The sequence below is a fragment of the Streptococcus oralis genome (genome assembly GCF_001983955.1).
GTDB classification, from domain to species: Bacteria; Bacillota; Bacilli; order Lactobacillales; family Streptococcaceae; genus Streptococcus; species Streptococcus jiangnanensis.
In genome coordinates this window covers 1,865,172-1,922,842 of sequence record NZ_CP019562.1, presented here as the reverse complement: position 1 = coordinate 1,922,842, position 57,671 = coordinate 1,865,172, and the positions used below count along the sequence as shown (strand labels likewise).

The 57,671-nt window shown below is 41.0% G+C and carries 56 protein-coding genes and 5 pseudogenes (2 of these 61 cut by a window edge); 41 read left to right on the top strand and 20 right to left on the bottom strand.

Annotation, left to right across the window (positions count from 1 at the left end; translation table 11 throughout):
* The 11 genes and pseudogenes from purN to purB form a co-directional block, all read left to right on the top strand.
* On the top strand, window positions 1–195 hold the end of the coding sequence (gene purN, locus BWR56_RS09590; protein WP_076984869.1) for a phosphoribosylglycinamide formyltransferase. Its footprint begins 357 nt before the window's first position; the window shows 195 of its 552 coding nt (coding positions 358–552); the start codon falls outside the window, past its left edge; the stop codon is at window positions 193–195.
* 44 nt (window positions 196–239) lie between these two features.
* A complete protein-coding gene (locus BWR56_RS09585) occupies window positions 240–704 on the top strand; it encodes a GNAT family N-acetyltransferase (protein ID WP_071852009.1) in 465 nt (154 codons plus the stop codon).
* Between the two features lies 1 nt (window position 705).
* A complete protein-coding gene (gene purH, locus BWR56_RS09580; protein ID WP_049506269.1) occupies window positions 706–2,253 on the top strand; it encodes a bifunctional phosphoribosylaminoimidazolecarboxamide formyltransferase/IMP cyclohydrolase in 1,548 nt (515 codons plus the stop codon).
* A 120-nt stretch (window positions 2,254–2,373) separates the two neighbouring features.
* A complete protein-coding gene (gene purD, locus BWR56_RS09575) occupies window positions 2,374–3,639 on the top strand; it encodes a phosphoribosylamine--glycine ligase (RefSeq protein WP_071852007.1) in 1,266 nt (421 codons plus the stop codon).
* Window positions 3,640–3,903: 264 nt separating this feature from the next.
* A pseudogene (locus BWR56_RS10080) lies at window positions 3,904–4,017 on the top strand (phosphoribosylaminoimidazole carboxylase); the annotation flags it as partial.
* 34 nt (window positions 4,018–4,051) lie between these two features.
* The gene (gene purE / locus BWR56_RS09560) at window positions 4,052–4,543 is read left to right on the top strand and encodes a 5-(carboxyamino)imidazole ribonucleotide mutase (protein ID WP_049506266.1); all 492 of its coding nucleotides are present in this window, start codon (window positions 4,052–4,054) and stop codon (window positions 4,541–4,543) included.
* On the top strand, window positions 4,530–5,621 hold the full coding sequence (purK, locus tag BWR56_RS09555) for a 5-(carboxyamino)imidazole ribonucleotide synthase (protein WP_049506264.1): 1,092 nt from the start codon (window positions 4,530–4,532) through the stop codon (window positions 5,619–5,621). The genes purE and purK overlap by 14 nt, the downstream gene beginning before the upstream one ends.
* Window positions 5,622–5,627: 6 nt before the next feature.
* Complete coding sequence (locus BWR56_RS09550) at window positions 5,628–6,377, top strand: hypothetical protein (RefSeq protein ID WP_049506262.1); 750 nt, start codon at window positions 5,628–5,630, stop codon at window positions 6,375–6,377.
* Between the two features lie 62 nt (window positions 6,378–6,439).
* A pseudogene (locus tag BWR56_RS10020) lies at window positions 6,440–6,538 on the top strand (phosphoribosylaminoimidazole carboxylase); the annotation flags it as partial.
* A 32-nt stretch (window positions 6,539–6,570) separates the two neighbouring features.
* The gene (locus BWR56_RS09545; RefSeq protein ID WP_049506261.1) at window positions 6,571–8,394 is read left to right on the top strand and encodes a serine/threonine-protein kinase; all 1,824 of its coding nucleotides are present in this window, start codon (window positions 6,571–6,573) and stop codon (window positions 8,392–8,394) included.
* Window positions 8,391–9,689 (top strand): adenylosuccinate lyase, encoded by a 1,299-nt coding sequence (purB, locus tag BWR56_RS09540; protein ID WP_049506259.1) that lies wholly within the window; start codon window positions 8,391–8,393, stop codon window positions 9,687–9,689. The genes BWR56_RS09545 and purB overlap by 4 nt, the downstream gene beginning before the upstream one ends.
* A gap of 57 nt (window positions 9,690–9,746) precedes the next feature.
* Here purB and strH read toward each other — a convergent pair whose 3' ends face one another.
* Window positions 9,747–13,748 carry an LPXTG-anchored beta-N-acetylhexosaminidase StrH gene (gene strH / locus BWR56_RS09535; RefSeq protein ID WP_076984868.1) on the bottom strand — a complete coding sequence of 1,334 codons (4,002 nt, stop codon included), beginning with the start codon at window positions 13,746–13,748 and terminating at the stop codon, window positions 9,747–9,749.
* Between the two features lie 302 nt (window positions 13,749–14,050).
* Complete coding sequence (locus tag BWR56_RS09530) at window positions 14,051–14,767, bottom strand: GntR family transcriptional regulator (RefSeq protein WP_049506255.1); 717 nt, start codon at window positions 14,765–14,767, stop codon at window positions 14,051–14,053.
* A 321-nt stretch (window positions 14,768–15,088) separates the two neighbouring features.
* On the opposite strand from BWR56_RS09530, the gene BWR56_RS09525 reads away from it, so the two are divergent.
* The 15 genes from BWR56_RS09525 (at window position 15,089) to BWR56_RS09455 (ending at window position 28,017) form a co-directional block, all read left to right on the top strand.
* A complete protein-coding gene (locus BWR56_RS09525) occupies window positions 15,089–16,876 on the top strand; it encodes a glycoside hydrolase family 35 protein (RefSeq protein WP_076984867.1) in 1,788 nt (595 codons plus the stop codon).
* A complete protein-coding gene (locus BWR56_RS09520) occupies window positions 16,873–17,349 on the top strand; it encodes a PTS sugar transporter subunit IIB (protein ID WP_000156972.1) in 477 nt (158 codons plus the stop codon). The genes BWR56_RS09525 and BWR56_RS09520 overlap by 4 nt, the downstream gene beginning before the upstream one ends.
* A 26-nt stretch (window positions 17,350–17,375) precedes the next feature.
* Window positions 17,376–18,281 carry a PTS mannose/fructose/sorbose/N-acetylgalactosamine transporter subunit IIC gene (locus BWR56_RS09515; protein WP_076984866.1) on the top strand — a complete coding sequence of 302 codons (906 nt, stop codon included), beginning with the start codon at window positions 17,376–17,378 and terminating at the stop codon, window positions 18,279–18,281.
* Complete coding sequence (locus BWR56_RS09510) at window positions 18,268–19,089, top strand: PTS system mannose/fructose/sorbose family transporter subunit IID (RefSeq protein WP_000185284.1); 822 nt, start codon at window positions 18,268–18,270, stop codon at window positions 19,087–19,089. The genes BWR56_RS09515 and BWR56_RS09510 overlap by 14 nt, the downstream gene beginning before the upstream one ends.
* 3 nt (window positions 19,090–19,092) lie before the next feature.
* Window positions 19,093–19,497, top strand: coding sequence for a PTS sugar transporter subunit IIA (locus BWR56_RS09505; RefSeq protein ID WP_000045700.1), 405 nt, complete (start codon window positions 19,093–19,095; stop codon window positions 19,495–19,497).
* A 104-nt stretch (window positions 19,498–19,601) separates the two neighbouring features.
* The gene (locus BWR56_RS09500; RefSeq protein ID WP_049506250.1) at window positions 19,602–20,768 is read left to right on the top strand and encodes an SIS domain-containing protein; all 1,167 of its coding nucleotides are present in this window, start codon (window positions 19,602–19,604) and stop codon (window positions 20,766–20,768) included.
* Window positions 20,769–20,778: 10 nt separating this feature from the next.
* Complete coding sequence (gene lacD / locus BWR56_RS09495; protein WP_049506382.1) at window positions 20,779–21,774, top strand: tagatose-bisphosphate aldolase; 996 nt, start codon at window positions 20,779–20,781, stop codon at window positions 21,772–21,774.
* A gap of 146 nt (window positions 21,775–21,920) precedes the next feature.
* Complete coding sequence (locus BWR56_RS09490) at window positions 21,921–22,958, top strand: aldose epimerase family protein (RefSeq protein WP_076984865.1); 1,038 nt, start codon at window positions 21,921–21,923, stop codon at window positions 22,956–22,958.
* 106 nt (window positions 22,959–23,064) lie between these two features.
* Complete coding sequence (locus tag BWR56_RS09485) at window positions 23,065–23,919, top strand: VOC family protein (RefSeq protein WP_076984864.1); 855 nt, start codon at window positions 23,065–23,067, stop codon at window positions 23,917–23,919.
* Window positions 23,920–24,231: 312 nt separating this feature from the next.
* On the top strand, window positions 24,232–24,804 hold the full coding sequence (locus tag BWR56_RS09480; RefSeq protein ID WP_076984863.1) for a hypothetical protein: 573 nt from the start codon (window positions 24,232–24,234) through the stop codon (window positions 24,802–24,804).
* Between the two features lies 1 nt (window position 24,805).
* Window positions 24,806–25,474: a hypothetical protein gene (locus BWR56_RS09475; RefSeq protein ID WP_049506243.1), complete on the top strand. Its 669-nt coding sequence runs from the start codon at window positions 24,806–24,808 to the stop codon at window positions 25,472–25,474.
* A 116-nt stretch (window positions 25,475–25,590) separates the two neighbouring features.
* Window positions 25,591–26,262, top strand: a complete 672-nt coding sequence (locus BWR56_RS09470; protein ID WP_076984862.1) for a hypothetical protein — start codon at window positions 25,591–25,593, stop codon at window positions 26,260–26,262.
* 2 nt (window positions 26,263–26,264) lie between these two features.
* Window positions 26,265–26,927 (top strand): hypothetical protein, encoded by a 663-nt coding sequence (locus BWR56_RS09465; RefSeq protein ID WP_076984861.1) that lies wholly within the window; start codon window positions 26,265–26,267, stop codon window positions 26,925–26,927.
* A 75-nt stretch (window positions 26,928–27,002) separates the two neighbouring features.
* Window positions 27,003–27,560 carry a DUF3592 domain-containing protein gene (locus tag BWR56_RS09460; protein ID WP_076984860.1) on the top strand — a complete coding sequence of 186 codons (558 nt, stop codon included), beginning with the start codon at window positions 27,003–27,005 and terminating at the stop codon, window positions 27,558–27,560.
* Window positions 27,561–27,759: 199 nt separating this feature from the next.
* Complete coding sequence (locus tag BWR56_RS09455; protein ID WP_002880547.1) at window positions 27,760–28,017, top strand: metal-sensitive transcriptional regulator; 258 nt, start codon at window positions 27,760–27,762, stop codon at window positions 28,015–28,017.
* A 221-nt stretch (window positions 28,018–28,238) separates the two neighbouring features.
* Here BWR56_RS09455 and BWR56_RS09450 read toward each other — a convergent pair whose 3' ends face one another.
* The 3 genes and pseudogenes from BWR56_RS09450 to BWR56_RS09440 form a co-directional block, all read right to left on the bottom strand.
* On the bottom strand, window positions 28,239–28,535 hold the full coding sequence (locus tag BWR56_RS09450; protein WP_076984859.1) for a rhodanese-like domain-containing protein: 297 nt from the start codon (window positions 28,533–28,535) through the stop codon (window positions 28,239–28,241).
* A pseudogene (locus BWR56_RS10075) lies at window positions 28,510–28,857 on the bottom strand (rhodanese-like domain-containing protein); the annotation flags it as partial. The pseudogene BWR56_RS10075 and the gene BWR56_RS09450, both read right to left, overlap by 26 nt.
* Before the next feature lie 3 nt (window positions 28,858–28,860).
* Window positions 28,861–29,169, bottom strand: coding sequence for a rhodanese-like domain-containing protein (locus tag BWR56_RS09440; protein WP_000468873.1), 309 nt, complete (start codon window positions 29,167–29,169; stop codon window positions 28,861–28,863).
* Between the two features lie 175 nt (window positions 29,170–29,344).
* On the opposite strand from BWR56_RS09440, the gene BWR56_RS09435 reads away from it, so the two are divergent.
* Window positions 29,345–29,908: a sugar O-acetyltransferase gene (locus BWR56_RS09435; protein ID WP_076984858.1), complete on the top strand. Its 564-nt coding sequence runs from the start codon at window positions 29,345–29,347 to the stop codon at window positions 29,906–29,908.
* Between the two features lie 275 nt (window positions 29,909–30,183).
* Window positions 30,184–31,419: a carbohydrate-binding domain-containing protein gene (locus BWR56_RS09430; RefSeq protein ID WP_076984857.1), complete on the top strand. Its 1,236-nt coding sequence runs from the start codon at window positions 30,184–30,186 to the stop codon at window positions 31,417–31,419.
* A gap of 60 nt (window positions 31,420–31,479) precedes the next feature.
* Here BWR56_RS09430 and BWR56_RS10115 read toward each other — a convergent pair.
* Window positions 31,480–31,614, bottom strand: a pseudogene (locus BWR56_RS10115) (low temperature requirement protein A); the annotation flags it as partial.
* Between the two features lie 230 nt (window positions 31,615–31,844).
* On the opposite strand from BWR56_RS10115, the gene BWR56_RS09425 reads away from it, so the two are divergent.
* The 13 genes and pseudogenes from BWR56_RS09425 (at window position 31,845) to BWR56_RS09360 (ending at window position 46,010) form a co-directional block, all read left to right on the top strand.
* Entirely contained in the window at window positions 31,845–32,561 is a 717-nt protein-coding gene (locus tag BWR56_RS09425; RefSeq protein ID WP_076984856.1) for an ABC transporter ATP-binding protein, read from the top strand.
* A 1-nt stretch (window position 32,562) separates the two neighbouring features.
* Window positions 32,563–33,645, top strand: a complete 1,083-nt coding sequence (locus tag BWR56_RS09420) for an ABC transporter permease (RefSeq protein WP_076984855.1) — start codon at window positions 32,563–32,565, stop codon at window positions 33,643–33,645.
* Between the two features lie 39 nt (window positions 33,646–33,684).
* Window positions 33,685–34,308 (top strand): TetR/AcrR family transcriptional regulator, encoded by a 624-nt coding sequence (locus BWR56_RS09415; protein ID WP_033629180.1) that lies wholly within the window; start codon window positions 33,685–33,687, stop codon window positions 34,306–34,308.
* A 284-nt stretch (window positions 34,309–34,592) separates the two neighbouring features.
* Window positions 34,593–35,357 (top strand): nucleoside phosphorylase, encoded by a 765-nt coding sequence (locus BWR56_RS09405; protein WP_033629181.1) that lies wholly within the window; start codon window positions 34,593–34,595, stop codon window positions 35,355–35,357.
* Between the two features lie 33 nt (window positions 35,358–35,390).
* Window positions 35,391–36,770, top strand: coding sequence for a TrkH family potassium uptake protein (locus tag BWR56_RS09400; protein WP_049506224.1), 1,380 nt, complete (start codon window positions 35,391–35,393; stop codon window positions 36,768–36,770).
* Between the two features lie 13 nt (window positions 36,771–36,783).
* On the top strand, window positions 36,784–37,449 hold the full coding sequence (locus BWR56_RS09395; protein ID WP_049506222.1) for a potassium channel family protein: 666 nt from the start codon (window positions 36,784–36,786) through the stop codon (window positions 37,447–37,449).
* Between the two features lie 154 nt (window positions 37,450–37,603).
* A complete protein-coding gene (locus BWR56_RS09390) occupies window positions 37,604–39,691 on the top strand; it encodes an SSURE domain-containing protein (RefSeq protein ID WP_076984854.1) in 2,088 nt (695 codons plus the stop codon).
* Between the two features lie 80 nt (window positions 39,692–39,771).
* Window positions 39,772–40,470 (top strand): response regulator transcription factor, encoded by a 699-nt coding sequence (locus BWR56_RS09385; protein WP_076984853.1) that lies wholly within the window; start codon window positions 39,772–39,774, stop codon window positions 40,468–40,470.
* On the top strand, window positions 40,467–41,501 hold the full coding sequence (locus tag BWR56_RS09380; protein WP_076984852.1) for a sensor histidine kinase: 1,035 nt from the start codon (window positions 40,467–40,469) through the stop codon (window positions 41,499–41,501). Before BWR56_RS09385 ends, BWR56_RS09380 begins: the two co-directional genes overlap by 4 nt.
* Window positions 41,502–41,703: 202 nt before the next feature.
* Window positions 41,704–42,315 (top strand): 30S ribosomal protein S4, encoded by a 612-nt coding sequence (gene rpsD / locus BWR56_RS09375; protein WP_000092756.1) that lies wholly within the window; start codon window positions 41,704–41,706, stop codon window positions 42,313–42,315.
* A 219-nt stretch (window positions 42,316–42,534) separates the two neighbouring features.
* A complete protein-coding gene (locus BWR56_RS09370; RefSeq protein WP_076984851.1) occupies window positions 42,535–43,341 on the top strand; it encodes a hypothetical protein in 807 nt (268 codons plus the stop codon).
* A gap of 21 nt (window positions 43,342–43,362) precedes the next feature.
* Complete coding sequence (locus tag BWR56_RS09365) at window positions 43,363–44,610, top strand: toxic anion resistance protein (RefSeq protein ID WP_049506174.1); 1,248 nt, start codon at window positions 43,363–43,365, stop codon at window positions 44,608–44,610.
* A 132-nt stretch (window positions 44,611–44,742) separates the two neighbouring features.
* Window positions 44,743–46,010, top strand: a pseudogene (locus tag BWR56_RS09360) (transposase).
* 136 nt (window positions 46,011–46,146) lie between these two features.
* On the opposite strand, the gene esaA reads toward BWR56_RS09360, so the two are convergent.
* The 14 genes from esaA to BWR56_RS09870 form a co-directional block, all read right to left on the bottom strand.
* Entirely contained in the window at window positions 46,147–48,834 is a 2,688-nt protein-coding gene (gene esaA, locus BWR56_RS09355) for a type VII secretion protein EsaA (RefSeq protein ID WP_049506169.1), read from the bottom strand.
* Window positions 48,835–49,104: 270 nt separating this feature from the next.
* The gene (locus BWR56_RS09350; protein ID WP_231110160.1) at window positions 49,105–49,560 is read right to left on the bottom strand and encodes a DUF5085 family protein; all 456 of its coding nucleotides are present in this window, start codon (window positions 49,558–49,560) and stop codon (window positions 49,105–49,107) included.
* A gap of 22 nt (window positions 49,561–49,582) precedes the next feature.
* The gene (locus BWR56_RS09345; protein ID WP_049506165.1) at window positions 49,583–50,011 is read right to left on the bottom strand and encodes a hypothetical protein; all 429 of its coding nucleotides are present in this window, start codon (window positions 50,009–50,011) and stop codon (window positions 49,583–49,585) included.
* Entirely contained in the window at window positions 50,004–50,729 is a 726-nt protein-coding gene (locus BWR56_RS09340; protein WP_049506163.1) for a hypothetical protein, read from the bottom strand. The genes BWR56_RS09345 and BWR56_RS09340 overlap by 8 nt, the downstream gene beginning before the upstream one ends.
* Entirely contained in the window at window positions 50,726–52,462 is a 1,737-nt protein-coding gene (locus tag BWR56_RS09335; protein WP_049506160.1) for a T7SS effector LXG polymorphic toxin, read from the bottom strand. The genes BWR56_RS09340 and BWR56_RS09335 overlap by 4 nt, the downstream gene beginning before the upstream one ends.
* Window positions 52,452–53,105, bottom strand: a complete 654-nt coding sequence (locus BWR56_RS09330) for a DUF4176 domain-containing protein (RefSeq protein ID WP_049506158.1) — start codon at window positions 53,103–53,105, stop codon at window positions 52,452–52,454. The genes BWR56_RS09335 and BWR56_RS09330 overlap by 11 nt, the downstream gene beginning before the upstream one ends.
* Window positions 53,102–53,401 (bottom strand): variable surface protein mvspG, encoded by a 300-nt coding sequence (locus tag BWR56_RS09325; protein ID WP_076984850.1) that lies wholly within the window; start codon window positions 53,399–53,401, stop codon window positions 53,102–53,104. The genes BWR56_RS09330 and BWR56_RS09325 overlap by 4 nt, the downstream gene beginning before the upstream one ends.
* Before the next feature lie 8 nt (window positions 53,402–53,409).
* The gene (locus BWR56_RS09320; protein ID WP_049506155.1) at window positions 53,410–53,805 is read right to left on the bottom strand and encodes a YwqH-like family protein; all 396 of its coding nucleotides are present in this window, start codon (window positions 53,803–53,805) and stop codon (window positions 53,410–53,412) included.
* Between the two features lie 312 nt (window positions 53,806–54,117).
* Window positions 54,118–54,429, bottom strand: a complete 312-nt coding sequence (locus BWR56_RS09315; RefSeq protein WP_049506153.1) for a DUF4176 domain-containing protein — start codon at window positions 54,427–54,429, stop codon at window positions 54,118–54,120.
* Window positions 54,429–55,235: a hypothetical protein gene (locus BWR56_RS09310; protein ID WP_049506151.1), complete on the bottom strand. Its 807-nt coding sequence runs from the start codon at window positions 55,233–55,235 to the stop codon at window positions 54,429–54,431. Before BWR56_RS09310 ends, BWR56_RS09315 begins: the two co-directional genes overlap by 1 nt.
* A gap of 3 nt (window positions 55,236–55,238) precedes the next feature.
* Window positions 55,239–56,375: a hypothetical protein gene (locus BWR56_RS09305; protein WP_076984849.1), complete on the bottom strand. Its 1,137-nt coding sequence runs from the start codon at window positions 56,373–56,375 to the stop codon at window positions 55,239–55,241.
* 82 nt (window positions 56,376–56,457) lie between these two features.
* Entirely contained in the window at window positions 56,458–56,769 is a 312-nt protein-coding gene (locus BWR56_RS09300) for a DUF4176 domain-containing protein (RefSeq protein WP_071851074.1), read from the bottom strand.
* Window positions 56,769–57,611, bottom strand: a complete 843-nt coding sequence (locus BWR56_RS09295; protein WP_049505349.1) for a hypothetical protein — start codon at window positions 57,609–57,611, stop codon at window positions 56,769–56,771. The genes BWR56_RS09300 and BWR56_RS09295 overlap by 1 nt, the downstream gene beginning before the upstream one ends.
* Window positions 57,589–57,671 carry the final stretch of a hypothetical protein gene (locus tag BWR56_RS09870; protein ID WP_231110158.1) on the bottom strand. 1,402 nt of this gene lie beyond the right edge of the window, so the window shows 83 of its 1,485 coding nt (coding positions 1,403–1,485); its start codon lies beyond the right edge, outside the window; it ends in the stop codon at window positions 57,589–57,591. Before BWR56_RS09870 ends, BWR56_RS09295 begins: the two co-directional genes overlap by 23 nt.

The window sequence follows — 57,671 nt, the reverse complement described above, 5'->3', positions numbered from 1 at the left end:
AAAGCTGATGTCGCTGAGAGTGGTGTCACCATTCACTGGGTGGATTCGGGTGTGGATACAGGCGAGGTCATCAAACAAGTACGCGTACCACGACTAGCTAATGATACCATCGAAAGCTTTGAAGCTCGCATTCATGAGGCAGAGTACAAGTTGTATCCAGAGGTGTTGGATAGCTTGGGAGTGGAGAGAAGGTAAGAGGTAAATCAAGTTTTGATTGCGCAATCTTGCTAGGAGAAAAAATGATTGAACTGAAATTGGTAGATGAGAGCAGTTTTCAGGCAGTGCTGGATTTGAAAATATCAGAAGCTGATGAACGAGCACGTTTCGTAGCTCCAAATGTGCGCTCTTTAGCTGATGCATGGCTCTACCGGAAAAACGAAGATGTGTTTCCGATGGCAATCTATTGGGATAAGCAAGTGGTTGGCTTTCTCCTGCTAGAAATAGACAAGGATGAAGCGGAATACTTTATCTGGCGGATAATGATTGGTCAGCAGTACCAAGGAAGAGGTTATGGTCGAAAAGCCTTGGAAGTTCTAATCAAAGAGGCCCAGATGGATAGAGCTTGCAGTCATATTACCGCAGATTATGTGGTTGGAAATGAAAAAATGAAGCACCTGTTGACTAGTCTGAGTTTTCAGGAAACAGGATTTATAGAAGAAAATAACGAAGTCGCTATGCGCTTGGATCTAAAGAAAGAGGAATAGAATGACGAAAAAGGCCTTAATCAGCGTCTCAGACAAAGCGGGCATTGTTGAATTTGCCCAAGAACTTAAAAAACTCGGTTGGGAGATTATCTCGACAGGTGGGACAAAGGTTGCCCTTGACAATGCTGGGGTGGAGACCATTGCAATTGATGATGTGACGGGCTTCCCAGAAATGATGGATGGCCGTGTCAAGACCCTTCACCCAAATATCCATGGTGGGCTCCTCGCTCGTCGTGATCTCGATAGCCACCTTGAGGCGGCTAAGGACAATCAAATTGAACTTATCGACCTTGTAGTGGTCAATCTCTATCCTTTCAAGGAAACGATTCTCAAACCAGATGTGACCTACGCTGACGCAGTTGAAAACATCGATATTGGTGGGCCATCCATGCTTCGTTCAGCGGCGAAAAATCATGCCAGCGTAACGGTTGTGGTAGACCCTGCTGACTATGCAGTGGTGCTTGACGAATTGGCAGCAAATGGTGAAACGACTTATGAAACTCGTCAACGTTTGGCAGCCAAGGTTTTCCGTCATACAGCGGCTTATGATGCTTTGATTGCAGAATACTTCACAGCTCAAGTAGGTGAAGCAAAGCCTGAAAAGCTCACTTTGACCTATGACCTCAAGCAAGCCATGCGTTACGGTGAAAACCCTCAACAAGATGCAGACTTTTACCAAAAAGCTTTGCCGACTGACTATTCGATTGCATCCGCCAAACAACTGAACGGAAAAGAATTGTCCTTCAACAATATCCGTGATGCGGATGCTGCTATCCGTATCATCCGTGACTTCAAAGACCGTCCAACCGTTGTGGCTCTCAAACACATGAACCCATGTGGAATCGGTCAGGCTGATGACATCGAGACTGCTTGGGACTACGCTTATGAGTCTGACCCAGTGTCTATCTTTGGTGGTATCGTTGTTCTTAACCGTGAGGTGGATGCTGCGACAGCTGAGAAGATGCATGGTGTATTCCTCGAGATCATCATTGCACCAAGCTATACGGATGAAGCGCTAGCTATTTTGACCAATAAAAAGAAAAACTTGCGTATCCTTGCCTTGCCATTTGACGCTCAAGAGGCTAGTGAAGTGGAAGCAGAATACACAGGCGTGGTCGGTGGGCTTCTGGTGCAAAACCAAGACGTGGTAAAAGAAAGCCCAGCTGATTGGCAAGTCGTTACCAAACGCCAACCAACAGAAACTGAAGCGACTGCCCTTGAGTTCGCTTGGAAAGCTATCAAGTACGTCAAATCAAACGGTATCATCGTAACCAACGACCATATGACACTCGGTGTTGGCCCAGGGCAAACCAACCGAGTGGCTTCTGTTCGCATCGCCATTGATCAAGCTAAAGACCGTCTTGATGGTGCTGTTCTTGCTTCAGATGCCTTCTTCCCATTTGCGGATAACGTGGAAGAAATCGCCAAAGCAGGTATCAAAGCCATCATCCAACCAGGTGGATCTGTCCGTGACCAAGAATCTATCGAAGCAGCGGATAAATACGGCTTGACTATGGTCTTCACAGGCGTGAGACATTTTAGACATTAAGAAGCAAAAGGGAAGAAAACAGTTTCTTTCCTTTTTTGGTTTAAAATGCTAAGTGAAACAAGATTAAAACGAACGTTTATGGTATAATATTAGTAAATAATTCGCAAAAGAGGTTGAGAAATGAAACTGCTTGTTGTCGGTTCGGGTGGTCGTGAACATGCCATTGCTAAGAAGTTGCTTGAGTCAAAAGAGGTTGAAAAGGTCTTTGTAGCTCCTGGAAATGACGGGATGACTCTGGATGGTTTGGAGTTAGTAAACATCTCTATTTCCGAACATTCTAAATTGATTGAGTTTGCAAAAGCCAACGATATTGCTTGGTCCTTTATCGGGCCAGATGATGCCCTTGCTGCTGGGATTGTGGATGAGTTCAATGCAGCTGGTCTCAAAGCCTTTGGTCCGACAAGATTGGCGGCGGAGCTGGAGTGGTCCAAGGATTTTGCCAAGGAAATCATGGTCAAATACGGCGTTCCGACAGCAGCCTATGGCACATTCTCGGACTTTGAGGAAGCCAAGGCCTATATCGAAAAGCAGGGGGCACCTATCGTCGTCAAGGCGGATGGCTTGGCGCTTGGGAAAGGTGTCGTCGTTGCGGAGACGGTTGAGCAAGCGGTCGAAGCCGCTCACGAGATGCTCTTGGACAATAAATTTGGTGACTCTGGTGCGCGTGTGGTTATCGAGGAATTTCTCGACGGGGAGGAGTTCTCTCTCTTTGCCTTTGTCAATGAGGACAAGTTCTACATCATGCCGACGGCTCAGGACCACAAACGTGCTTACAATGGCGACAAGGGGCCTAACACAGGCGGTATGGGAGCTTATGCGCCAGTTCCACACTTGCCACAGAGCGTGATTGATACGGCGGTTGACACCATTGTCAAACCAGTCCTTGAAGGGATGATCAAAGAAGGCCGTCCGTATCTTGGTGTCCTCTACGCGGGGCTTATTTTGACAGCTGACGGTCCGAAGGTTATCGAGTTTAACGCTCGATTTGGAGATCCCGAAACTCAGATTATCTTGCCTCGTTTGACATCTGATTTTGCACAAAATATCACGGATATTCTCGATGACAAGGAGCCGAACATCACATGGACGGACAAGGGCGTGACTCTGGGTGTGGTTGTCGCATCCAAGGGCTACCCGCTAGATTATGCAAAGGGAGTCAAGTTGCCAGCCAAAACTGATGGCGACATCATCACCTACTATGCAGGGGCTAAGTTTGCGGAAAATAGCAGAGCATTGCTGTCAAATGGCGGTCGAGTATACATGCTGGTCACCACAGCAGATACCGTCAAAGAAGCCCAAGAAACCATCTACCAAGAACTCTCCCAACAAAAAACAGAAGGCCTCTTCTACCGAACAGATATCGGAAGCAAGGCTATAAAAGATTAACAGATACTAAATTTGTCAATGGCGAGCCAAAGCGAGCCAAAGTAAGATAATGGTCGCCGTGGTGAAAAGACCAGAATTGTTACTGTTCTGGTCGGGGGAAAATTTGAGACTTAGGCTCAAATTTTAGGAATGAAACCGAAGGTTTGCTTCCGTCCCCACCATCTAAGACCATTATCGAAAAGAAAAATAAAAACTCACAAAATACGTTAATGGTCGTTTGATTTGCGAGCGTTAGCAAGCTAATATAGAGCAATCACCGCCGTTGTGAAAGAACGATTGGCTTATAAGCCAATCGTTCAGGGAAATCGGAAGACCTTGGGCTTCCGATTTAGGCATGAAACACCTTTGGTGGCTGCTGCCGTCCCTCACAACTTAAGGAGATTGAAAAAAGAAAGGAAAGAAAAGGAATATTATGACTAAACAAGTAATTTCCATCATCATGGGCTCCAAATCCGACTGGGCAACTATGCAAAAAACCGCCGAAGTCCTTGACCGCTTCGGTGTAGCTTACGAAAAGAAAGTTGTCTCTGCCCACCGTACTCCAGACCTCATGTTCAGACATGCGGAGGAAGCTCGTAGCCGTGGTATCAAGGTCATTATCGCAGGTGCAGGTGGCGCAGCCCATTTGCCAGGAATGGTCGCAGCCAAAACAACTCTTCCTGTCATCGGGGTACCTGTCAAGTCGCGCGCTCTTAGTGGCGTGGACTCGCTTTACTCTATCGTACAGATGCCGGGTGGCGTGCCTGTTGCGACGATGGCTATCGGTGAAGCAGGAGCGACAAATGCAGCCCTCTTTGCCCTCCGTCTCCTTTCAGTAGAAGATCAGGCTATCGCAATAGCGTTAGCAGATTATGCAGAAGAGCAAGGAAAAATCGCAGAGGAGTCTACCAATGAGCTCATCTAAAACAATCGGAATTATCGGTGGCGGTCAGCTGGGGCAGATGATGGCCATTTCTGCTATCTACATGGGGCACAAGGTCATCGCGCTGGATCCTGCTGCGGATTGTCCAGCCTCTCGTGTGGCGGAGATCATCGTGGCTCCTTATAACGATGTGGATGCCCTCCGTCAGTTGGCTGAGCGTTGCGATGTCCTGACCTATGAGTTTGAAAATGTCGATGCTGACGGTCTGGATGCTGTTATCAAGGGTGGACAACTCCCTCAAGGGACAGACCTACTCCGTATTTCTCAAAATCGGATTTTTGAAAAGGATTTTTTGTCAAATAAGGCTCAAGTAACGGTGGCACCCTACAAGGTTGTGACTTCAAGCCAAGACTTGGCAGACATCGACCTATCGAAAAACTATGTCCTCAAGACTGCGACAGGTGGATACGATGGGCATGGACAAAAGGTCATTCGCTCAGAAGCAGACTTGGAAGAAGCCCGTGCACTAGCCGACTCAGCAGACTGTGTCTTGGAAGAATTCGTCAACTTTGACCTTGAAATTTCTGTCATCGTGTCTGGTAACGGCAAGGACGTTACGGTTTTCCCAGTTCAGGAAAATATCCATCGTAACAACATCCTATCTAAAACAATTGTGCCTGCTCGCATTTCAGCTAGTCTAGCTGACAAAGCAAAAGCCATGGCAGTGCGAATCGCAGAACAGCTCAACTTGTCTGGAACACTTTGCGTGGAAATGTTTGCGACAGCTGATGATATTATTGTCAACGAAATCGCCCCACGGCCACACAATTCAGGCCACTACTCGATTGAAGCCTGTGACTTCTCTCAGTTTGATACCCATATTCTCGGTGTTCTCGGGGCCCCATTGCCAGCTATCAAACTGCATGCGCCTGCTGTTATGCTCAACGTACTCGGCCAGCACGTCGAGGCTGCTGAGAAATATGTCACAGAAAATCCAAGCGCCCACCTCCACATGTATGGTAAAATAGAAGCGAAACACAACCGCAAGATGGGACACGTGACTTTGTTTAGTGATGCGTCGGATAGTGTGGATGAGTTTGGAGAAGGGATTGAATTTTAGGGAAATATGAAAAAATATTTAAAAAACAACATAAAACAGCTGATATTTTTATTGTTACTAGTGATGGCATCTGGTCCCTTTTTCTCAGTTGTTATCGGAATTTTTTCCAATTATTTGAATTCCGGATTGGGTGATTGGTTGAGCTTTTATGGAAGTGTCGCTGGAATTGTAATCTCATTGATTGTTGTCCATTTACAATTATCACTCGAAGAAGAAAAGGAATTACGTAAGTATCGACCAGAGTTGCTTTTAAGCAATGATTATCAGCTTATCAAGCCAAATTGTAGAGTATATTTTGATGATAAATATTGGTTTCATCTACGAAAATCAAAAAATAACAAACAATATGTAGCAGCTAATAGTTTTGAAGAATCTTATTCTAATGAGGATAAAAGAGATAAAATTTTATCTCTTGAAATTGTTAACAATCAACCGATATTTAATCTTCGAATCTTATTTGGGGAAAGTTTAGACGGTGAGCTGATACCAAAGTTAAATGCGGAGCAAAGATTATATGTAGTCTCGAAAGCACATCAAAAAGAGATACATCAACATATCTTAGGTAACAAGCCTAATTTTAATCACGTCCCAGAGACGATTACTTTATTCTTTACAACGCTTTCTGGAGAAGTGTGTAAGTATATTTATAATGTTGATGACAAAGGATATTGTAGTATCAATCGAAAGTATTTTGGGGTAGACTACCCTGAAGTTACTAAAAATATTCATATTTGTGACTATATTGTTAGTAAATAAGAAGTATTAAGTAAATTTAGTTTTTTATAGATTAATTCATTGTTTATATTTTCGCCGAAAAGGATAGAATTGTAGCAATTTATGATTTACTGCTGAATACAGATTTCAATATATTAGTTCACTATCAATCTGTATGGATTGGGAAAGAGGAGTTTGTGTAATCATGGAGTTATTTTAACAGAAGTGAGGGAATATGGATTTAACGAATGAGCGTATTGATGATCTCAAAAATCAGTTTAAAATTGATGAGATTTTGCAATTTATTGGTTATTGTTTTATCAAAATTTTAGGTCAAGGAGGTCAAGGTGTAGTAGTTTTGACAAATGATAGTACTGGTATCGAAAAAGCTGTTAAAATTATGAAACTACCAACTTCTAGAGGACGTGCAAATAGGGCAAAAATTGAGAGACTAAAAAATGATATTGAATTTTGTTCACAGTATAATCATGAAAATATTATTAAGTATCATTTACATGGAGAATATCCAAATGACGGGCAAAGAGCTCAATTCTTATATGCAGTAATGGATTATTTCCCCAAAAATCTTAGGGATGTAATAGATGAATCAGAAAATTATTCACCAGAACAAAGATTAAATTATTTAATTCAGTTATCAAAGGGTATAAACGCTGCTCATGATAAAGGAATAATTCATAGAGATATCAAGCCAGAAAATATTCTGATAAGAGATGAAAATTTAGTTTTAAGTGATTTTGGAATTGCGCATTTTCAAGGATCTGATTTAACTGTTGCGGATGATTTACTAGCAAATAGAAATTATTTATCACCAGAACAAAAGAAAATTGGAAAAGCCCTTAACATTACATTTGCGTCAGATGTATATTCTTTTGGATTAATCATTAATGAATGTTTTACAGGAGAAAATCCAGACGGGTCAGAATATAAGCGTATTTGGCATACTTTTCCTTATCTCTTCGAATTAGATAAGTTAGTCGATAGATTAATTAATCCGTCCCCGGATTCAAGGCCATCAAGTGACAGTGTTCGTATGGATTTGAAGCTTTTAAAAGCTGAATTAGATAGCGAAAAAGAAGATCTAAAATATGTAAATACTGGCGGACATGAGATTGAAGATAAAGACAGAATTTTAAAGATATCAAGTGAGGATTTAATTTTTTCACAGTTCGTTTTGAACGATCTTTCAAATGAGAGTTTGAAAGAATTAAATTTTAATTACCATTGCTCGATTAATTATCGTGTCACAGATGAATTGCACTCTAACTTTCTACTCCAACAAATAATGGATAAATGTGAGGCTGCTTTTTCGTATGAGAGTGTTCACTATTTCTCTAATAATTTATATTCACCTCTTGATATTTTTAATAATCCAGAAGATATATCTTTATTTGAAAAAATGAGGGAAATCTTGTTATCTATAAACGGTGACAAAGTTATATCTGGAAAAATTTTAAAATTTTTTAGTTCTTGTTGCAGTTATCATTGTAAGGAAATATTGAGAGATATTGATGTTATTATTCAAAAGACTAAAGAAGAAATATTTGGGGTTCCAATTCTATATTTAATAAAATATTTAAGAAAAAATCATTTCAAGTTGAATCAGTCAGAAAAACTTTATGATAAAATTAGGTTGGATTGGACAAATTATAAAGGTGAATTAAAAGATAGCCCTTTAGAACTACCCCTTTTTAAAAGAGATCTAGATTTTTATCAACACAAGAAGAATAGGATATTGGAAATTTTGGGAACGATTGCTCTCCAATTTCCTATGGATTATTATGAAATTGATTCTAAAAACTATTCATTGAAGTTTGATAATCAGTTTAATAAAGGCATATTTCATATCTTTAAGTATTATTGTTTATCAAAAACAAAAAAAGGTTCTATATTTGAAGCGGATGTTTTAAATTTATTTAGAAATATTAGAACTAATGATGAAGAAGGTATAGTTGAATTAGTTATTTCTACAGATTTTGATGTAGAAATTACATTGTCTAAAATTTTTATAGATAATTATAGTGAGGAGCAAAACACATGATCAACCGTTACTCTCGCCCTGAGATGGCGAACATTTGGAGTGAAGAAAATAAATACCGTGCTTGGCTTGAGGTGGAAATCTTGGCTGACGAGGCATGGGCTGAGTTGGGGGAAATCCCTAAGGAAGATGTGGCTTTGATTCGCGAAAAGGCGGACTTTGACATCGATCGTATTTTAGAGATTGAGCAGGAGACTCGTCACGATGTGGTTGCCTTCACACGTGCGGTTTCTGAGACTCTTGGTGAAGAGCGCAAGTGGGTCCACTATGGTTTGACTTCTACCGACGTGGTGGATACTGCCTACGGTTACCTCTACAAGCAGGCCAACGACATCATCCGTCGTGACCTTGAAAACTTCACCAACATCATCGCTGACAAGGCTAAGGAACACAAGTTCACCATCATGATGGGGCGTACCCACGGTGTGCACGCTGAGCCGACAACTTTTGGTCTTAAATTAGCGACTTGGTACAGCGAAATGAAGCGCAATATCGAGCGTTTCGAGCATGCGGCTGCTGGTGTGGAAGCTGGTAAGATTTCTGGTGCGGTTGGGAACTTTGCCAACATTCCACCATTTGTAGAGAAATACGTCTGCGACAAGCTTGGTATCCGTGCCCAAGAAATCTCTACACAGGTTCTTCCTCGTGACCTTCATGCTGAGTACTTTGCCGTTCTTGCCAGCATCGCAACTTCCATCGAGCGTATGGCAACGGAGATCCGTGGTCTTCAAAAATCAGAACAACGTGAAGTGGAAGAGTTCTTTGCCAAAGGTCAAAAAGGCTCTTCAGCAATGCCTCACAAACGTAACCCTATCGGTTCTGAAAACATGACAGGTCTTGCGCGTGTCATCCGTGGTCACATGGTGACAGCCTATGAGAACGTCGCTCTCTGGCACGAACGTGATATTTCTCACTCATCAGCTGAGCGTATCATCACACCAGATACGACTATTTTGATTGACTACATGCTCAACCGCTTTGGAAATATTGTCAAGAACTTGACGGTCTTCCCAGAAAACATGATCCGCAACATGAACTCTACGTTTGGTTTGATTTTTAGCCAACGTGCTATGTTGACCTTGATTGAAAAAGGCATGACCCGTGAGCAAGCCTATGACTTGGTGCAACCAAAAACAGCCTACTCTTGGGATAATCAAGTAGACTTTAAACCGCTTCTAGAAGCAGATCCAGAAGTGACATCACGCCTGACTCAAGAGGAAATTGATGAAATCTTCAACCCTGCATACTACACTAAACGAGTGGATGATATCTTTGAACGTATCGGACTTGGTGATTAATCCTAACAATAAAAAGCGAGATTCAATCTCGCTTTTTTGTATGCTTATTGAAGGGGTTTAATCTTCTTTTTTCTTAGTGAGTCCGTAGGCTGCTAGTGTGGCCATGAGTCCTGCTGCGACCAAGCCTGCAGAATCTTGATTTCCTGTTGCAGGAAGTTGTTTTTCTTCTGCTTTGCTAGTAGTTGGTTCAGCTTGCTCAGCTTTCTCAACGGCAGTTCCGACTTCGACCACCTGAGCGACCGCTTCCTGCGATACCGCACTATTGACAAGCGTTCTTTCTTCTTTTCCATCAGCACTAGTGCTTACAGAGTAGAAGGCAGTACGGTGGCCGTTAGCCCCTTTAGTAACAACTTGCGTTTGTCCTTTTGGTAATTGAGGATTTTCACGTGTCACAGTAGTGAATGGAATTTCTTCCTCTTGGATATCCAGTCTTGGTTTTGTTTCTGCGGCTGGAGCAAGACCGTGTTCGTCTCCTACATGGGTTACAAGGGTTCCGACTTCAATAACTTGGGTCACTGCTTCTTGAGTCACAAGGCTATCTACAAGAGTTTTCACTTCCTTACCGTCAGCACTAGTGCTCACAGAGTAGTAATGACTGCGACGACCGTTAGCGCCTTTAGTAACGACTTGAGTCTTCCCTTTGAGCAAGAGTGGATTTTCACGTGTCACAGTAGTGAACGGAATATCTTCTTCTTGGATATCCAGTCTTGGTTTCGCTTCGGCAGCTGGAGCAAGGCCACTTTCATCCCCTTTGTGGGTAATAGGGGCACCGATTTCAACCACTTGGGTCACAGGTTCTTTGGTTACTTGGCTATCTAGAACGGTTTCTGTTTGTTTACCATTTTCAGTAAGGACAGAGATGTAATGAGTGCGTTCGCCATCTACACCTGGTGTGACAATCTTTTCTTGCTTAGCTGGGAGGTTTGGATTTTCCTTCTTGATAACTTCAAATGGAATCTTTTCTGCTCTTGTGATGAGTTCCGGTTTGGTTTCGACATTGGTAGCTAGTTCGTTTTCATCGAGGCTTCCTGAGTGGGTTGTTGCTGGTTTAAGGCCTAGGCGGGCTGCCTTGAGTTTAGCTACGAGAGCGTCTAACTCGGCTTGTTTGTTACGGTTGAGGTTGTAGTTGAGAGCTTCTTTAGCTACATTTAGGGCATCCAAGCTTTCCTTGCTGTATCCATCCAAGTTTGCAGGGATTTGAGCAAGTTCCTCACGGAGTGCATTGTAGTTAGCGCGGAAGTAGTCTTTGTTATGGTCTGCAAAGGCAGTCATGAGTTCAAAGATTTCTTCTTCCTTGTACTCAGCACTTGGTTTGTCTGCCCAGATAGCAAGCATGCTTCCGACGGTTGGAAGGTCTACTTCTGGATACTTGGTAGATGCAAGCTGGTTAAATGGCACTTTGCCAGAGTTTTCAATCGCCTTTGATAGTGGGTAGGCTTCGTCTGGTTTGTGATTTCCTAGGACGTAGTACCAGTCTCCGTTTGTGTTGAGGAGTTTATAGCCTTTGCTTGCTAGGTACTGAGGCGTTGCAAGGTTGTAGCCCCACCATCCTTTAGACCAGTAAGAGATGATGACATCCTTGTCAAACTCAACATCATCCTTGTCCTCGTAGTAGAAACCATCGTTGAAGGCCATCGGTTGAAGGCCTCTTTCTTTTGCCATAGCAGCAAGAGTGTTGGCATATTCAGCAAACTTGCCATAGAGTCCATACCATTTGAGGTAGTACCAGCCTTGAGCGTTGGTAGCGTCATTAGCGTATTCGTCTGTACCGTAGTTAAAGATCTTAGTCTTGCCCGCAAAGAAGTCCATGTACTTACCGATAAGGGCTTTTGTAAAGTTCATTGCTTCTTCGTTTTCAAGGTCCATGGTTGTTTTGGAGACTTTATCGAAATTAGCTTGAGGGTTTGCGATACCTAATTTTTCCATAGCGACAAGCATGGCATCCATGTGACCTGGGCTGTTGATTGCTGGAATGAGTCCAAGACCTTTTGATTTTGCGTACTCGATCAATTCAGTGATTTCAGCCTGGCTAAGAGTGGTTCCGTTTGGGTCATCGTAGTAAGCTTTTGTTCCTTCAATGATGGCATTTTTGACATCGTCACTTGCATAAGTTTTTCCGTTAGCAGTGATAGTCATGTCATCAAGTAGGAAGCGAAGTCCGTCATTTCCTAGGAGAAGATGCACATCAGAGTAGCCGAGCTCGCTCGCTTTGTCTACGATGCGTTTGAGTTGGTCGAGCGTGAAGTACTTACGTCCAGCGTCAATTGAGATCACCTTGTTCTTGGCAAGTTTTTCAACTTCGCGTTTCGCGTCTTCTTCTTTTTGAGCTTCTGGTGTGAAGGTCAAATTGCTGACAGCTTCTTGGAGTTTCGCGATTGCCTGGTCAATCGTGTCCTGTTGGGCTCGGCTGAGGTTGCTATCGAGTGAGCGAATGGCTTTTTCAGCTTCTTTGACAGCTGCGACACTTTCTGCAGTATAGCGGTTAAGGTCTGTTGGGACTTCTTTCAGAGCTTGCTCAGCAGACTCATAGTCGGCAGCAAAGTACTCAGCGTTTGCATTTGCGAAATGACGCATGAGTTTGAAGAGGCGTGATGGTGAATAACGTTGAGCTGGGTCATCTGCCCAAGTAGCTACCATACCGCCGATGAACGGGATATCTGCTCCTTCAGATTTTGGTACTGAAGTAATTGGAGTGCTCTTGATACCGTTGAGGCCTTGGTCAAGGTTGTACCAGCCTTGGCCGTCGGCATTTCGTCCGAGAACATAGTACCAAGCATCGTTGGTATTAAGGATTTGGTGACCTTTTTCAACTAGAAGTTTAGAAGAAGCGACGTCGTATCCGCCCCATCCACCAGTCCACATAGAAACGATGATATCTTTGTCAAAAGTACCAGAACTAGTATCACTATTGTAGTAAATGCCATCGTTGAAAGCCATTGGCTTAAGACCGTGAGATTTGACAATGTGAGCAAGATCATTAGCGTAAGTGATAAATTTACTATATTTTCCTTGTGTTTGAAGGACAGTCCAACCTTTAGCGTTTGTAGCATCGTTGGCATACTCGTCTAGTCCGATGTTGAAGATGTCAGATTTGCCAGCGAAGTAAGCTGCATACTTGTCGATTAAAGCTTTTGTGAATTCAACCGCTTCTTTGTTATCAAGGTCAACAGTACGAGCAGATTCTTTTCCCAAGTAGTTGAAATTCGGTTTTTGGATGCCTAGTTCTTTCATAGCATGCAAAATCGCATCCATGTGCCCAGGGCTATTAACGGTTGGGATTAGTCCGATACCTTTATCTTTGGCATAGTTAATCAAGTCCGTCATCTGGCTCTCTGTCAAGTGGTTGCCATTTGGATCCTTGTAGTAGGCATCAGTTCCATTTTCGAGCGCACGTTTGACATCATCACTTGCATAGGTTTTGCCATTGGCTTTGATGGTCATGTCGTCCAACATGAAACGCATGCCATCGTTTCCAACTAGTAAATGAAGATCCGTGTAGCCGTAGTGTTTGGCTTTGTCGATGATTTCTTTTAGTTGGTCTGGAGAGAAGTACTTGCGTCCAGCATCAATTGAGATCATTTTTCTTTTAGCCAGTTTTTCATTCACCTGAGTTGCTCGTTCCGTGCTAGGAGTGGCTACTGCAGGTGTGACGGCTTCATTTTTCTTTTCTGAAGAAGTACTTTCGGTAGGAGTTTCAGCTGGGGCAGGGCTTTCTTTCTCGGCAGTAGGAGTTGGAGTAGCATTTTCTGTCACAACTGGTGCAGTTGTTTCTTCTGTTTTTGGAGCAACTGTTCGAGGAGCCTCCTGGTCTTCTTTGACCTCCTCTTTTACAGGTTTGTCAGCCTTTTCTTCCAGTTTTTCTGGGACCTTGGAGTCTACAGCTTCTTTGACTGCTTGGGGACTCTCCTGAATCGTTTGGACAGTTTCTTCAGCTGTTGGAGCTGGAGTAATCCCGTCGGCAGATACGACTTGTGCGCTAAAAGCAAATCCTATAAGTACAGAAGCTGTCCCAACCGCGTATTTACGGATGGAGAAGCGCTGTTTCTTTTCTAGTTTCATGATAAAACCTCCTTGTTATTATCATATATGATAGCGTTTACATAAAACCAATTTTATTTTATTATCTAAGGAGTAAAATGTCAAGTGGGTTTATATAAGAACTATAATAAATAGAGGAAATCATAAGATTTAGGAGAAATTTGCTAATAAGGGATAAAACAGAGGAAAAACCAAACGAAAATTTAACTTGTTTTTAGTAAAAATGCTACTAATTAAATAAGAGCCCTTCATAGCGTTTTCACAACTTCTTTCTCGTGCTATAATGAATAGAGAAAAAGCCTGAGCTAGGCTCAGGCTTTTTCTTAATGACCTCGGTTACATGAGATGAATTTGATTTTGTAGTAGTCTGCTCGCTTATAAGTTTCACTATAGGCAAGGACTTGGCCAGTGGCCTCAAGTTTTGTAGTCTTCGTTTGGAAGACAGTTGGGAATTGTGTATCGATTCCGAGTACAGAAGCAGCGTGCTCTGGTGTTGGGAATGCGATTTCGTTGATTTCCTCAAAATGTTCATCACTCATGTGAATGCGGTAATCCAATTTGAAACGTGTATAGATAGAGCTATAATAATCAAGATTTGGATAGTTGGCATTGATGTATTGCTCAGGAATATAAGATGTGTGGTAGATGTATGTCACGTCGTTTGTCTGACGAATACGTTCAATCTTATAGTAGAATTGATCTCCACGTAGTCCAAGTTTATCTAAATATTCAAGTTTGTTTCCACGCTCGATAGAAAGGACAGTAACTTTATCGTCTTTTGTTTCAAAGACTTCAACATCTGAAAACTCAACGAGTTTGTGCTTGCGGGCACGTGAAACGAAAGTACCTTTACCTTGTTGGCGGACAATGTAGCCGTCTTTAGCAAGGTCATTCAAGGCACGAACAACTGTGATTGAACTCACATCGTACATCGCGATCAATTCGGCTTCTGTATAAAATTTATCTCCACTTGCAAATTGACCAGAGATGATTTTGTTTTTTAATTCATCTTTAATATATTGGTATTTAGGAATAGCCATAAATTTCACCTCGATTCTCTTTCTCCAATTTTGATTTTACCACAAATATAGAGAAAAGAGTAGTATTAAGGTCAAAAAATTAAAATAATAGACTAAAAATGTTATTTTACATGTAAAAAAATTCATTTGAAGTTCTTGTGAATTATCATACATAAAAAGATCGTTTTCATGCTATTTTTAGATAATTTCGGTAAACGGTAAGTAAAAAAATAGAAAAATTTTAAATAATTTTCTAAAACCTATTGACAAATGCAAAAGATTTGATTATAGTTAATATTATAATAAATGAAAGCGCAAACTTGATTCGTCAGAGGTAATAACATGACCAGATTTAAAATTGAGGACGATTTCTATTTAGACGGAAAACCGTTCAAGATTTTGTCCGGCGCCATTCATTATTTTAGGATTCCAGCAGAGGATTGGTATCATTCTCTCTATAACTTAAAGGCGCTTGGCTTTAATACAGTCGAGACCTATGTGGCTTGGAATTTACACGAACCTGTTGAAGGGGAGTTTGATTTTGAAGGTGCCAGAAATTTGGAGAGATTTCTTCAAATTGCACAAGATCTAGGTCTCTATGCCATTGTACGCCCGTCTCCATTTATCTGTGCGGAATGGGAATTTGGTGGCTTGCCGGCTTGGCTCTTGACAAAGGACATGCGAATTCGCTCGTCCGACCCGGCCTACATCGAGGCTGTTGCTCGCTATTATGACCAATTATTGCCAAGGCTTGTGCCTCGCTTGTTGGATAATGGTGGAAACATTCTTATGATGCAAGTCGAAAATGAATATGGCTCTTATGGAGAAGATAAGTCTTATCTACGAGCAATTCGGAAATTGATGGAAGACCGAGGGATTGATTGCCCACTCTTTACTTCAGATGGTCCATGGAGGGCTACTCTGAAAGCTGGAACCTTGATCGAAGACGATCTCTTTGTGACAGGAAACTTCGGTTCTAAAGCTCCGTACAACTTTTCACAGATGCAGGAATTCTTTGATGAGCATGGCAAGAAATGGCCCCTCATGTGTATGGAATTCTGGGATGGTTGGTTCAACCGTTGGAAAGAACCCATCATCACACGGGATCCTAAAGAATTGGCAGAAGCTGTTCGAGAGGTATTGGAGCAAGGCTCTATCAACCTTTACATGTTCCATGGTGGAACAAACTTTGGTTTCATGAATGGCTGCTCAGCTCGAGGAACTCTGGATTTGCCGCAAGTCACATCTTACGACTATGATGCCCTTCTCGATGAAGAAGGAAATCCAACTGCTAAATACTTAGCAGTCAAGAAGATGATGGCAACCCACTTCCCAGAGTATCCACAGTTGGAACCACTCTATAAGGAAAGCATGGAGATAGGGTCCATTCCATTGGTCGAAAAAGTTTCCTTGTTTGAAACCCTGGATAACCTCTCTAGTCCTACTGAAAGCCTCTATCCAAAAGCGATGGAAGAACTTGGTCAAAGTTATGGCTACCTTCTCTACCGCACGGAGGCAAGTTGGGATGCAGAAGAGGAACGTCTCCGTATCATCGATGGACGTGACCGAGCTCAACTCTTTGTAGATGGTCAATGGATTGCTACTCAATACCAGACAGAGATTGGTGAAGATATCTACTGTCAAGGCAATCGAGAAGGCTTTTCAGAGATTGACATCTTGATTGAAAATATGGGGCGTGTCAACTACGGACACAAGTTCTTAGCGGATACGCAACGTAAGGGAATTCGGACAGGGGTTTGTAAGGATTTGCACTTCTTACTAAACTGGAAACACTATCCACTCCCACTAGATAATCCTGAGAAAATTGATTTTTCAAAAGGATGGACAGAAGGGCAACCAGCCTTTTACGCTTATGACTTTACAGTCCAAGAGCCAAAGGATACTTACCTAGACTTGTCTGAGTTTGGTAAGGGAGTTGCCTTTGTCAATGGGCAGAATCTAGGACGTTTTTGGAACGTCGGCCCGACCCTCTCGCTTTATATCCCTCATAGCTACCTCAAGGAAGGTGCAAACCGCATTATTATCTTTGAGACAGAGGGTGAATATAAAGAAGAGATTCATTTAACTCGAAAACCTACACTAAAACATATAAAGGGGGAAAATTTATGACAATTGTAGGATGCCGTATCGATGGACGTTTGATCCACGGACAAGTAGCCAATCTTTGGGCTGGAAAACTAAATGTTTCACGTATTATGGTTGTAGACGACGAAGTTGTCAACAACGACGTTGAAAAGAGTGGTTTGAAACTTGCGACACCACCAGGTGTAAAATTGAGTATTTTGCCAATTGAAAAAGCGGCAGCCAATATTCTTGCTGGAAAATACGATAGCCAACGTCTCTTTATCGTGGCTCGTAAACCAGACCGCTTCCTTGGTTTGGTTGAAGCAGGTGTACCACTTGAAACCCTTAATGTTGGGAATATGTCTCAAACACCAGAAACTCGCCCCATCACACGTTCTATCAACGTAGTAGACAAGGATGTGGAAGATTTCCACAAACTGGCAGAAAAAGGTGTTAAACTTACTGCTCAAATGGTTCCAAATGATCCAATTTCAGACTTTTTGAGCTTATTAAAATAGGAAAAAATTTTTAGGAGGTCATTGTTATGATACAATGGTGGCAAATTTTACTTCTCACTTTGTACTCAGCTTATCAAATCTGTGATGAGTTGACGATCGTTTCATCTGCAGGTTCCCCTGTATTTGCTGGTTTCATTACTGGTTTAATTATGGGAGATGTGACTACGGGTCTGCTTATCGGTGGTAACTTGCAGCTATTCGTTCTTGGGGTTGGTACCTTCGGTGGTGCTTCTCGTATCGACGCAACTTCTGGTGCGGTTCTTGCAACAGCATTCTCTATCTCTCAAGGTATTGATACAGACCTTGCGATTACAACAATCGCTGTACCAGTAGCAGCACTTTTGACATACTTCGACGTTCTTGGACGTATGACAACTACTTTCTTTGCACACCGTATTGATGCTGCGATCGAACGCTTTGACTACAAAGGTATCGAACGCAACTATCTACTTGGTGCGCTTCCATGGGCTCTTTCTCGTGCCCTTCCGGTATTCTTCGCTCTTGCTTTTGGTGGTGCTTTCGTACAATCAGTAGTAGACCTTGTTAAAGAATACCAATGGGTTGCAGACGGTTTGACACTTGCAGGTCGTATGCTTCCAGGTCTTGGATTTGCAATCTTGCTTCGTTACCTTCCAGTTAAACGTAACCTTCACTACCTTGCAATGGGATTCGGTTTGACAGCTATGTTGACTGTTCTTTACTCATATGTAACAGGTCTTGGTGGCGCTGTTGCGGGTATCCTTGGTACTCTTCCTGCTGATGTTGCTGAAAAGATTGGCTTTGCTAACAACTTCAAAGGTTTGTCTATGATCGGTATCTCTATCGTAGGTATCTTCCTTGCAGTTGTTCACTTTAAGAACAGCCAAAAAGTAGCTGTAGCAGCACCTTCTACACCATCAGAAAGTGGGGAAATCGAAGATGACGAATTCTAATTACAAACTTACAAAAGAAGATTTTAATCAAATCAACAAACGTAGCTTGTTTACTTTCCAATTAGGTTGGAACTATGAGCGTATGCAAGCTTCTGGTTACCTTTACATGATCTTGCCTCAATTGCGTAAAATGTATGGGGATGGAACTCCTGAATTGAAAGAAATGATGAAAGTTCATACTCAATTCTTCAATACTTCTCCATTCTTCCACACAATTATCGCTGGTTTTGACCTTGCCATGGAAGAAAAAGATGGTGTGGGTTCAAAAGATGCCGTTAACGGTATCAAGACAGGTTTGATGGGACCATTCGCTCCTCTTGGAGATACTATCTTTGGTTCACTTGTACCTGCTATCATGGGATCTATCGCAGCAACTATGGCGATCGCTGGCCAACCATGGGGTATCTTCCTTTGGATCGCAGTTGCAGTTGCATATGACATCTTCCGTTGGAAACAATTGGAATTTGCTTACAAAGAAGGGGTTAACCTTATCAACAACATGCAAAGTACTTTGACAGCTTTGATTGATGCTGCATCTGTACTTGGTGTCTTCATGATGGGTGCTCTTGTAGCAACAATGATCAACTTTGACATTTCTTACAAATTGCCAATCGGTGAAAAGATGATTGACTTCCAAGACATCTTGAACTCAATCTTCCCACGCTTGCTTCCAGCAATCTTTACTGCCTTTATCTTCTGGTTGCTTGGTAAGAAAGGTATGAACTCTACTAAAGCGATCGGTATCATTATCGTTCTTGCAGTAGGTCTTTCATTCATCGGTAAATTCTTGCTTGGAATGGGCGCATAATTTATGAGTAAATCATTAATTTTGGTGAGTCATGGTCGTTTCTGTGAAGAACTTAAAGGTAGCACAGAAATGATCATGGGTCCACAGGACAACATTCATGCAGTGGCTCTTCTTCCAGAAGATGGTCCAGAAGAATTTACTGCTAAATTTGAAGCTGCTATCGAAGGATTGGATGATTTCCTAGTCTTTGCAGATCTTCTCGGTGGTACACCATGTAACGTGGTGAGCCGCTTGATTATGGAAGGTCGCGACATTGAACTCTACGCAGGGATGAATCTTCCAATGGTGATTGAATTTATCAATGCGAGCCTTACAGGAGCAGATGCGGATTATAAGAGCCGTGCTGCAGAAAGTATTGTAAAAGTCAACGATTTGTTAGCGGGCTTTGATGATGACGAAGATGAATAAGATGTGACTTAGAGCATCTTATATAGAATATACATGGGAATGGGAGTCAATCCCATTCCCATATTTTCAATAGGAATGAAACAATAATAGATTAGAGGAACTCTATGCTAAATTACACAAAAGAAGAATTACTTGAACTGGGTGCAGAAATCACGACTCGTGAGATCTACCAACAGCCTGATGTATGGAAAGAAGCTTTTGAAGCCTATCAAGCGAAACGTGAAGAAATTGCAGCCTTTCTGCAAGGTATCGCTGATAGACATGACTATATCAAGGTCATCTTGACGGGTGCTGGTACTTCTGCTTATGTGGGAGATACCTTGGTGCCATACTTTAAGGAAGTCTATGACGAGCGCAAATGGAACTTCAATTCTATTGCGACAACAGATATCGTAGCAAATCCAGAAACCTATCTGAAAAAAGATGTGGCAACTGTCCTTGTATCCTTTGCTCGTAGCGGAAATTCACCTGAGAGTGTGGCAACAGTTGATTTGGCCAAAGCCTTGGTTGATGACCTCTATCAAGTGACCATTACATGTGCTGCAGATGGTAAATTGGCTCTTCAAGCTCATGGCGATGAGCGCAATCTTTTGCTCTTGCAACCAGCTGCTTCCAATGACGCTGGGTTTGCCATGACTTCTAGCTTTACGTCTATGATGCTAACAGCTCTCTTGGTCTTTGATCCTACAGAATTTGCTGTGAAAGCTGAACGTTTTGAAGTTGTTTCTAGCCTTGCGCGTAAGGTTTTAGACAATGCAGCAGATGTTAAAGAGCTTGTAGATCTTGACTTTAACCGTGTTATCTACCTGGGCGCTGGTCCTTTCTTTGGGCTTGCTCATGAAGCTCAGCTCAAGATTTTGGAACTAACAGCTGGTCAAGTTGCGACCATGTATGAAAGCCCAGTTGGCTTCCGTCACGGTCCAAAATCTCTTATCAACGAAGATACAGTTGTTTTGGTATTTGGTACAACGACAGACTACACTCGCAAATACGACTTGGACTTGGTTCGTGAAGTGGCTGGTGATCACATTGCTCGTCGTGTTGTGCTCTTGAGTGATCAAGCCTTTGGTCTTGAAAATGTCAAAGAAGTAGCACTGGGTTGTGGCGGTGTCTTGAACGATATTTACCGTGTCTTCCCTTACATCGTTTATGCCCAACTCTTTGCCCTATTGACTTCACTCAAGGTAGAAAATAAACCAGATACACCATCTCCTACTGGCACTGTAAACCGTGTGGTACAAGGTGTGATCATTCATGAATATCAAAAATAAGGAAGTGTCTATGAGTAAATTACAATTAAGTTCCAATAAAGTAGCCTGCTTGCAAAAACTCTCTGACGAGAATGGAATCATCTCAGCTCTTGCCTTTGACCAACGTGGTGCTTTGAAACGCCTCATGGCTCAATATCAAACAGAAGAGCCAACAGTGGATCAAATGGAAGAGCTTAAAGTCTTGGTTGCAGATGAATTGACAAAATACGCTTCATCTATGCTTCTTGACCCTGAGTATGGTCTCCCAGCTACAAAAGCGCTTGATGCCAATGCTGGTCTTCTTCTTGCTTATGAGAAAACTGGCTACGACACAACTAGCACCAAACGCTTGCCTGACTGCTTGGATGTTTGGTCTGCCAAACGCATCAAGGAACAAGGTGCAGATGCTGTTAAGTTCTTGCTTTACTACGATGTAGATAGCTCTGACGAACTCAACCAGCAAAAACAAGCCTACATCGAACGCATTGGTTCTGAGTGTGTGGCAGAAGACATTCCGTTCTTCCTTGAAATCCTCGCTTACGATGAAAAAATAGCTGATGCAGGTTCAGTAGAATACGCAAAAGTGAAGCCACACAAGGTTATCGGTGCTATGAAGGTCTTCTCAGACCCACGCTTCAACATCGATGTCTTGAAAGTGGAAGTTCCAGTCAACGTCAAATACGTTGAAGGCTTTGGCGATGGTGAAATCGTGCATACACGTGAAGAAGCAGCAGCCTTCTTCAAAGCACAAGATGAAGCAACTAACTTGCCATATATCTACTTGAGTGCAGGTGTATCAGCCAAACTCTTCCAAGAAACACTTGTCTTTGCCCACGAATCAGGCGCAAACTTCAACGGTGTTCTTTGCGGCCGTGCAACTTGGGCTGGATCAGTTGAAGCCTACATCAAAGACGGTGAGGCAGCAGCTCGTGAATGGCTTCGCACAACTGGATTTGAGAACATTGACGAACTCAACAAGGTTCTTCAAACAACAGCGACTTCATGGACTGAACGTGTGGAAGCATAAAACAAGTATAGAAGAACCCCATTTTGTTAAGAAGCTACTTAAGGTTTTCTGACAAAGGATTCTGAAAATAAAAACTACAACCATAGATGGTGAATACACTCTCTATGGTTTGTTTACTTAAGAGAAATGGATCAAAGGAGAGAAGAATGAAAGCATACACAGAGCGTGTATTTGGAAATCATGAGGGCAAGGATGTCTTGGCCTATCGCTTTGAGACTGACAGTGGCTACCAACTAGAAATCATGACCTATGGTGCGACCATCTTGAGCTATGTCACGCCCGACAAGGCTGGAAATTTTGCTAATGTTATCCTAGGATTTGATGATTTTGCTAGCTATGTAGGCAATAGTCCTAAGCATGGAGCAAGTGTAGGTCCTGTAGCGGGCCGTATTGCAGTTGCAACATTTGAGCTCAATGGTCAGACCTATAATCTTGAAGTCAACAACGCTAGCAACTGCAACCACAGTGGTTCAACAGGTTGGGATTCGAGCTTGTTTGAACTGACCGAGGTAAGCGACCATGGCTTGACCCTCTACACAGAGCGTACAGATGGGACGGGAGGATTCCCTGGTAATCTCAAAATCTGGATTAGCTACTACTTGGAAGAAAGTGGTGCTTACGAAGTCAGCTACAAGGTAACGACAGATCAAGATACGCTTGTCAATCCAACTAATCACAGCTACTTCAACTTGTCTGGTGATTTCACACAGACAATTGACCGCCATGTCTTCCAGCTAAATACGGAAGGCATTTACCCAATTGCTCCGGACGGTGTTCCGGCAAAGACTCCAGATGCCAATCGTGATGTGGTTAAACATATCTACAATGGTGCTTTGTTGAAGGATATCTTTGCAGAGGAAGATGAGCAAATCCAGTTGGTATCTGGTTTGGATCATCCATTTGCCCTTCCTGCCGGTCATGACAATGCTGGTTTCCTTTATGACCAAAACTCAGGTCGCTTCCTACTTTTCAAGACAGAGGCCCCTTGCTTTGTGGTCTACACAGCAAACTTTGTGGATGAGAGTGTCATCATTGGAGATCAGCCAATGGTACAGCACAATGGGATTGCCCTTGAAGCGCAAGCTTTACCAGATGCCATTCACAGCGACCTCAAAGACCAAGTCATTCTCAAAGCAGGGCAAACTTTCACTAGCAAAACTCGCTACGAGCTTGTTGTAAAATAAAAAGAAGAGCTGGTTTCCAGCTCTTTTGAGCTGTCTTCGTTGACATTCTATCTCAATAGTGTATAATTGATGTAATTGATAAAGTTACAACAAAAGGAGACACCCTATGACTTATGCATACCAAAGCCACATTTACCTAGCGGAGGCGGTTTTAAATGTCAAGGATTTGACGAGTCAAACGGCTTTTTATCACCAAATTATTGGCTTGGAGATTTTATCCCAAACAGAGACAGAAGCGATTTTGGGACTTGGTCGAAAAGCCTTGGTTCACTTGATTCAGGCAGAAAAGGCTGGCGAAGTAAGGGAGCATTATGGGCTCTACCATCTGGCGATTTTGTTGCCGACGCGAAAAGCCTTGGCAGATGTCTTGAAACACCTAAGTGACTTGCGGATTCCTCTGGTCGGGGGTGCAGATCATGGATACAGTGAGGCTATTTATCTAGAGGATTTGGAAGGAAATGGCGTTGAACTCTACCGTGATAAGCCAGTGTCTTCATGGGATATTCGAGAAGACGGTCGCATTATCGGTGTGACCGAAGCCCTTGCGGCACAGGACATCTATGAGTTAGGGGAAAAGGTGGATCCCTTTATCCTAGCTGAAGGGACTAGAATGGGGCATATCCATCTATCGGTGAAGGATAGTCGTGCGGCGAGCCAGTTTTATCAAAAGGTGTTAGGACTAGAGGATAAATTTAGCATTCCTAGTGCTAGTTGGATAGCAGCTGGTCAGTACCATCACCACCTGGCTGTCAACGAATGGGCTGGAAAAGGGTTGGCTCCGCGTGAGCAAGGCTTGCCAGGCTTGGCCTACTATGTCCTTGAGGTCGAAAGCAAGGAAGAACTCTTGGACATCGTTAAGCAAGCACAAGAGCTAGAAGCACCAATCAAGTGGCTAAATTCGAGTGAACTGGATCTTGTAGACCCAGATGGGATTGTGACTCGCATTCGCTTGGCACGATGAAACGAGGAAAACACATTATTTATTTTAGAGACATAGGAAAAGGCGGATAAGCTCGCATTCTGTTTTTAGAATGCGAACTTGTTCGCTTTTTTATGAAATGACGAAACCTTTCTTGGATCTAGCAAAGATATCTGCTGGGGATATTTTCCCTTTTCTGGGGGTTCATGCTATAATACTAATAAACTTTTCTTTCTCTAGGAAGGCAAACGCCGAAAATCGGCTAGACTGCTGGCAATCGTTGTCACGATGCTTTTTAGAGAAAGTAGGATTCTGTTTGAACATCCGTATTGAGTTTAGGAGACGGGAAATAAGATGGACACAAGTGTAAAAAATTTAATTAGTATGGGCCCTCTGGAGGACTCTTTTATCTATTATGATTTGGGGAATCAAGTATTCTACAGTGCAAAACAAGGCATGAATTATTTAGCCATTGCAGCCCCTATTGCAATCTATTCCTTGCAACGGCTGTCGAAGTTGCTCAACCAAACCTTTGGAGATGTCTCCTCCCCTTTCAATTTGATCTTTTTTATCTTGATGTCTCTGTTTTTGGTTTTCGGGACCATTCTCCTTGCCAAATCTACCCGACGCAACATGAAGACAGATAGATTTAGAAAAGTCCGGCTCACAAAAGTTAATATCAAAACACTTAGGAGAAAATATAGATGGACCGTCCTAGTTGAGATTTTTTGTTTTCTCATGGTTCTGTTTTCCATCTATCGCTATTTTATCTACTCTGATTTTCAGTTCTTGATTATGTATATGTTAGGGATTTTTTCCCTTGTTTATATTGTCTATGAATTTCAGATGAAAACGCGCAAACGACTGTTCAAGGAGCTGATGGAGGCATTACAGGACGATAGCCGAGGGAAAGAGGGAGAAATGTAAGATGAGAAAAATCATTTATATAGGCCAAGGAAACCAGCAATCCGTCTACTATAACACAAGGACGAGAGAGGCTTTAGCGACAGAATCTAGCGCCTCGTCAGAAACCGACGGTGCCATCAGTTCAAAGAAATCCAAGTGGCCTTGGGTTGTCTTCTTTGTTTTCTTGCTAGTTACTATTATCGGTATTTGGATTCGTTCCTTGCTAGCGCCCTTTAGATTGAGTGAGTGGATGGCACCTATCCATCTAGCCGCAATCCTTTTCGTTTTTATCGGAAGTGTTTATGGATTTGAAAAACTGTTCTACAGTGGGGCTAAGTCGCTTGTCCCAGCAAGTGAAGAGCAGTTTAAAGAAGCAGTTGAAAGTAGTAAATTTTGGAAAAAATCTCCGGATAAGGAACCAACAGTCGATAAAATCATCTTGTATCTATTTGCTATCCTCGTTCTTCTATTTGTTTTTGTTATTGTTGTGTTCTTTGCCATACCTGGGACCTTCATTCCCTACTATGAACATGAATGGTTTGAGCCGTCGATGTTCATGGTGCCAATCGGAGCAACGATCGTCCCAATTAGCGTGGTTCTTCTACTATTTCAAAACAATCCAATCCGCTGGCTGTTAGCCGTACGAAAATACAAGCAGGGGAAAGTATTATTTGGGGAAGAGAAGAACTAGAAACATGAGAGAAACGCTATTACTATTACCAGTGGTTGATGATGTTTTATCAACGACCTATGATAAAAATTGAAGTTTCTGATTATAGTGATTGGTGGAAACTGTGGTGATTTTATATGAGAAAAATAATTTTTATTGGACAGAGCGGTAATAAGGCCGTTTACTATAATACGCGAACGAGAGAAGCTCTTGTAGCAGATAAGAGCGCCTTGTTAAATACAGAAGGAGCTAGGAAGAGCAATAGTGCTATCATTCCTTTGATGTTTGCTTTTGTTTTTTTTGGTATTATCGGAGGATTAGTAGCTATACCTGCATTTTCGGATTTTCGATACAGCAGCTGGATGGTTCCGCCTTATATCGTTGCCCAGTTCTTTGTCTGCTTTGGCTTTATATGGATGATGGAAGAGGCCTTGTATAAAGAGGTGAAACAGGTTCAAGGGGTAAGTTCTCAACAGTTCGCGAAAGCTGTTGATTCAAATCTGTTCTGGGACAATTTCAGCGATAAAAAAGCGACGTTTGGGAAAATGTTGGCTTTTATGATTGTTATGCTATTAGTTTTTATGACTACTATAGTAATATTTGTTGCTACTATCCCAAGTATTATTGACTCATTCAATAAGCAAGAGACATTTGATATACAAATCTTTTTCTCGCCTTTAGCAGGTCTCTTTCCTGCCTTGTTGTACCTTTTCTTATTCCAAAACAATCCAATACGCTGGCTTTTAGCTGTGCGAAAGTATGAACAGGGGAAAGTGATATTTAAGGAAGAAATAGAAAAGAGAGGATGATAATGTCACAAGAGAGATATTTGCAGATCAAAAAAGAGCATCAAGTTCGTAAGTTTGTGGGGCGTTTCCTCTTCATTCTTCTCGCTATACTCGATGTTCTACTGGTATCAAGTCATTCCAATTATGTCCCGCTTGTAACGGTGGCTATGGTAACGATTGTGCCTTTTAATCATTTTCTACTTGGTCCTCTTAGGAGACAGAAAAAAGCCATAGAAAAAGAGCATCCAGAATGGAAAATACTCAGTACAAAGGGAGTAAAGGTTCCCTCGGCTGAAGCCACTAAAAGAACCTTGGCTGGTATTGGGATCTTGATGGCCTTGCTGCTGTCTTTTGGGCTATTCTATAAACCTGTGAAACAGCCGAACGACCAAGTAAACAAGCCGCCTAAGCTTGATTCTAACACGCCTGAAACGTCCAAGCCTTCTGAGTCTGAGTCGTCCAGTTCCTCTAAGACCAAAGAATCCAGTTCCTCAGAGTCGAAATCCTCGTCTTCGACTGAACAAAGTTCTAAAACCGAAAGTTCAGAAACAAAGCCGTCAAAAAGCGAATCCAATAATCCTTATTACCAGATTCCAGGACTTACTGACGAACAAGTGAGAGATATCATATCAAAATCTGTGAAAGATTTGAGAGAAAAACAGTCAAAAGAAAAATCCAAAGAGTAGACTCGAGGGCATCGATGTCCTTCTGGACGAGTTCGTTTTGGGATTTTACTGTATAAAATAACAGGAGGAGTTCATATGAATAAAGAAGTAATTGGTTTGATAGTTGGGACAATCGTCATCTTCCTATCTTTTGTATTTGTGTGTGGGACCTTTCTCTATCTCTATCTTCGAGATCAGAAGTTGGTCCGTCTTGCCAAGTCATCCGTACAGGGAACGGTTATCGGCTATAGCCGTTTTCGTGAGGGGTATCCACCTATCGTCGAATACACGGTGGATGGGATTGCTTATAAGAAAACCTTGCAGTATTTTATGTTCAAAACGGTCACAATTCCGTGGGGGACTACTAAATTTTTAAAGGACTATACAAGAGAAGATATGCTGGCGCCTTCGATCACTCGCTACAGCAACTCCTTTGTTTCCTTCAAACGCTTGATGCAGACCCATTTCCCCCTTCATTCGGAGCTGACAGTCTGGTATGATCCAGACAAGCCGACCAGGGGCTATGTCGAACGTTACAGCGGAATGGACAAGTTTTACAAGTGGTTTGGTATCGGATTTGGACTGGCTCTAGTTATAGTCTATGGGATAGTGATCCTAGCCTTTTTGTCCAATTTGTCCAAGATATACGCATAAAGGTCAGTTGGTTAATAGGAAACGTGACTTCCCATCGAGCTTCAAGGAGGACAGAGTTTCTTTTCCATTTCCATGCTTATCAATCTTTTCTATCTGATACAGAGGAGAGGTTGCCTCCTACAAATACAGACAGGAAGTGAATTTTGACAAAGCCCCTTATTCGAGATATAATGAAGAAAAAGTGACCAAGGATAAATCAATGACAAACTCAAAGTATATCACACGCCTGAAACGTTCAGAGGGTCAGTTGCGTGGGATTCAAAAGATGATTGAAGAAGATCGTGACTGTGCAGATATTGTTACGCAGTTGACAGCAGTGAAATCTAGCGTTGAGCGCGTGATTGAGATGATCATTACTGAAAATCTTACTGACTGTATCAACCAACCACTAGACGACCCCGAGGCTCAAAAGGAACGCCTAGAAAAGGCCATCCGATACCTGATTAAACGGAAATAAACTAATTTGCTATTGATAAACAATGCAGACAAAGGTATTTAAGTCTATTTCGATAAAAAAATCATGTCGGATAAACGGATGATTTCCCCCAATACTAATGAGAAAACCTCTTTTTAGATACCATCAATGTGCTTCTTTTTTAGAAGCAACGGGCTACGAGCCCTATATCAGTGGGTTGCAGAAATGAAAAAACCGATTAAGGAACTTAATCGGTTTTTTCATTATTCTACTTGACCGGGCCAAGCATTCATACCACCTTCTACATTGATAACGGTGAGGTCTTGGGCGCTTAGAAATTCACAAGCAGATGCGGAGCGTACTCCACCTTGACAGATGACATGATATTCCTGGTCAGGTTTGAGTTCTTTGTAACCTTGCTCCAAGGTACTTAAAGGCAGATTTTTGGCACCTGGTGCATGTCCTGCTTGGAATTCATGCACTTCACGTACATCGATAAGGTTTAGATTTTCATTTAGATATTTTTCATAAAAGTCAGCCATGCTGATACTCGTTTCCATATTCGACTCCTTCTGGATTAGACATTTTATATTGTGAATAAGCACCATCAAGGTTTTGGACGGTAAATCCTGCCGCTAGAGGATACGCTCTGTGATCTAGTTGCGCAAAACGCTGATGTAGGCGTCTGGTTCATCCAAGTTCTCCCCTAGTTCATTTAGGGGGATATGAATGGTATCGACCTTGGGTCGCTCCCCTGAAATTCGCCACTTATCTGCACATCTAGGGATTTTGGCCCTTAGTCAGATTGTCTTCGAGCGGACACCGTTGGATATGGTCGCTCAGACCTTCGATAAGGTTCAAGGCTGCGTAGCCCATTTGATGCTTCTAGATGACCTGACCTGTCCAAGCGCTCATACCGCCTCGAACATTGATGACATCGTAGCCATTTTTCTTTAGCTTCTTCGCAGCTAGTTTGCTTCGCACACCAGAGTGACAAATGACATAGAGTGTTTCTTTTGTCGCTGGTGCATAAGATCCGATTTCGGATAGAGGGACATTCTTGGCATTTTTGATATGACCTCTATGGAATTCCGTAGGCGTCCGAACATCTAGTAGCTGAATCGGTTCTCTGAGTTTAGCTTCTAACTCGCTGGTAGAAATACTGTCAATTTTTGTAAATAATAAGTGAAACATAGGCACCTCCACATATACCCTTATGGGGTATATTAAACCATGAAGTTAATCTTTTGTCAAGCAAGTTGTTTTGAGTTGGGAGGGAATTAGTTTCGAGAGTCTAGAAAGCAGGCTATTCTTGACCTTTCAAAGGCTTTTTGATATGATGGGTCCAAATTAAGTGTGAGGTGATAAGATGGCTAGCGAATACCAGAAAATGATAGCAGGGGAGCCTTACCGTCCGTCGGATCCTGAATTACGGACCTTGGCGCAGGCTTCTCGCCAAAAACAGGCTGCCTTTAACAAGGAAGAAGAACCCTTGAAGGGAGCGGATATTATCAAGACTTGGTTTGGCTCAACTGGGCAAAATCTCTATGTCAATCCACGCTTGGTGGTCGATTATGGGGTCAATATTCATCTAGGGGAAAATTTTTATTCTAATTGGAACTTGACTATGCTGGATGTTTGTCCGATTCGCATTGGGAACAACGCTATGCTTGGCCCCAACTGTCAGTTTTTAACCCCACTCCATCCACTGGATCCACATGAACGCAATTCAGGGGTCGAATATGGCAAGCCCATCACCATTGGAGATAATTTCTGGGCTGGAGGTGGCGTCATTGTCCTTCCTGGAGTGACACTGGGAAATAACGTCGTTGCAGGAGCAGGGGCCGTGATCACCAAGTCCTTTGGAGACAATGTCGTCCTAGCTGGCAATCCTGCGCGTGTTATCAAGGAAATCCCTGTAAAAGAAAACTAAAAAGAACAGCTTGGGCTGTTCTTTTTATAATCTTTATCTTAGTCTTATAGATTTTTCTTTTTTTGCTTTTTGGGTTAGAGTGACATCGCACTTGGGGATGTTGCTTTTAAAAACTATTAAATGCATTTTAGTACTCTCAAATTGTTTCTAGTAGCCCTTTCAAAAGAATACTAAGCGAAACTGAATTTAAGGAAACTTTCAGAAAAGTTTTAGTTTCGTTTCAGGAATCTTCTGTAGACTGTCTAGCTATATCATACGAAGGAGATGAAAAAGGTATGAAATCAAAAAAATGGACCCTAGTCGCAACGAGTTTAACGGCAATGGTGCTGATGGCAGCATGTTCCCAGTCAACAACTACATCCAATACCAATGCAACGACAAATAGTGCCACAACAACTGCGACAAAGACAAACCAATCATCCTATTTTACAGAGAAGGACAATGATACCTCTTATGACGAAAGCACAGCTTCTAAGATTGAGTTATCTGGCTCATCAGCAAACGTCTCTGGAGATGGGGTGACAGTCTCTGAATCAACAGTGACCATCACAAAATCTGGAACCTATGTGATTTCAGGTCAGTCTGACGGAGTGCAGATCAAGATCGAGGCAGATAAGTCGGCAGATGTTCATCTAGTCCTAAAAGGTGCGACCATGACCAATACCAATGCAGCGATATCTGCGACATCAGCTGGCCATGTCTACTTGACTCTAGCAGAGGGAACCACCAACAGTCTCTCTGACTCAAGCTCTAACAGCGACGAAAAAGCAGACGCAGCTCTCTTTTCTAAGGTGGATTTGACCATCAACGGGAAAGGAACTCTCAATGTAGATGGCAAGAAGAACAACGGTATCAAGGCCAACGACACCCTCCACATCACGGGTGGAACCTATAACATCACAGCAATTGGCGATGCCTTTAATGTCAATGATGAACTCAACATCACTGGTACGACCATGACTATCGATGCCAAGGAAGATGGCCTAAAGGTGGACAATGACGAGGATACTTCAGTCGGAACCATGTACCTATCCAACAACAACATCACCGTCACAGCAGGAGATGATGGCATCCACGCATCAGGTGGTTTGGTTATCGATAGTGGTACCTACACCGTCAAGAATTCGACAGAAGGACTTGAAGGTAAGTCAATCACTATCAACGGTGGGGACATTAGCATCTATTCGACAGATGATGGAGTCAACGCAGCTAATAAAAACGCCCAACAGAGTGAAATCTTCTTCACCATGAACGGTGGGAACCTGACAGTAGAAGTCGGCCAAGGGGACACAGACCCAATCGACTCGAACGGCAATATCACAGTCACAGGCGGAACCATTAAAATGACTGGTCAAACAGGTTTTGACTTTGATGGAACAGCGACCTACACAGGTGGAGATATCTATCTCAATGGTGAAAAACAAACGGAAATTGTCAACTCTATGCCTGGTGGCGGAGGACCAAATGGAGGCCCTCAAGGCGAAGGTCCAGCCCCTGGCGGACAAGGATAAAAAGAATCTCCTTTCTCGAAAGAGAAGGGAGAGTTTTTGTGCTTGAGAGATGGATTGTAGCTAAAATAACTTCCAATCAGGACTTGAGAACTTCTTGGTTCGGGTTATATAAAAATGCGTGAAATGGATTTCCATTGCTAAGGTTATTAGAGTTGCGATAGCAATGACGATGGTTGGATTGGCTGAGAAAAGTAGAGGAAGAATAGGCCTTTAAAAAGTGGGCAGGAAAGACCATTTCGGAGTATAGAGAGGAAGTTCAAAAACATTTTTAGAAATAAGACATGTGCATTATAAACATCAGATACGAATCTGGTGTTTTATTTTTTTAAAGAATTTAACCCTTTCTCTTGACAAGTGAGTGATTACTCACTATAATAGCTTCGGTGATTTAAAAAGTGAGTATTAACTCACCAAGGAGGAAGTAAATGAAAACATTACTACATTTACAAGATTTAGTAAAATCTTTTGACCATCAAATAGTTCTGAATCATGTCAGCTTTGAATTGCAGCCAGGAGAAATTATAGGATTAATTGGTCCGTCTGGTGCTGGTAAATCAACTATGATTAAGACTACGTTAGGAATGGAAAAGGCTGATGGAGGCGTAGCTTTAGTGTTAAATCACACTATGCCCAATCGCCATATTTTAGGAGATATTGGCTATATGGCCCAATCAGATGCTTTATACGAGTCCTTGTCAGGCCAAGAAAATCTGGAATTTTTTGGTCAGCTAAAGGGGCTTTCTAAAAAAGACCTAAAGGCGGAAATTGCTTATATAGCTCAAGTAGTAGATCTGACAGACTACTTAAACAAGGCGGTATCTGGTTATTCTGGAGGAATGAAACGGCGTTTGTCACTGGCTATCGCGCTTTTAGGAAATCCTCAACTCTTGATTTTGGACGAACCGACAGTTGGAATCGACCCTTCTCTTCGAAAGAAAATCTGGAAAGAATTATTCGCGCTTAGAGACAAAGGGGTTGGGATATTAGTTACTACCCATGTTATGGATGAAGCAGAGTTGACGGATAAGGTCAGCTTATTATTAGGCGGAAAAATCATTGCTTTTGATACACCGCAACACTTAAAAGAAAGTTATCAAGCTTCAAGTATTGAAGAAGTATTTTTAAAAGCAGAAGGTGAGTAAAATGAGAACAATAGCGATTGCAAAAAAAGTCATCAAAGAATTACTTCGTGACAAACGAACTCTAGCCCTGATGTTTATAGCACCTGTTTTTATCATGTGGTTGATGAACCTCATGTTTTCAGCTAGTACAACCGTGAATGTCAAGTTAGCGACACAAGATCTACCAACTGGTTTGGTAACGAAAATGGATGAGCTTGATCATGTGGACATCGAGACTTATCAAGACTTAGATCAGGCCAAAGAAGCGCTAGCAAATGAAAAAGTCGATGCTGTGATTTCTTATAAAGACGGTGAGTATCAGGTCGACTACGCAAATACAGATGCCTCCAAGACATCTATGATACGACAAGTGTTACGAACAAGTATCGCCAGTGAAGGCACCGATCAGTTACTATCTCGTGTCAAACAAGCTCTTCCACAATTGGACTCGGACGCAAAAACACCAGAAATCAAGGAGTCTTATCAGTATGGAGATGAAAATACAAGCTTCTTTACCAGTATGATTCCGGTTTTGATAGGTTTTGTAGTTTTCTTCTTTGTCTTTTTGATTTCAGGTATGGCGCTTTTGAAAGAGCGCACCAGTGGAACACTAGAACGTTTGTTAGCAACACCAGTGAAACGATCTGAAATCGTCTATGGCTATATGTTGTCTTACGGTATTATTGCGATTTTTCAAACGGCAGTTGTCGTCTTAGCAGCAATTTGGCTACTAGATGTAGAAGTTGTAGGAAGTATTTTAAATGTTATAATAGTTAATGTGGTACTGGCTCTTGTAGCACTAGCTTTTGGAATTTTCTTGTCTACTCTAGCAAAATCAGAATTCCAAATGATGCAATTTATTCCTCTCGTGATTATGCCTCAACTCTTTTTCTCAGGGATTATTCCATTGTCATCCATGGGAGAATGGGCTCCAACTGTGGGGAAATTTTTGCCATTAACCTATTCTGGTGATGCAATAAGCCAGATTATTCTTTACGGACACAATCTTGGTGATATTTTGCCAAATCTTGGTGTTTTAATGATTTTCTTGATCATTTTAACAATTCTTAATATTGTTGGATTGCGTCGTTATCGTAAAGTTTAGAAATCAACATAAATAATGCTAAAAAGGTGTGAAGATTAGATGGATAAGACTGTTTTTGAATCGTTTGAAGATTACTTAGAAGAAGCGAATTACCCTCAAGGAAAGAAAAAAATCATGCAGGCAGCAGTGGATCTCATATCAACCAGGAGTTACCATGGGACCTCAACTCTTCACATAGCTGAGCGTGCTGGACTAAGCCAGGCAACTTTGTTTAAGTATTTTAAGACGAAGGATGATTTACTGACGGCTATTTTACATCCTGTAGTCCCAGGCATTTTCGGTAGTTTTTTTGAGGAACTCTTAGCTTTTGAAACGACAGAAGAGAGGGTTCGTTATCTCGTCCATGATCGTATGAGCTATCTCAAAAAAAATCGTGCTTTGATGAAAATCATTCTGCAGGAGAGTTTTTCAAATAAAAAACTAAAAAATGAACAGATTTTTATCTGGAATGCTATTCAAGATAAACTTCGAGTACTTCATAAGGAATTGCTAGCAGATCCACGTGTAAATCCAGAGTTAACGAGTCCTCAAATGGTTCGTATTTGTGTTGGTCCATTGTTGGCTTACTTCGCTCAGCTTTATATCGTTAGCGATAATGGAGAAATAAAAGAGGAAGACTTAGACTTATTAGAAAAACAGATTTTAGGTGGTTTGTGGAAATAGAGTAGGCCTAGACAAAATGGAGGCTAGATTCTATTGGTTTGGCTTCTTGTACAAGATAATATAAAAGGGTATACATTACCTGATGCAGATTCGTGCTTTTTTATTATTGAATTTGGTATTTTGGTGATAGTCCTCAATCACTTTGCCAAAACAGAAACCGACTTCTCCAGCGGTGCAACGATTTCTCAAGTGTATGGAAGAGGAGATTTCTGGACTGATAAAGACAACTCCTTGACACTCCGTCAGCTTTTGATACAATAGTACAAAATTACAGGAGGTGGGCTATGATTCAGAAACATGCGATTCCCATTTTAGAGTTTGACGACAACCCCCAGGCGGTCCTTATGCCAACACATGAGGGATTGGACTTAAAGTTGCCAAAGAAGTGCATCTATGCATTTTTGGAGGAGGAAATCGACCGTTATGCTCAGGAAGTAGGGGCGGATTGTGTTGGTGAGTTCGTTTCGGCCACCAAGACTTATCCAGTCTACGTCCTCAACTACAAGGGTGAGGAGATTTGTCTAGCCCAGGCGCCCGTAGGCTCTGCCCCAGCGGCCCAGTTTATGGATTGGTTGATTGGCTATGGTGTGGAGCAAATCATTTCCACTGGAACCTGTGGAGTTCTAGCCGATATAGAGGAGAATGCCTTTCTCGTCCCTGTTCGCGCTTTGCGAGATGAGGGAACTAGCTACCATTATGCAGCACCTTCTCGTTATATGGAGATGCAGATTGAGGCTGTCTCTGCCATTGAGCAAATCTTGGAGCAAATAGGCATTCCTTATGAGGAAGTTATGACCTGGACGACAGATGGTTTTTACCGAGAGACGGCTGAAAAGGTTGCTTATCGTAAGGAAGAAGGCTGTGCTGTTGTGGAGATGGAGTGTTCGGCTCTTGCGGCAGTAGCTCAGCTACGTGGGGTTGTCTGGGGAGAACTGCTCTTTACCGCAGATTCCTTGGCGGATCTAGACAACTACGACAGTCGTGACTGGGGTTCTGAAGCTTTTGACAAGGCACTCGAACTCTGTCTTGCCATTGTGCACTACATGTGAGTGTTCTGACTGTTTTTATGGTAGAATGTAGCTATGTTATTCAAATCTTTTTTGGAAAAAATCAAAACGAATCTGGCTCGTTTATCGCCAGCCCGTCGCATCTTTTTAAGTTTTGCCCTAGTAATCTTCTTGGGCTCGCTCCTTTTAAGCCTCCCCTTTGTGCAATCAGAAACGTCACAAGCGGCCTACTTTGATCATCTCTTTACAACGGTGTCCATGGTCTGTGTGACAGGGCTCTTCACCCAGCCGGTAGCCTCTACTTACAATATGTGGGGCCAGTTGATCTGTATGCTCTTGATCCAGATTGGCGGTTTGGGGCTCATGACCTTTATCGGAATCTTTTATATCCAAGGCAAGCAAAAGCTCAGTCTTCGTGGCCGGGAGACCATTCAAGAAAGTTTCAGTTATGGAGAAACCCAGTCTTTAAAGGACTTTATTCGCTCGATCTTTCTGACGACTTTTCTGGTAGAAGGGATCGGTGCCTTTCTCCTGAGTTTTCGATTTATTCCGGAATTTGGCTGGGGCCGAGGACTGTTAACCTCTATCTTTTTGGCTATTTCCGCTTTCTGTAATGCTGGATTTGATAATTTTGGAAGTACGAGTTTGCTAGTTTTTCAAACGGACCCCTTGATCAATCTAGTGATTGCGGGTTTGATTATCACGGGTGGTCTAGGATTTATGGTCTGGTTTGACCTAGCGACCCAGTTTGGGAAAAAGAAAAAACGTCGCCTGCGTTTCCATACCAAGTTGGTTCTCTTTTTAACGGCGGGAATTTTACTCTTTGGAACCGTATCGACTTTGTTCATCGAGTGGAACAATCCTAGAACGATTGGAAATCTCAGCGCTCCAGAAAAATTGCTGGTTAGTTTCTTCCAGACCGTCAGCATGAGAACGGCAGGCTTTGCTTCCATTGACTACACTCAGGCTCGACCAGTTACCTTACTGATCTACATCCTACAGATGTTTCTGGGCGGGGCACCTGGAGGGACAGCAGGGGGGCTCAAGATTACGACCTTCTTTGTCTTATTGGTCTTTGCTCGTAGCGAACTATTGGGCTTGCCTCATGCCAATGTGGCTCGGAGGACCATTGAACCCCGAACCGTGCAAAAATCTTTCAGTGTCTTTATTATCTTCTTGCTAACATTCTTGCTGGGCTTGATCCTGCTAGGGATAACAGCAGAGGGAAATCCGCGTTTTATTTACCTCATGTTTGAGACCATTTCAGCCCTTGCGACAGTTGGGGTGACGGCAAATTTAACACCAGAGCTAGGCAAGATAGCCCTCAGCATCGTTATGTTGCTGATGTTTATCGGCCGTATTGGTCCCTTGACACTACTGGTCAGTGTAGCAGAATACCAGCCAGACAAGAAAGATACGATTCACTATATGAAAGCAGATATCACTATCGGATAAGAAAGGAAGAACGATGTCAGATCGGACAATTGGAATTTTAGGTTTGGGAATTTTTGGGAGCAGTGTTTTGGCAGCCCTAGCCAAGCATGATATGAATATCATTGCTATTGATGACCACGAGGAGCGCATTAATCAATTTGAACCTGTGCTGGCGCGTGGGGTAGTTGGAGATATCACGGATGAAGAACTCCTTCTATCAGCGGGGATTGACACCTGCGATACCGTAGTTGTCGCAACGGGTGAAAATTTGGAGTCCAGTGTTCTAGCGGTTATGCACTGCAAGAGTCTAGGAGTACCGACCGTCATTGCCAAGGTCAAAAGTCATACAGCTAAAAAGGTTCTAGAAAAAATTGGCGCAGACGCAGTCATCTCACCAGAGTTTGAAATGGGGCGCTCATTGGCACAGACCATCCTCTTTCATAACAGCGTAGACGTCTTTCAGCTGGACAAGAATGTATCGATTGTCGAGATGAAAATCCCTAAATCGTGGGTAGGTAAAAGCCTCAGTCAGTTGGATTTGCGTGGGCGATACAACCTCAACGTACTTGGCTTTCGTGCCTACGAAAATGCTCCTCTGGATGTCCAATTTGGACCCAATGACCTCTTGCAGGCAGATGCTTATATCATGGCCGTCATTAATAACCAACATCTGGACACCCTAGCTGAACTGAGTGAGTAGGAGAGGAAGGGTACTCTCTTTCCAATAATTAACGAGTCAATATAAGTATTTTATAAGAGGGATTTAAGAAAAATTTTAACTTTTTCTTAATCCTTTTTAATTTCAGGAGATTATACTAGAGTCATCAAAAAAAGAAAACTCTAAGGAGAATCCTATGAAATTCAATCCAAATCAGAGATATACTCGTTGGTCTATTCGCCGTCTCAGTGTCGGTGTTGCTTCAGTTGTTGTGGCTAGTGGCTTCTTTGTTCTAGTTGGTCAACCAAGTTCTGCACGTGCTGATGTCGTCAATCCGACTCCTGCCCAAGTCGTGCCAGACGCTGCTTCGGTGAGTGAAAAGAGCGACTTACCAGCAGAGGTTCTCAAAAAAGCAGTCGATGTAGCTCTTCCTTCAGAACAGTCTATTCCAACACCTAAAGCAAGTGTGGATACGACAAGCTCTTCAGAAAAAGCGGACGCAACTGCTAAAGAGCCGGCAGTAGCACCAAAAGAAGAAGTGCAAGCACAACCTGACTCTAAGAAACAAACAGAAGATGCAGTTAAACCTGTGGAAAGTCCTGCGTCTACAGTTTCTGGACAAGACCGTGAAGCCAGTGAAGCGCAACCAGCGACCACTCCAGCTGAAGTGCAAAAAGGTGTGGCTGACAATACCAAAGACACAGTAGATGTCCCAGCTAGCTACCTTGACAAAGCCAACTTCCCAGGTCCATTCACAGCTGGTGTCAATCAAGTCATTCCATACGAAGCTTTTGGTGGAGATGGCATGTTGACTCGTCTTATCTTGAAAGCATCCGACAAGGCTCCATGGTCCGACAACGGAACAGCTAAAAATCCAGCTCTCCCACCAGTAGAGAAATTGGGCAAAGGCCTTTACTTCTATGAAGTGGATTTGGCTGGCACTCAAGGAAAATCTGACAAGGAACTACTTGACCTCTTGAAACAAAATGGTACACAAAGCTATAAAGCTACTATCAAGGTGTACGGTGCGAAAGACGGCAAGCCTGACTTAACTAACCTCGTAGCGACTAAAAATTTGGATGTCAACTTGAATGGCTTGACTACTCCAGCTGAAGTCCAAAAAGGCGTAGCCGACAACACCAAAGACACAGTAGATGTCCCAGCCACTTACTTGGACAAGGCTAACTTCCCAGGACCATTCACAGCTGGTGTCAATCAAGTCATTCCATATGAATTTTTCGCTGGAGACGGCATGTTAACTCGTCTTATCTTGAAAGCATCCGATAAGGCTCCATGGTCAGACAATGGTTCAGCTAAAAATCCAGCTCTCCCACCAGTAGAGAAATTGGGCAAAGGTCTTTACTTCTATGAAGTAGACTTGGCAGGCACCCAAGGAAAATCAGATAAAGAGCTGCTTGACCTCTTGAAACAAAATGGTACGCAAAGCTATAAAGCTACTATCAAGGTGTACGGTACGAAAGACGGCAAGCCTGACTTAACTAACCTCGTAGCGACTAAAGATTTGACTGTTAATTTGAATGGCTTGACCACACCAAATCAGGTTAAAGAGTCTGTTGTTAACAATGTCAAAGACATGATTGATGTTCCAGCTAGCTACCTTGATAAGGCTAAGGTTCCTGGACCTTTCTTGGCCGGCGTCAACCAAGTTATTCCATACGAAGCTTTTGGTGGAGATGGCATGTTGACTCGCCTCTTGTTAAAAGCCTCAGATAAAGCCCCATGGTCAGACAATGGAATGGCTAAAAATCCAGCTCTATTGCCGCTTGAAGGCTTGGCTAAAGGTCAATATTTCTACGAAGTGGATTTGAATGGCAATACGGTTGGCAAAGATGGTCAGGCCTTGCTGGAGCAACTTCGAGCTAACGGAACCCATACATATCTAGCTACTGTTAAAGTCTATGGATCTAAAGATGGCAAACCTGATTTGACCAATCTGATTGCTACTCGTCAAGTAACGATTCAGCTTCGTGGAAAAGAAATGGCGACAATACCATCTCAACAAGGTCAGATGAATACGAAGCCTTCTGAAACAGGCTCTACAGGTATGACTGAGGGTATGATGGGTACAAATCACCATATGTCAGATATGAAAGTAGATCAACCAGCTTCTAGCCCAATGGCTAATATGATGAAAAAAGATGATAAAGCGATGCTACCAAATACTGGGGAAGCTAAAACAGCTACAGCTGGCCTTGGTATCGTTGGTCTAGCCTTGGCAGGGCTTGTTGGACTTTTGGGTTTGACAACCAAACGAGAAGATTAAGATTCAAATCACTTAAACATTAGGGAAAATAGTGTTATACTAAAGCAAGTATAACACTGTTTTTATCGAAGGAGTGTCAGATGAAAAAGACAATTTTGCTGGTTGATGATGAGATAGATATTCTAGATATTCAAAACCGCTATCTTATACAGGCAGGTTACGACGTTTTGGTCGCCCATGATGGCAAGGAGGGATTAGAGCTTTTCAGAAAAAAATCTATCGACCTCATTATCACAGATATCATGATGCCCAATATGGACGGTTATGATTTTATCAGTGAAGTTCAGTATATCGCTCCGGATCAACCCTTCCTCTTTACAACTGCTAAGACGAGCGAACAGGATAAGATTTATGGATTAAGTTTGGGGGCAGATGATTTTATAGTCAAACCCTTTAGCCCACGCGAATTGGTTTTAAGAGTGAATAATATCTTGCGTCGCCTTAGCCGTGGAGTAGAGACAGAACAGATCGAGTTTGGTGACTTGGTAATCAACCATGTGACTCATGAAGTTCGCATTGGGGAGCAACCTTTGGAATTGACAGTAAAATCCTTTGAGCTTCTATGGATATTGGCCAGCAATCCTGAGAGAGTCTTTTCAAAGACGGAACTTTATGAGAAGGTATGGCAAGAGGACTATGTGGATGATACCAATACACTCAATGTTCATATCCATGCTTTGAGGCAAGAGTTGACCAAGTATACAAATTCAAATGCTCCTGCTATCAAAACTGTCTGGGGTTTGGGTTATAAGATGGAAAGACCAAGAGGTAGAAAATGAAATTAAAAAACTATATTTTAGTGGGGTATCTAGTGTCGACTCTACTAACGATTTTGGTCGTTTTCTGGGCAGTCCAACGAATGTTGATCGAGAAAAGTGAAGTTTACTTTCTAGTTGGAATGACCTTGATTGCTAGTTTCATTGGCGCTGCAGTAAGCATCTTTCTTTTGTCGCCTGTGTTCTCTTCTCTGAAACATTTGAAAAAACAAGCTCAGGATATAGCAAGCAAGGATTTCAGCACAGAAATTGAAACCAAGGGCCCATTAGAATTTCAAGAGCTGGGCCAGGCTTTTAATGACATGTCCCACAATTTGCAGGCTACCTTTCAATCACTTGATGAGAGCGAGCAAGAAAAGAGAATGATGATTGCGCAGCTCTCTCACGATATTAAAACTCCCATTACCTCCATTCAGGTTACTGTGGAGGGAATTCTAGATGGAGTGATTAAGGAAGAGGAACGGCTCCACTACTTAACCACGATTGGTCGGCAAACTGAGCGTCTAAACAAGCTAGTGGAGGAATTGGATGTTTTGACTCTTAATACACAACCTCAAGAAATTGCTGACGAGGAAGTCGAAGAGGTCTTTTTAGATCAGTTGCTGATTGAGTCAATGAGTGAATTTCAACTCCAGATTGAACAAGAGGAGCGAGATGTTTACATTCAAGTATCACCTGAGTTAGCGAAAATCAAGAGCCATTCTGACAAACTTTCTCGCATTCTGGTCAATTTGTTAAACAATGCCTTTAAATATTCAGAACCAGGAACCAGAATCGAGGTTCTTGCCCAATTAACAGAACAAGAACTGACAATCAGTGTGAAAGACGAGGGACAGGGGATCCTTCCTGAGGATTTGGAAAAGATTTTTAAACGACTTTATCGTGTAGAAACTTCGCGCAATATGAAGACGGGTGGGCATGGCTTAGGTCTTGCGATCGCACGAGAACTAGCCCATCAGCTTGGTGGCGAAATCACAGCAGAAAGTCAATATGGCTTAGGAAGCAAGTTTACATTCAGCCTTAATTTGAAATAAAGCCGTAAAATCCCTTTACAAATCTAGCTTTTCATGGTACAATAGCCTTTGTGTGAAATAGCAGCAGGAAAGCATGAAGCTCGTCAACAGGTGTCTTATGACAAGTAACCTTGGCTGTTTAGGCGAAGGGCATCTGCACGAATCAGGGCTTTCTAAGTGACTATTTCCACCGAAATATTATTTATATCAGGAGGACATACAAATGTCACGTTATACAGGACCATCTTGGAAACAAGCTCGTCGCCTTGGCCTTTCACTTACAGGTACAGGTAAAGAATTGGCACGTCGTAACTACGTACCAGGACAACACGGACCAAACAACCGTTCTAAATTGTCAGAATACGGTTTGCAATTGGCTGAAAAACAAAAACTTCGCTTCACTTACGGTGTAGGTGAAAAACAATTCCGTAACTTGTTCGTACAAGCTACAAAAATCAAAGGCGGAATCCTAGGTTTCAACTTCATGCTTCTTTTGGAACGTCGTTTGGATAACGTTGTTTACCGTCTTGGCCTTGCGACTACTCGTCGTCAAGCTCGTCAATTCGTAAACCACGGTCACATCCTTGTTGACGGAAAACGCGTTGATATCCCATCATACCGCGTAACTCCAGGTCAAGTGATCTCAGTTCGTGAAAAATCATTGAAAGTTCCAGCAATCCTTGAAGCAGTAGAAGCTACTCTTGGACGTCCAGCATTCGTATCATTCGACGCTGAAAAATTGGAAGGTTCATTGACTCGCTTGCCAGAACGCGACGAAATCAACCCAGAAATCAACGAAGCACTTGTCGTTGAATTCTACAACAAAATGCTTTAATTTTAAGAAATATCTTACAGAAAGCCTACAACAGTGGGCTTTTTGCTTTGTCTTAAAAGGGTGATTTCTGGGTTTGGGCATTGTCGGAAGGAGTGCTTTTAGTTATCGAGAATCTTTCTAGCTATAGTATAAAGAAATCCGTGTTTTAGGTGACTTTTCCGCCCTCATTTTCAGCTTTTGTGCTAAAATAGATTTATAAACTTAAGATAAGGAATGTTTATGAAATCGGGTAATGTATTATTGAAAGGATGCCTTTATTTCTGGGGTGGCTTATTTTTACTAGGTCTCTTGGTTCAGGTAGCTCTGCCTTTGGCAATTTGTGGCTTGATAGGTTTCGGGGCTTATCTAGTCTATAAGCGTTGGCGTTATCCTCTCTTGAAGGATCGATCTTTGGAAGATCAGATTGAGCTTTTAAAAGCGCGGATTCGTCAGGCTGATAAAGATATCCAGCAGTTAGAGGAGACCTTGTCTGAGAAAGGCTCAGCAGCCTATAAAAGCCTAGCTAATCAGGTCTTGATTGAACTTCAAGAAATTCATCAAGAGGCTAATCGTTTAAAATCTTATATTGACGAAGCTGTTTATAGTCGCATTGATAAAAAGGTTCGCTCAGTAAGGGCGACCATAGACGTCCAGCTAGAGCGACTAGAAAGAGAGAGTCTGGTAGACATCGAAAATAAGGAGCCCGAAGAATTGGCGCCTGAATTGTCTCAGACCTTGGCAAATATTGTTGCGGACCATCAAGCGATTCTCGACAAAATCGAGTCATCGGATGTTGGAGCCAAAGAAGAGCTGACGGCCATCCATAGTTTAAAAATGGAGAAATTCCAAACGATTTTAGAGGGCTATTTAAAGATTAAGGCAAATCCCAAAAATTATAATCGGGCGGAAGAACGCTTGGAACAAGCTAAAGCAGCCATCGAACAATTTGACCTTGAGCTAGACCAAGTTTTGAGAGAACTCAATGAAACAGATATGCGCGATTTTGATATTAGCCTGCGTATCTTAGGAAAAGATCGCAAAGAATAGGGTAGACACAAAGGAGTAACCATGACAGAATTTAATTTTGATATTGATCAGATTGCTAATAATACAGTGGCCAAAGTGGACAAGACAACCGAAATCATCGAGACCAATACAGGCTCAGCCCAGACGATTACTTTTCTTGAAAAGCTAAGCCCTGAGCAACAAGAGCAAATCAAGGAGCGCGTGCCTCAATTGGTGGATCAGTTTGTCACAGACCAAAATGCTCTCTTGGACTTTGGTCAATCAGCGGTGGAAGGTGTCAATGGTACGGTTAACCGTATTTTGACCGAGCAGAAGAAACTGCAAATTCCTCAGGTGGATGATCTGCTGAAAAATACCAATCGTGAGCTCCAAGGTTTTGTAGCCAAATATAAGAATGCTGAAATTGCAGAATTGGAAGAAAAGCCAAACTTTTTGCAAAAATTATTTAAAAAAAGTCAGAACAGTCTGCAAGAATTTTATTTTGACTCAAAAACAGTTGAGCAAAAGCTAGATGGTATGGCTGCTGCTGTGGTCAAGCAAGAAGATGTGCTGGCGCGAAATATTGTTTCTGCTGAAATGCTGATTGAGGACAATACCAAATCCATTGAAAATCTAGTGGGAGTAATTTCCTTTATCGAGGCCAGTCAGGCAGAAGCTGGGAATCGTGCTGCTGAATTGAAGACTCAAGTAGATCAACTAGATTCAAGTACGGTAGAATATCAAACCAAGTCCCAAGAATTAGCTCGTATGGCAGAAGTGGTCAATACACTGGAACAACAACATACAGAGTATGTTAGCCGCCTTTACGTAGCTTGGACGACGACTCCACAAATGCGTAATCTCGTCAAAGTTTCATCGGACATGCGCCAAAAATTGGGCATGCTTCGTCGCAATACCATTCCAACCATGAAGCTTTCGATTGCCCAACTTGGTATTTTGCAACAATCGATGAAATCAGGTGTCGTGGCAGATGCCATTGTCAATGCCAACAATGCTGCCCTTCAGATGCTAGCTGAAACCAGCAAGGAAGTGATTCCGCAGATGGAACGAATTGCCCAAAGTCCAACAGTAGCTGTTGAATCCGTCACCAAACTTGCTGAAAGTCTAGTCGCTCAAAACCAAGGTATCGTTGCTGCCATTGAGTTGGGACGCCAGAAACGTGCTCAACTAGAAACAACCATCGTCAAATCTGCAGAAATGATCAACGACTCTGTTAAACTCCGCGATGAGAAAATCGTCCAAGCCCTTCTAGACCAAGGAAAGGCTGCTCAGAAAGAAGTACAAGAATAAAACTAAAAGGCTCTATAATATTTGTAGTGGGTAAATCCCCTATGAATATTATGGAGCCTATTTTGTTGTAGAAAAAAAGTCCCATAAGATCTATAATGAAAAGCAAGCAAACAACTCATTAGAAAGATTCATATGGAACAACTACATTATATTACAAAACTACTCGATATTAAAGACCCTAATATCCAAATTATAGATATCGTTAATAGGGATACCCACAAAGAAATCATTGCTAAACTGGACTACAGTGCCCCATCTTGTCCTGATTGCGGAAGTCTGATGAGGAAATAGGACTTTCAAAAACCGACTAAGGTCCCTTACATTGAAACGACTGGTATGCCTACTAGAATTCTCCTTAAAAAACGCCGTTTAAGTGCTATCAATGGCTCAAAAATGGCTGTCGCTGAGACTTCCCTCGTCAATAAAAATCACCAAATCCCTCGTATCATCAACCAAAAGATTGCTCATCAGCTGTCTATTTCAACTTCAAAGGTTATTCGCAAGTTCAATGACTTTCACTTTAAACTTGATTTTTCTCATCTTCCTGAGATTATGTCTTGGGATGTGTACGCCTTCACCAAGGGAAAGATGAGTTTCATTGCGCAAGATTTTGATAATCTCAGTATCATCGCTGTTCTTGAGGGAAGAACACAAGCTGTCATCCGAAATCACTATCTTCGCTACGATAGAGCCGTTCGATGTCAGGTGAAAATTATTACTATGGATATGTTTAGTCCTTATTATGACTTGGCTAAACAGCTTCGCGTTCAAATTTCTAGGCTCAGGCTGAAACAGTCCCCCAGACTGTTTCACTCCCGTGTGCTAAAATCGTTCTTGATCGCTTTCACATTGTACAACATCTAAGCCGTGCTATGAGTCGTGTCTGTATCCAAATAATGAATCAATTTGAACGAAAATCCCATGAATATAAGGCTATCAAGCGATACTGGAAACTCATCCAACAGGATAGTCGTAGACTCAGTGATAAGAGATTTTATCGCCCTACTTTTCGTCTGCACTTGACCAATAAAGAAATACTAGACAAGCTGTTGAGCTATTCAGAAGACTTGAAACACCACTATAATCTCTATCAGCTCTTGCTTTTTCACTTTCAGAATAAGGAACCGGAGAAATTCTTTGGACTCATTGAGGACAATCTAAAGCAGGTTCATCTCCTTTTTCAGACTATCTTTAAAACCTTTCTAAAGGACAAAGAGAAAATCGTCAACGCCCTTCAACTACCCTATTCTAACGCCAAATTGGAAGCGACTAATAATCTCATTAAACTTATCAAGCGTAATGCCTTTGGTTTTCGGAACTTCGAAAACTTCAAAAAACGGATTTTTATCGCTCTGAACATCAAAAAAGAAAGGACGAAATGTGTCCTTTCTAGATCTTAGCTTTTCTTCAACCCACTACAGTTGACAAAGAGCCAACTAAAAGGACTTAGCCCTGTGCAATACAGAACTAAATCCTTTGGATAAATTAATTGTCTAACTTTTTGGGGTCAGTACATTTTGAGAGTTATTATCTACATTATTTGCCTTTTTCTTTTGTCAACCAATATGTGATTCCTGCTGATGAAATTGCTGATAAAATAATCGCTAAAATAACCCATACTCTGTTATTATCCACTGAAATTGGCGCTTCATATGTTTCTTTTTTAGTTTCAATTGGATTAGATAAAAAATTCATCACATTTTGATTGGTCGTTCCACCATCACGAATATTCTTCATAACAGTTTTAAAGGACTCTGCGTAGTCTCTATTCCCTTGAATAACTTCTGCTTCATTAGATATCAAATCATTCGTAGTTGAAATAGTCTTATCAACATTACCTTTAATAGTCTGAACTTGATCAACAAATTGAGTAAACTGATCCTTCATAGTTCCAACCGCTTCATGATTTTGACTAGTTTCTTTTGATCCAGTAGAAGTTGTAGACACTAATGATTCAATTGATCTATATAAGCGATTTGATGACTCACTATCATTTATTAATGTTCCGCTATTAGCATTTGAAGCTGTACCCGTCACTTCCAATTGTTTTGCTTTCGTTTCCTTCCACTTATCGTACTCGGTTGATAAGGTCTTAATCGAATTATTATACCAATTAGCTAAGTTTGTAATTTGATTTTTGAAATAATCATTTGGTAACTCAGCTTCAGCCAATTCAGGCAATGTGTTACTTGATTTTTCTAATGACTTCAAAGAGTTTTGAATTTGTTCCAACAAATCTATACCTGACTCTTTAAACTTAGCAACTTGATCTTCTGACAACTGAGTCGCTATATCATCACGACTGATATTACCATACATATTGTAAACAGAATCTGGTGATAAGGCAGAAAAATTAATAGAGGAGCTACTTGGACTTCCATAAATTGCTTGAATCATACCAGTTGAACGATCGATTTTGCTTAATTTATCAAGAATATGTTTTAAATCTTTTTTCACTAAAACATCTGACTCTTCTTTATCGCTACGATAAATAGTTTTCTTGACAGGAATTGTAGTTTCACCAATGTGTACTTCAAATGAAATTTCATTTTTCCCATAATGTGGTTCTAAAGTATATTCAACCGTCATAGTATAAAGCTTATCATCTGTTATAGTTTGCTCTCCTCCAACTAAAGTAGCATTTCCTGTAACATAAATTTTAGCTTTAGGAGATAAATATTTTGTCCCTTTAGAACTGCTAGAATCTCCGCCACCCTCAACTACCGTTGATGATTCAGGCAAACTACTGGATGGTTTTGTCACAGAAGCTTCGACAGTTTCAGACTCAGCCTGGGGTAATTTAACTGTCAATTCCATAGTTTCTGTTACTTTATCGAGCTTATCATTTTCAATCGATAAAAATTCAAAAATAGGTAATCCACTTATAGAGGTGGCCTTCTTATCAAATTTAGTATAATTCTTAAGTAAATCTATTTTTTCATTATATTCTTTGACTTGATCAGCTGTTAGGACATTGAGTTTCTCCAATTTACTAAATAAAGTTTGGTAATCAGTTGATTCAATACTAATATCTGTTAGATTTGAACGAATCAAATTTTGATAAGTTTCAGGCAAATGATTTTCAGTAATCAAACTTTTATTAATCTGATCTACAAGTGTTGCTTTAGCATCCGAAGTAAGGTCCGATTTTAAATCAACATCTTCTTTACCAAAGTAAAAGAGTGATATTTTCTTTTTCTCTTCTTCTAATTCTTTTTTAAGATGTCCAAATTCAGATTTTCTATCTTTTATTTTACCTTGATAATCAACAATAACCTTATGATAATCAACTACTAAATCTTCTAGTTTAGCTTGTTCAGATTTTTCCTTATCTGTACTATTTCCAAATTGATACAATGATTTAAGCACCGAATTATTTAAACCATCTATAATTTTAGAATTTTCTTCATGCTGTTCTTTCAAGGTGCTATTGGTTGTTAAGACATTCTTTTCAAATATTTCCTTCTGAGCATCAAAATAAGTTTTAACTTCCGTAAGTTGTTTTTCTAATCCGATTCCTGTATTATTTAAAAGGCTAGCAACAGAATCAGAAAAAGCCTTCTGAGAATCTTCATAAGACGAATTCGTTTTCTGTAGATTTGAAGCAAATTCCAAAGTGCTTAACATAGACTGACTTGCTTCGTTTGACGGACCATAGATATATTGAGAAATTTTTGAATGCGTCCCAGACTGTTCATTTACAATATTATCAACATTTCTTTTAGCATCATCTAGATTGTTGATAACACTTGAAAAATACATTTTTATAACATTTTGGTTAATAGTATTGAGGTACTCGCCTACTCGTAACTCAACATTCTTAGATTTAACTGGATCTAAATTTGATTTCGTTTTATATGTTATCTTTGCTCTATCAGGATTAAAACTTTCCAGTTGAGCTATTTTTTCTGAAAACTGTTGTTCGATATAAACAATTACATCAACCGACCCATTTTCAAATCGATTTTCAGCAACATTACGAGTCATGACAGTCCATTGATTTGTATTCTCTTTTGATAATAAATTTGTGAAATCATTTCCTAGATTATAGGCGTTGCCATTTAATACGCCTCCAGCATCTTCATTTACCAGAGCAATATTCAATTTACGATCGTTAACCTTATTTGTTACAGAAATCTCTTGATTCTTTAAATAAATAAATGTTGCTCCTGAACCAACCAACAAAGTTACAAAAACACTACTACCTATAATTATTTTTTTCATAGCTAACCTCTCTCATTTATCTCTTTATTATACCACGAATACTAGAGTCAGGCAAGGAGTGCTTATAATCTTTATTCTATTAATAAAACTTACCAATTCGTAACTTGCTTATGCACCTACCTATATACTAAATTTTAGGTGTTTCATTTTCTCACCATATAGAAAATCCTAGAATGAAATCCTAGGATTTGTATGTCATTTATAAGTTCTACAAGGAAACGAACATGAGTAGTTTTAAGTCTCTTTATTTCCTTAAGTTTTCTATTATCCTCAATTCATTTTATCTCGAACCCCTACCATGATATCTGTATACAAAACATCATTTATCTTACTTGAAATATAAAATACGGGTGTAGATTCTTCTAAGTCATTGTCGATCAATAAATTGGTTAAGCCGTATATAGCCTTATCAAAGTTGACTGCTTCCTCCCCAGTAACTCTAGCTCCTACCATTTGCGGAACTAAAAAATAACTATTATAAGCTGTCCCTTCAAGCAATTCATTCTCTCCTAGATAATCCTCATGAACGGGAAGATAGACTGTGATATTGTATGTACCATCATCCAACTCTCCGATATGAGGACATGAGTAAAATGGATTGCTTTTTGGCGTATACCCAGCCGCTACGGCTGTTTGAACCATATCTTGAAAGGCTACTGCAATTTCATCACCAGTAATGTTGTAATCGATACTTAAGACATTACTCATCATTAATGATTGATTCATACCATATGTAATTTCTGCCATTTTACTTCTCCACTGGGATAATCAAATCTACAAACAAATCATCATAAACTGGAATCAAGACCAGATACAACTTGTCTTGCAACTTCCAACCGTGCTCTCTGATGTAATCCTTCATCTCGTAGATGGACTGGTCCAAGCCATCCTCAAATGGCACACGTTTACTGATACCCTCAATATTTAAACTAGCTTGGTACCTTAGTTGGCTCGTTGAGTTTGTTTCTGAAATGACAGGTATATAAAGGGTAACATCCTGTTCTTCTTCGTCAAATTGAGTTGGAGTCATTTCAAAAATGGTCGGACCATCTTTATAGATGCCATTGGTATAGGGTAAGAGTTCTGTGTGGACAAACAACTCCAATAGTTCGTCCGCTTGAATCTGGACCTGGTCTGTCATCAAATGTTCCATATGAATTTGGATTTCTTTAATCATGTTTCGTTTCCTTTTTAAATCTATTTTTATCAAATTCTTTATTTTGAATCAAATCCGAAGACACTTCTATATGCTTGATTGGTCTTGTTTCCTCAATATCATGACGATGTTGGTAGGCGTAGATAATCACAAACCAAGATGCATACAGAAATTGTCCAAAAATCATTAAGAGTAAAGATACTCCCCAGCTCATTAAAAAATCATAACCAAACACTCCCACTAAAATAAAGCAAGTGCTTAAAATTAAAGGTGGCCCCATCACATAGTTAAGCATAATTTTCCCAGCCTTCTCCGAAATAATTTCTTCAGAGTCCAAGTCAACCAAACAGCTCATGACGATAATAATTATAATGGCATAGATAAGGGGGAGAGATAACTTTAGAACAATAAAGTTATGGTCCCCACTCAAACTACTAAATCCAATAATGGTATAAACATGACCAGTCAGATACATGAGATAGGTTCCAAAACTGGTTAAAATTCCTCTCTTAAGATCCAGAAGAAAAACAAGATTTAAAATCCAGACAACAATCCCTGCAATAAGCAGCCCTTGATATAAGTCCTCATTTTTTAGAACCTCTAACCCTCCTGCCATAAACATAAAAAAGGCTATAGGATACAAAATAAAAATCCCATTTAATACTCCCCAAAGTGGAACAGGGCCTTTTATTTTGCTTCGTTGAAATTCAAAAGTTTTTTTAATTCGTTCCAGTATCATTTAAACCATCCTCTCATACCTTTGATCAGGCTATTGGCACCTTTTTTCAGGTTATCAGTGACATTAAACTTTTTATCAAGCCAGTTCAGCCCAGCTACCGCTGCAGCAGATGCTCCGATTGCTACTGCTCCAGTTACCCAAGCAGGGGCTGTTGCAACACCTAATAGACCTAACCCAACACCTGCTAAAGCAGCCCCAGCACTCGCTGCGGCAGTTGCAGCAACAGTTGTCCCTGCGGCCTTAGCCGCATCTATTACAAAACCTGTTGCCACACTAGCCTTAACTTCATTTCCTCTTAGACCTTGACGTTTAGCCTCTTGTTTATTATCGTGGATTTTTGAGAAAGTATCAACCACATCTAAAGCAACACCAACAACTGCAGCACCTTTTAAAAACTTACCAAACTTCGTAGCGGATTTAAAACCTTCTTTGTAATTTTTAAAGCTATCTGTAGCAGACTTAACTAAACCTTTAAATCCTCCAGATGCGCCTGCCTTTCCTAAACTCCACAGGCCTTTACCAGCGCCTTTGAAAGTTATCTCTTTAATAAATTCTTCTTTCAATAGGCTTCCAGTTGTAGACACAAGTGATTTTCCGACACTAGCCACTTTGGTACTAAATCGAGTTGTATCTGTAAAAGATTTGAAAACCTTACTCAATTCTTCATTATATTTAGTATAGCCTAGCTTTTTCATTATGGATTTGAAGGTCTGTGGAACACCACCGTTTTTATATTGAACTACCTTATAAGTACGACTACCATTTAATTTCTTGGTAACTTCAAAATAATTATCTAGAAGTTTTCCAAATTTTGTTGTCTCTTTAAGAACAATGGTATCTCCTTTTTTATTTTGACTAAAACGATACAACGCATATAAAGCTGGCAAAATAGATTTTAAATGTTTTTTATAGTCCTTACTATTTTTATATAAATCACTCTTTGTGACATTTTTATAAACATTAAATAATGAATCTATTAAGTTCTCATTTTCGGCCACCGTCCCACTATACTTAGACTCGGCAAGCTGTTTTGCAAGAGCATTTTGGTACTTCACAGCTTTGGAGTTGCTATGGATAGCTGTGTGAATCTCTGAAACTGAGTTTTTAAACTGAGTTCGATTATAATAATTTCTCAATGCGGGGTTCCCATACGGAAGAGGGGCATAACCTGATAGTGTTGCGATTTCACTATTTTGCATATCGATAAGGTCAAAGGTATCTGTTTTTAGAAGAACACTATTAAAAGCTTCCATGTTCTTTATGGTATCATCTAAACTCTTGACTGCTTGATTATAGCTCGTGTTCACACTATCCAAACTAGGATTCGTTAACGTTAGGATATCACTTATCCCTGCATAGATATTTTTCGTCTTACTGGAACTGCTCTTCAATCCCTCGATCGGATCTTTCATCCGTTGCTTGATGCGTTCTAGATATTCTGTCTTAATAATGGCACTGTTGTCGGTCTCTGACACCGTGTCTTGAAAGAGCTTCACAAGTCCATCATAGCGACTGACAATGCTATCTAGGGCATTGACATAGTTATCAACTAGTGGTATCTGATAGTTGGTCACCTTCTGGTTAATGGCATCCTTCACTGCCCCTTTAAGACTATCGGTTGAAACGACCTCTGATAGACGGCTTCTCGAAACAGATAGCTGTTCCTTGATACTATTTACCGAAATAACTAACAACTCTTTTTGAACTCGAACTTCGGATACATCAATCTTCATTCACTTCCTCCTCTGAGTAAACACTGGAAATCAGTCCTGCGTCTAGATAGTCCTTACGCAGAGCTTCTTGGCAGTAATGTTCATCCACGGTATCCGAATACCCTTCTGATACTACTCTCTTAATCAAGAGATTGCTTAAAAACAAGGGTGAAGTGTCAAAGCGTAATCCAAATGGATAGCCATGACCGATGTAGTCCATATAATGACCATTATCCAAATCAACTCGACGACCCGAAATGACTACAAAAAAGTCCATCTGCTCGCTTTCAAATGATTCAACCAAGTCCTTCGGAAGAAGCTCACGATCAAGTTCCACAACAGTACCCAAAGGATAGATACGACTTAAGCAGAGATCCACATAGGAAGCATACTGGATAAATAGCGAACGAGGTAAAGTGACTTCTTCTTGGAGACGCCGAATTCGCACGAGTTCTTTTTCATAGAAAAACTCCAACGGCGCCCCTATCATTGGATGATAATGATAGCTAGGTTCGTCATTCATAAAAGCTATATAACAGGCCCGAAAAACATCTGGATGTCCTGATAGGGTCATCGCTACCGCTGTCAATACTTCCTGCTCCTTTTCAGATAGGCTACATCTAGACAAGGCTCGGGCGAATAAAATCATTTGTTCTTCCTTCATGGTCGCAACCCTCCTGATGCAATAGCTCCTGCTGTGATAGCTCCTGCTTCATGCGCGTCATCATCTATCTTATTCTGTCCTGCTTGTTCCATTTTTAGAGCATCTGCGCTGGTAAAATTTTTCAAAGTAACAATAGACTTGTTAAAGTGCTCCAAAACGTCATTAAAAGTGGTAAAAGGGGTAAGATCTGTGCGACTAAATCGCATATCACTTAGTTTACCGATTCCTGTAGTTGAAGTAGAAACATCTCTTGTAATAGTGTTCCAACTGGATTGATTTACACCTGTATCTACCATTTCTCTCCCTAATCCTCCATATATTCATAGACACGAGCCTGACGATAATAAGATGCTATTGCAGACTGTAGCTCACTTGATTGAGTTTCCAGACTACGTATCTTATCCTCAATAGCAGTTTTATTATTGTTATGGCTATCTCGAAAATTAGTAATATTCGTTCCTAAATTATAAAAATGACCTTCAAAATCTTGCTGACGACTCCCCTTAAAACTAGAGGAATCTAAAGGAAGAATCTGACCTAAAGATCTTGCACGATTATCAATAGACTGTATCTCACTTGCTAAACTACTGCTAGCTTTTCTTAATCTAGATATTTTCCCGTCAACTACACTTTTTGCTCTTTGAGCTTCAGCAGCTTGTCGACGAAATCTAGCCGCAATTTGTTTATAATACGACCCCATTTCCCTTCTCCTTTTTATAAACTGTACTTCATTTTAGCATATTTTGCGTAGAATCAACAACCCATATACATATCCTTTTGATTAAACTTACTCCCTTTGAATCAATCCCCAAAAGTGAGAAACTTTTGGGGAAAGGCTCTTATCAAGTTCAAGTACGAAGGATTGCTGATGCCAACCATGCCTCCAATTGCAGAGTAAGCTATTGTCAGGTCTGGATGGGCAAATTTCATCAGTGACCATTCTACTTAATCTTCATTATAACATTTTCTCACCATATAGAAAATCCTAGAATGAAATCCTAGGATTTGTATGTCATTTTTTGAAGTCTTCTATGGTGAAATGGTCATAGCTGATTTTTGAAATTTCCTCATCATAACGACTCAAAAAGTCTTGAAAACGACGATCAATGTAACCAAAGAATAGAACTTCATCTATATCCTCTTTGTTAAAGAAGATAATGTTTTGATTCATAAGCCCTAGTGGAAGACTGACAGCTCCAAAGTCAAAATAACCTTGCTTGCCGTCCTTTTCAGTAACTGGACAATGATTAACAATCATGACAGGCTCTACACCTTCTCTCACTCGAACAACACTTCCAATCGGTAAAGCAGTACGTTCTGACATCAGTTTTCTCCTTCTAAATATTTCTTCGCTTCCTGTACATAGAAAAGCTCTGGATTTTCATGGGGGATGCTTTCAAACAAACTACGAGCACGAGCTTCATCTCCTTTTAATTGGGCATTGAGAGCTCCGTAATAAGAGAACATGATTCGGGCTAGCTTATTTTCAGGTTCTGTGGTATCGAAGTAGTCGTTCACTTCTTTATTGAACACAATATCTTTTATGGCTTGGGCTTGAGCAACGAGTTTAGCCTTCCCATCTTTCGAATCTGGCGCCTTGGACAATTGTTCCTCAAAGAAAGCGATAGCTGGTTCATCTTGAAGATGAATGGAAACCAACAATTGACCATAAGTTAATCTTAGGAATATGTCTGTACTAAATCTCTTCCAAACTTTTTTTAAATTAATTTTTTCAAAATTTTCTTTCGCAGCTTGAAAATCTCCTTTCAAATAAGTCACTTGTCCCTTAACAAAATGGAAATTTTCTTGGTACGTTGCTCTATAGGGCTTAATAGATTTTTCAGCTTCAACCTTAAACATAGCTTCATATACCTCTAAATCTATAGAATCGTGTAACATTAAATAGATTACCTTATTGGATACAACTCGTAGATATAAAACAAGAATAAGGAATCCCAACATCATTGATATAAATATTAACGACCATAATTTTTCATTACCTTTAGATTCTAGAATCACTGCCAGCACTCCCAAAGATATTCCTAAGACTGAACTAAGCTGACTAATAGTCTCTATTTTAAGTAAGATATCCTCCGTCGCTGAACTGACTATCCTTTTTACTAGTTTCATATATTACTCCCCTTTATTATTAAAAATAGATATTCCAATAAGGATGCTAGTTAACCCTCCTAGTAATTTTAGAGTTCCAAAAGCACCTAACGCAGTTCCAATAACAGGGGCAGCAACCACTCCAAAAACTACAGCTGCTACAGAAAATACAGCTGCGACCGGATGCTCTGCGACATAGTCAAATGTCCTTTGGAGATGATCCACCGTTCTCACCTCTGTTTCAGTGGTTGTTTTAACTGTTGCGTAGTCTTGTTTGACCTGGTTATGTTCTTTTACATAGGAAACACGATAGCCATTCTCTGACTTGGTACCAACCTCAAGAGAGCGATTCTTATAGCCAAAGCCAATGGAAAGGTTGGGGGCGAGTCTCCCGTAGCTTGAACTAATCTTGTCTGCTAGACTGAACTCACCCGTTATAGAATAGTCCTTTAGCCCTATCTTCGTCTTATAATTGGGCTTTTCATCTAGGAAATCTGTACTCAGTCCCCCTACGCTATACTCTCCTTCTTGACTTAACTTACCATCTTTATATTTAGTGTTAAAAGTGATGGCACTTTCCCCTTTGAAGTGACCTTTTATCTGGATTTTACTCTTGAGATAGTGCTGACCATCGTCATATACTGTGATCTCCTTCTCAAACGTAACTTCATTCCCTTTCAAGAAATCAATCAGCTCCTGAGGTTTCTTACCGCCATTCCCATGGGAGGCAAGAGAGATCGTACGACCCAAGGTCTGTAGTTCCTGCTCACTCATCTGGCTCAAGTCAAAGGTTGTTTCTGGATTATAATGTCGAATATAACGGATTAGCTCCTCATGCAGAGCTTTAGAATTCTCAATCTGTTGATCCCGTAACTTCGTGTCCTTAAAAATTGCAAGGGCTTCCACATTGTGATAAGGGTCTGTCATAGCAACAGCTTTGCGAGACCGACTCAAACCACTTGCGATTGTGGATAGGGTAGTGGTCACGCCGCTCCCCAACAGTTCACTATTAAATGATTCCATCCGACTTTCAGTTGTACGAAGAGATTGCAGGGCTTCTTCCTTATGGCTTTTGATATCTGCGGAAGAAGGATTGCTGATGCCCACCATACCTCCAATTGCAGAGTAAGCTATTGTCAGGTCTGGATGGGCAAATTTCACCAGTGACCAGTCTACTTAATCTTCATTATAACATTTTCTCACCATATAGAAAATCCTAGAATGAAATTCTAGGATTTGTATGTCATTTTTTAAAATCATCTACACTAAAGCGCTCATAGCTGATTTTTGAGACTTCCTCATCATAACGACTCAAAAAGTCTTGAAATCTACGATCGATGTAACCAAAGAATAGAACTTCATCAATATCCTCTTTGTTAAAGAAGATAATGTTTTGATTAATGAGTCCTAGCGGAAGACTGACTGCTCCAAAATCAAAATAACCTTGCCTGCCGTCCTTTTCAGTAACTGGACAATGATTAACAATCATGACAGGCTCTACACCTTCTCTCACTCGAACAACACTTCCAATCGGTAAAGCAGTACGTTCTGACATCAGTTTTCTCCTTCTAAATATTTCTGCGCTTCCTGAACATAAAAGAGTTCTGGATTTTCATGAGCTATGCTTTCAAACAAATTACGAGTACGAGCTTCGTCTCCTTTTAATTGGGCATTGAGAGCTCCGTAATAAGAGAACATGATTCGAGCTAACTTATTTTCTGGTTCCGCAGTGTCGAAATAGTCGTTTGATATTTTATTTAAAACAAGATTCTCTATAGCTTGTATTATGTTTATTGCATTCGTCTGCCTAGTAACCTGAGAATTTGTTCGAACTTTTAATGTAGCTAACATATCGATTTGGTTCGAAATTTCTTCTGTTTTATCAGCATGGATTAGAGAAAGAATCTTAAAGTAAGCTGTGGACAATTGGATCTCAAATTTCTTATTAAAATTTTTATCCTCAAAATTTATTCGTTCCAAATTATCAAGTGTTTCTTCAAACTTTCCTTGGTAGTATGACGCTTGGGCAATAGCTAGTAAACAATTTGCATTATTAAACAGTTGTTGAGACTTGACTGAGTGTTCAGCCACATAACGATAATAACTTATGTGCTTGTCGAAATTAATATCCGTCAAAAGGATATTATCTACAGCTAATTTAACTAGTTTATTGTTTAATGAAAGGAGTGTCTCAAACCCAAAACATACTACCGTATAAGTAATGAATTTCATAAAATTCATTTCCCCACCTTTAAATAATTCAACAACCATCCCTATAAATGCTAGACAAACTATAGGAAATAAGCAAATGTATACTATTTTTGTCAAATTATATAATTTTGGAATTTCAAATCCAGATATTTTCAACGAATAGTTATTTAATATTTCTTTCATCATTATCCTCCATTGTAGAACTTAAATATAAGAGGGCGCTCGCTATTACTGGAGCCGCTATCG

Excerpts from the sequence above, each read along its gene's own strand:
- BWR56_RS09585 (WP_071852009.1), top strand. The coding sequence starts at position 240 with ATGATTGAACTGAAATTGGTAGATGAGAGCAGTTTTCAGGCAGTGCTG.
- purH (WP_049506269.1), top strand. The coding sequence starts at position 706 with ATGACGAAAAAGGCCTTAATCAGCGTCTCAGACAAAGCGGGCATTGTT.
- purD (WP_071852007.1), top strand. The coding sequence starts at position 2,374 with ATGAAACTGCTTGTTGTCGGTTCGGGTGGTCGTGAACATGCCATTGCT.
- purE (WP_049506266.1), top strand. The coding sequence starts at position 4,052 with ATGACTAAACAAGTAATTTCCATCATCATGGGCTCCAAATCCGACTGG.
- purK (WP_049506264.1), top strand. The coding sequence starts at position 4,530 with ATGAGCTCATCTAAAACAATCGGAATTATCGGTGGCGGTCAGCTGGGG.
- BWR56_RS09550 (WP_049506262.1), top strand. The coding sequence starts at position 5,628 with ATGAAAAAATATTTAAAAAACAACATAAAACAGCTGATATTTTTATTG.
- BWR56_RS09545 (WP_049506261.1), top strand. The coding sequence starts at position 6,571 with ATGGATTTAACGAATGAGCGTATTGATGATCTCAAAAATCAGTTTAAA.
- purB (WP_049506259.1), top strand. The coding sequence starts at position 8,391 with ATGATCAACCGTTACTCTCGCCCTGAGATGGCGAACATTTGGAGTGAA.
- strH (WP_076984868.1), bottom strand. The coding sequence starts at position 13,748 with ATGAAACTAGAAAAGAAACAGCGCTTCTCCATCCGTAAATACGCGGTT.
- BWR56_RS09530 (WP_049506255.1), bottom strand. The coding sequence starts at position 14,767 with ATGGCTATTCCTAAATACCAATATATTAAAGATGAATTAAAAAACAAA.
- BWR56_RS09525 (WP_076984867.1), top strand. The coding sequence starts at position 15,089 with ATGACCAGATTTAAAATTGAGGACGATTTCTATTTAGACGGAAAACCG.
- BWR56_RS09520 (WP_000156972.1), top strand. The coding sequence starts at position 16,873 with ATGACAATTGTAGGATGCCGTATCGATGGACGTTTGATCCACGGACAA.
- BWR56_RS09515 (WP_076984866.1), top strand. The coding sequence starts at position 17,376 with ATGATACAATGGTGGCAAATTTTACTTCTCACTTTGTACTCAGCTTAT.
- BWR56_RS09510 (WP_000185284.1), top strand. The coding sequence starts at position 18,268 with ATGACGAATTCTAATTACAAACTTACAAAAGAAGATTTTAATCAAATC.
- BWR56_RS09505 (WP_000045700.1), top strand. The coding sequence starts at position 19,093 with ATGAGTAAATCATTAATTTTGGTGAGTCATGGTCGTTTCTGTGAAGAA.
- BWR56_RS09500 (WP_049506250.1), top strand. The coding sequence starts at position 19,602 with ATGCTAAATTACACAAAAGAAGAATTACTTGAACTGGGTGCAGAAATC.
- lacD (WP_049506382.1), top strand. The coding sequence starts at position 20,779 with ATGAGTAAATTACAATTAAGTTCCAATAAAGTAGCCTGCTTGCAAAAA.
- BWR56_RS09490 (WP_076984865.1), top strand. The coding sequence starts at position 21,921 with ATGAAAGCATACACAGAGCGTGTATTTGGAAATCATGAGGGCAAGGAT.
- BWR56_RS09485 (WP_076984864.1), top strand. The coding sequence starts at position 23,065 with ATGACTTATGCATACCAAAGCCACATTTACCTAGCGGAGGCGGTTTTA.
- BWR56_RS09480 (WP_076984863.1), top strand. The coding sequence starts at position 24,232 with ATGGACACAAGTGTAAAAAATTTAATTAGTATGGGCCCTCTGGAGGAC.
- BWR56_RS09475 (WP_049506243.1), top strand. The coding sequence starts at position 24,806 with ATGAGAAAAATCATTTATATAGGCCAAGGAAACCAGCAATCCGTCTAC.
- BWR56_RS09470 (WP_076984862.1), top strand. The coding sequence starts at position 25,591 with ATGAGAAAAATAATTTTTATTGGACAGAGCGGTAATAAGGCCGTTTAC.
- BWR56_RS09465 (WP_076984861.1), top strand. The coding sequence starts at position 26,265 with ATGTCACAAGAGAGATATTTGCAGATCAAAAAAGAGCATCAAGTTCGT.
- BWR56_RS09460 (WP_076984860.1), top strand. The coding sequence starts at position 27,003 with ATGAATAAAGAAGTAATTGGTTTGATAGTTGGGACAATCGTCATCTTC.
- BWR56_RS09455 (WP_002880547.1), top strand. The coding sequence starts at position 27,760 with ATGACAAACTCAAAGTATATCACACGCCTGAAACGTTCAGAGGGTCAG.
- BWR56_RS09450 (WP_076984859.1), bottom strand. The coding sequence starts at position 28,535 with ATGGAAACGAGTATCAGCATGGCTGACTTTTATGAAAAATATCTAAAT.
- BWR56_RS09440 (WP_000468873.1), bottom strand. The coding sequence starts at position 29,169 with ATGTTTCACTTATTATTTACAAAAATTGACAGTATTTCTACCAGCGAG.
- BWR56_RS09435 (WP_076984858.1), top strand. The coding sequence starts at position 29,345 with ATGGCTAGCGAATACCAGAAAATGATAGCAGGGGAGCCTTACCGTCCG.
- BWR56_RS09430 (WP_076984857.1), top strand. The coding sequence starts at position 30,184 with ATGAAATCAAAAAAATGGACCCTAGTCGCAACGAGTTTAACGGCAATG.
- BWR56_RS09425 (WP_076984856.1), top strand. The coding sequence starts at position 31,845 with ATGAAAACATTACTACATTTACAAGATTTAGTAAAATCTTTTGACCAT.
- BWR56_RS09420 (WP_076984855.1), top strand. The coding sequence starts at position 32,563 with ATGAGAACAATAGCGATTGCAAAAAAAGTCATCAAAGAATTACTTCGT.
- BWR56_RS09415 (WP_033629180.1), top strand. The coding sequence starts at position 33,685 with ATGGATAAGACTGTTTTTGAATCGTTTGAAGATTACTTAGAAGAAGCG.
- BWR56_RS09405 (WP_033629181.1), top strand. The coding sequence starts at position 34,593 with ATGATTCAGAAACATGCGATTCCCATTTTAGAGTTTGACGACAACCCC.
- BWR56_RS09400 (WP_049506224.1), top strand. The coding sequence starts at position 35,391 with ATGTTATTCAAATCTTTTTTGGAAAAAATCAAAACGAATCTGGCTCGT.
- BWR56_RS09395 (WP_049506222.1), top strand. The coding sequence starts at position 36,784 with ATGTCAGATCGGACAATTGGAATTTTAGGTTTGGGAATTTTTGGGAGC.
- BWR56_RS09390 (WP_076984854.1), top strand. The coding sequence starts at position 37,604 with ATGAAATTCAATCCAAATCAGAGATATACTCGTTGGTCTATTCGCCGT.
- BWR56_RS09385 (WP_076984853.1), top strand. The coding sequence starts at position 39,772 with ATGAAAAAGACAATTTTGCTGGTTGATGATGAGATAGATATTCTAGAT.
- BWR56_RS09380 (WP_076984852.1), top strand. The coding sequence starts at position 40,467 with ATGAAATTAAAAAACTATATTTTAGTGGGGTATCTAGTGTCGACTCTA.
- rpsD (WP_000092756.1), top strand. The coding sequence starts at position 41,704 with ATGTCACGTTATACAGGACCATCTTGGAAACAAGCTCGTCGCCTTGGC.
- BWR56_RS09370 (WP_076984851.1), top strand. The coding sequence starts at position 42,535 with ATGAAATCGGGTAATGTATTATTGAAAGGATGCCTTTATTTCTGGGGT.
- BWR56_RS09365 (WP_049506174.1), top strand. The coding sequence starts at position 43,363 with ATGACAGAATTTAATTTTGATATTGATCAGATTGCTAATAATACAGTG.
- esaA (WP_049506169.1), bottom strand. The coding sequence starts at position 48,834 with ATGAAAAAAATAATTATAGGTAGTAGTGTTTTTGTAACTTTGTTGGTT.
- BWR56_RS09350 (WP_231110160.1), bottom strand. The coding sequence starts at position 49,560 with ATGAATCAATCATTAATGATGAGTAATGTCTTAAGTATCGATTACAAC.
- BWR56_RS09345 (WP_049506165.1), bottom strand. The coding sequence starts at position 50,011 with ATGATTAAAGAAATCCAAATTCATATGGAACATTTGATGACAGACCAG.
- BWR56_RS09340 (WP_049506163.1), bottom strand. The coding sequence starts at position 50,729 with ATGATACTGGAACGAATTAAAAAAACTTTTGAATTTCAACGAAGCAAA.
- BWR56_RS09335 (WP_049506160.1), bottom strand. The coding sequence starts at position 52,462 with ATGAAGATTGATGTATCCGAAGTTCGAGTTCAAAAAGAGTTGTTAGTT.
- BWR56_RS09330 (WP_049506158.1), bottom strand. The coding sequence starts at position 53,105 with ATGAAGGAAGAACAAATGATTTTATTCGCCCGAGCCTTGTCTAGATGT.
- BWR56_RS09325 (WP_076984850.1), bottom strand. The coding sequence starts at position 53,401 with ATGGTAGATACAGGTGTAAATCAATCCAGTTGGAACACTATTACAAGA.
- BWR56_RS09320 (WP_049506155.1), bottom strand. The coding sequence starts at position 53,805 with ATGGGGTCGTATTATAAACAAATTGCGGCTAGATTTCGTCGACAAGCT.
- BWR56_RS09315 (WP_049506153.1), bottom strand. The coding sequence starts at position 54,429 with ATGTCAGAACGTACTGCTTTACCGATTGGAAGTGTTGTTCGAGTGAGA.
- BWR56_RS09310 (WP_049506151.1), bottom strand. The coding sequence starts at position 55,235 with ATGAAACTAGTAAAAAGGATAGTCAGTTCAGCGACGGAGGATATCTTA.
- BWR56_RS09300 (WP_071851074.1), bottom strand. The coding sequence starts at position 56,769 with ATGTCAGAACGTACTGCTTTACCGATTGGAAGTGTTGTTCGAGTGAGA.
- BWR56_RS09295 (WP_049505349.1), bottom strand. The coding sequence starts at position 57,611 with ATGATGAAAGAAATATTAAATAACTATTCGTTGAAAATATCTGGATTT.